Origin of the sequence: Xanthomonas sp. AM6 (assembly GCF_025665335.1) — a bacterium.
GTDB lineage: Bacteria > Pseudomonadota > Gammaproteobacteria > Xanthomonadales > Xanthomonadaceae > Xanthomonas_A.
Window position 1 is genome coordinate 2,341,670 of the sequence record NZ_CP106869.1, and the last position, 55,101, is coordinate 2,396,770.

The window sequence follows — 55,101 nt, forward strand, 5'->3', positions numbered from 1 at the left end:
CCTTGGAAAATCCGACCAGGCCGTGCTTGGCGGCGACGTAGGCGCTCTTGTACGGGCTGGCGACCAGCGAGTGGATGCTGCCGATGTTGACGATGCGGCCGAAGCCGCGTTCGCGCATGCCCGGCAGCAGCGCCTGGGTCAGCCGCGCCACGCCGGTCAGCATCACCTCCACCAGCAGGCTCCACTTGGCCATCGGGAACTCCTGCAGCGGCGCCACGTGCTGCAGCCCGGCGTTGTTGACCAGCACGTCCACCGGCCGCGACAGCGCCGCCAGCGCCGCGCCGATGCTGGCCTCGCTGGCGACGTCCAGCGCCACCGCTTCGGCCGAACCGCCGGCCGCGCGCAGCTGCGCGGCGACCGCGCCGGCCGCGCCCGCATCCAGGTCGCTGATGACGATGTGGCGGCCGCCGGCGGCCAGTTCGCGGGCGATGCCGGCGCCGATGCCGCTGGCGGCGCCGGTGATCAGGACGGTCTGCATGGGAAGCACCTGTCGGGGGAGGGAGCTGCGCAGCGTAGCAGCGCGGCGCGACGGCGCCATGGCCGCGGTCTCGCCAGTGCGCCGGCGCCAGGCTACCCTGTGCCGGTCGCACCCTTCTCACGCCGGATCCGCCACGCTATGCCGATGAAACGCCACTTCTCCATGCTGCGCGAATTCCAGTTGGCCGACTGGTTCACCCTGGCCAACGCCTTCTGCGGCACCGGCGCGGTGTTCGCGGCGATGCGCTTCCTGCAGGAGGGCCGGCGCAGCGACCTGCTGATCGGCATGGCGCTGATCCCGCTGGCGTTCGTGTTCGACGCGCTGGACGGGCGCGTGGCGCGCTGGCGCAAGTCCTCCTCCACCCTCGGCCGCGAACTGGATTCGCTGGCCGACGTGATCTCCTTCGGCGTCGCCCCGGCGGCGCTGGCCTACGCCTGCGGCATGCAGGGCGGCTGGGATTGGCTGGTGCTGAGCTTCTTCGTGTGCTGCGGGGTCAGCCGTCTGGCGCGCTACAACGTCACCGCCGAGCAACTGGCCGGCGACGGCGACAAGGTGCCGTATTTCGAGGGCACGCCGATCCCGAGCAGCCTGGCGCTGGTGATCGTGCTCGCGGTGGCGGCGTACCTGGGCCATATCGGCGATGCGCTGTGGTGGGGCGAATGGCGGCTGGGGCCGTGGCTGCTGCACCCGCTGGTGCTGCTGTTCGCGCTGTCCGGTTCGTTGATGATCAGCAAGACCCTGCGCATTCCCAAGCCCTGAGCGGGTGCAGTTGCTATCATCCCCGCCTGACCTGGGAGGGTGGCGATGAAGGCTAGCGGCGGCAACGATGCCGGCGATTTCGAGGCGTTGGCGCGGCAGTACTGGAGCGCCTGGAGCGACGCGCTGCGCCAGGGCGGCGCCGCGCCTGCGCCGCCGCCCGCCGAGGGCGGCAGCGGCTCGTGGCGCGAGGCGATCGACACCTGGGCGCAGTGGCTGCCGCGCGGTGCCGCGCCGCAGGCCGAGGACGCGGTGTCGCGGCTGCAGCAGCAGGCCGGCGACTGGTTCGGCGCGATGCAGCAGGTGGCCGCGCAGTTCGCCGGGCGCGATGCCAGCAGCGCGGACGTGGCCGAGGCCTGGAAGCAGCAGGTGCAGGGCCAGCGCGAGCAGATGCTGCAATGGTTGCTCGGCACCGCGCGCGGCGCCGGCCAGGCCGGCGTGGATCCGTGGCTGCAGCAGGCGGCGCAGTGGCTGCAGGGCTGGCAGCGCGACAGCGCGCCATGGCTGCAGATGCCGGGTTTCGGCCCGGGCCGCAACCACCATGCGCGCTGGCGCGCCTTGGCCAAGGCGCAGCAGGACTACCAGGCGCAGCTGCAGGCGTACATGGCTCAGCTGCAGGGTGCGATCGATCGCGCTTTCGGCGTGTTCGAGGCCAAGCTGCGCGAACACGAGGATCCGGGCCGCCAGCTGACCAACGCGCGGGCGATGTTCGACCTGTGGATCGACGCCGCCGAGGAGGCCTACGCGGCGTCGGCGCTGTCGGAAGACTTCCGCGAGGTCTACGCCGGCTTCGCCAATGCGCAGATGCGCCTGCGTTCGCTGCTGCAGCGCGAGACCGAGCAGCTGTGCGAGCAGCTGGGCCTGCCGACCCGCAGCGAACTGGATGCGGCGCACCGGCATATCGCCGACCTGGAACGGCGCCTGCGCCGGCTAGAGCGGGGCGCTGCGCCTGCCGCCGCCGCGGCGCCATCGGAAAAGCCCGCGGGCGGCAAGGCCGCGCCGCGCCCGCAGTCGCGCTCCAGGCCAGCGGCCGCGCCGGCGTCCAAGGCGGCGCCCGCCGGCACGCGGGCCAAGACCGCGGCGAAGCAATCCGCCACACGTGCCGCCGCCACGCCCAGGCCATCGGTCAAACCCAAGCCTGTCGCGACATCCAAACCCACCGCGGCGTCCACGTCCGCTGCCAGGCCGGCGCGCGGCAAGCCGGGCGCGGCGCCGCGCCGGAGCCGCGCATGAAAGGGCCGCTGAGCTTCAGCAGCGACGACCTGCTGCAGGAAACCCTGGAGCTGCAGCGCAAGCTCATGGAAGGGCTGCGCGTGCTGCCCGGGCTGGACGAGGTGCAGTACGGCGCGACCGAGCGGCAGGAGGTGTGGCGCGACGGCAAGGTGGTGCTGTATCGCTTCGTCGGCAGCAAGCCGCCGACCGCGAAGGTGCCGCTGCTGATCGTCTACGCGCTGGTCAACCGGCCGTACATGGTCGACCTGCAGGCCGACCGCTCGCTGGTGCAGGGGCTGCTGGCGCTGGGCGAGGACGTGTACGTGCTGGACTGGGGCTATCCGGACCGCTCCGAGCGCTACCTCACCCTGGAGGACTATCTGCTGCGCTACATCGACGGCGCGGTGGATCACCTGCGTGCGGCCATCGCCGGCGCGCCGGTCAACGTGCTCGGCATTTGCCAGGGCGGCACCTTCTCGCTGTGCTATGCGGCGCTGCAGCCGGCCAAGGTCCGCAACCTGGTGACGATGGTGACCCCGGTGGATTTCCATACCCCGGACAACATGCTGTCCAACTGGGCGCGGCAGGTGGACGTGGACCTGTTCGTGGACACGCTGGGCAACGTGCCGGCGGACCTGATGAACGCCAGCTACCTGATGCTCAAGCCGTTCCGGCTGAACCTGCAGAAATACGTCGGGCTGCTGGACATCCTCGACGATCCGCGCGCCCTGGAAGACTTCCTGCGCATGGAGAAATGGATCTTCGATTCGCCCGACCTGGCCGGCGAGACGTTCCGCGAGTTCGTCAAGCAGTTCTACCAGGACAACGCGCTGATGCACGGCCGCGCGCGCATCGGCGAGCACGCCGTGGACCTGGCCCGGGTCGACATGCCGGTGCTCAACGTCTACGCCGAGCAGGACCACCTGGTGCCGCCGGACGCCTCGCGCGCCTTGCGCGGCCTGGTCGGCAGCGACGACTACGCCGAGCTCAGCTTTCGCGGCGGCCACATCGGCATCTACGTGTCCGGCCGCGCGCAGCGCGAAGTGCCGGCGGCGCTGCACCGCTGGCTGGCCGAGCGCGATGGCGGCGAGTAAGCGCCAGGCGCGCCGCGCCGCGCGGCCCCTGCGCCGGCTCGGCCTGCGGCTGGTCGCGTTCGCCATGGCCTGCGCCTGCGCGGTTCCCGCCACCGCCGCACCGCCGCCGTCCGCCGAGCGCGAGATCCAGGCATTGCTGGCGGCGTTGCAGGCCTCGCCGTGCCGGTTCCAGCGCAACGGCAGCTGGTACCCCGCGGCCGAGGCCAAGGCGCACCTGCAACGCAAGTACGACTACCTGCGCAAGCGCGACCTGGCGGCCAGCGCGGAGCAGTTCATCGCCCGCGGCGCCAGCCGCAGCAGCGCCAGCGGCAAGGCCTACCGGGTGGCCTGTCCGGGCCAGCCGGAGCGGGACGCGGCGGACTGGTTCGCGCAGCAGCTGGCGGCGCTGCGCCGTCACGCCCCGTCCGCGGCGCCGCAGCCAGACTGAGCGCGCCCTTGCCGCAGGAGCCGCCGCCATGTCCCAGTCCCAGCCCGCCCGCACGCTGTCGCGCTCGCGCGACGAGCGCATGATCGCCGGCGTGATCGGCGGCATCGCCCACCGCTTCGGCTGGAGCGCGACGCTGCTGCGCGTGGTCTACGTGATCGGCTCGATCGCCTCGGCCGCGTTTCCCGGCATCCTGGTCTACCTGATCCTGTGGCTGCTGATTCCCGACGAAGCCGATTGACGGCCGCCGCCGTCGCGCTGCGCGTGGCCGGGTTCGCGCTGGGTGCGCTGTGGACCTCGCCCAACACGCTGCTCGGCCTGATTGCCGGCCTCGCCGGCATGCTGTCCGGCGCCCGCGTACGCGCCAGCCGGCGCGAGCTGGCGCTGGTATTCGACCGCTTTCCGTGGGGTCCGCGGGGCGCATTGACGCTGGGCAACGTGATCCTGGTCAGCGCCGACGACCTGGACGTGGCCTGCGCCACCTACGAACACGCCGCCGGCCTGTGCCGGCACCCGAACGTGCGCCTGGGCGACCACGAGCGCGCCCACGTGCTGCAGTACCTCCTGCTCGGTCCCTTATTCCTGCCGGTGTACTTCGCCTGCGGCGGGGTCGGCGTGCGCAATCCGTTCGAGCGCGCCGCCGACCGCTATGCCTTGCACGGCCGCGGCTGGTGGCCGGGATGGCGCTGAGCCTCAGTCCAGCCGGCCGAAACCGAACAATCGCCTGAGCGGATGCGCGCGGCGCTCGATCTGCGCGCGCAGCAGGCCGGCGCCGAGCATGCTGTAGGTGATGCCGTTGCCGCCATAGGCCATCGCGAACTGCATGCGCGGCCCATGCTGCGGATGCGGGCCGAAGAACGGCAGGCCGTCGGCGGTCTCGGCGAAGGTGCCGGCCCAGGCGAAGGTCGGTTGAAGTACCAGTCCCGGCAGCGCCTTGGCGATCTTGCGGCACAGCGTGCGTGCCTTGCCGTCCACGCGCGCATCGCGGCGCGCGGGGAGGTCCACGCTGTCGTCTTCGCCGCCGGCGACGACGCGGCCGTCGCCGGTGCTGCGCAGGTACAGATAGGGGCGCGCGCTCTCCCACACCATCGTGTCCTGCAGCGCGCCGAGCAGCGCAGCGTCCAGCGGGTCGCTGACGAAGGCATAGCTGCTGCGGTTCCGGGCCACGCGCCGGTCCAGCCAGTCCTGGCTGGCATAGCCGGCGGCCATCACCACATGCCCGGCACGCACCTGCACGCCCTGGTCGGTGCGCAGCGTGGCGCCGCGGCTGTTGGTCGCGATGTGCGCGACGCGGGTGCGGTCGTAGACGCCGGCGCCGCGCTTGCGCGCGCGGCCGAGCAGGCGGTAGGCCAGGCGATAGGGATCCACCCGCGCCGCCTGGTGGCTGAGGATCGCGCCGTGCGCCTGGACGCCGTATTGGGCGCGCAGCGCCTGCGCATCCAGCCATTCCACGTCCAGCCCGTGGCGCGCGCGCAATTCGAGCTCCCGCTGCAGCACGCGCACGTGGCGCCGGCGGCTGGCGTAGTACAGGCTGTCGTTCCGGCCGAAGTCGACGTCGCGCAGCGGCCGCACCAGCGAGCGCAATCGTTCCAGCGCCTGCGCGCAGGACGTGTAGGCGAGGGCGGCGGCGTCCTCGCCGTAGCGCTTGGCCAGGTCGAGCATGTGCGTGTCGATCTCGTATTGCAGCAGCGCCGTGCTGGCCGCGGTGCTGCCCCAGCCGATGTCGCGTTGCTCCAGCACCGCGACGTCATGGCCGTGGGCCAGCAGCTCGTCGGCGATCAGGGCCGCGGTGATGCCGCCGCCGACGACCGCCACGTCGCAGCGCAGGTCGCTGCGCAACTGCGGAAAGGCCTGCATCAGGCCGTTGCGTACCGACCAGAAGGGGTAGCCGCTCTTGAGATCCATGCATGTCCGCTGCACTGAAGAGTGCGCGACTAATGCGTACCGCCAGTTAAGCCGGCGTGAGTTGGATGTAAGTCATTTGCGGGCAAACAGCCGCGATTAACCTGCGTGGAGATACCCCTCACGACGCGCTGTGTAGGCTGCGCGCCAGTTCCACGAATTCCCACAAGAGGAAGCGTCATGTCGGTCGTTCTGTACATCGGTGGCAGCAAGGATGGCGAGAAGGGCGTGATGCCCTACGGCTTCAGCAAGTCGATGAAGGAAACCGACAGCGGTCCGGAGATCTACGTCGAGCGCGTCCTTGCGGTCAGCGATCGGCAGGTGCGGATCATGGCGCTGGAATCGTTGCAGGACGATATCGTGGTGGAACGGCTGCACAAATACTATTCGCGTTGACGCCGGCATGCGGACCCCGGTGTGGTCGCCCGCCTAGCCGGGCCAGCAATGGTTCGCATGGAACTACGATCGACCCATGCCAGCATCCGACACCAGCAACGCACCGCGCGTCACCGTCCACGAAAGCACCACCCTCGACCTGTCCGACCACCGCCGCGACATCTTCTTCGCCGCGGTGGAAACCACGCGCATGCCGATGATCGTCACCGATCCCAGGCAGGCCGACAATCCGATCGTCTTCGTCAACCGCGCGTTCCTGGAGATGACCGGCTACAGCAGCGACGAGCTGATCGGCAACAACTGCCGCTTCCTGCAGGGGCCGGACACCGACCGCGACACCGTGGACAGCGTGCGCGAGGCGATCGCCACGCGCAGCGACGTCGCTGTGGAGATCCTCAACTACCGCAAGGACGGTTCCAGCTTCTGGAACGCGCTGTTCATCTCGCCGGTCTACAACGAGCATGGCGAGCTGGTCTATTTCTTCGGCTCGCAGCTGGACGTCAGCCGCCGCCGCGACACCGAGGACGCCCTGCGCCAGGCGCAGAAGATGGAAGCGCTGGGCCAGCTGACCGGCGGCATCGCGCACGACTTCAACAACCTGCTGCAGGTCATGTCCGGCTATCTGGAACTGATCGAGCATGCGGTGGAGCGCGAGCCGCTGGATCCGTCGCGGCTGCGCAAGAGCGTGGAGCGCGCGCGCGACGCCGCCGGCCAGGCCGCGCGGCTGACCCAGCAATTGCTGGCCTTCGCGCGCAAGCAGAAGCTGGAAGGGCGCGTGCTCAACCTCAATGCGCTGGTCGCCGGCATGAGCGACGTGGCCGAGCGCACGCTGGGCGACGGCATCACCTTCTCGCTGGACCTGGCGGCCGACCTGCGCAACTGCCGGATCGACCCGACCCAGGCCGAAGTGGCGCTGCTGAACGTCCTGATCAACGCGCGCGACGCGATGGCCGCGCAGGCGGCGCCGCGCCTGGTGATCCAGACCCGCAACGTGTCGATCCGCGCCGACGAGCCCACCACCTACGACAACCTGCTGCCCGGCCACTACGTCTGCGTGTCGGTCACCGACAACGGCAGCGGCATGTCGCCGGACGTGCTGGCCCACGTGCTGGATCCGTTCTTCACCACCAAGGACGAAGGCAAGGGCACCGGCCTGGGCCTGTCGATGGTGTACGGCTTCGCCAAGCAGTCCGGCGGCGCGGTGCGGCTGTATTCGGAGGAGGGCCACGGCACCACGGTGCGGCTGTACTTCCCGATCGACGACAACGTCGAGAACCTGGCGCCGCGCGATTCGCGCAGCCGCCGCGCGTTCGACCGGCAGGGCGACGAGACGATCCTGATCGTGGAGGACCGGCCGGACATCGCCGAACTGGCGCGGCTGTTCCTGGAGGACCAGGGCTACGTCACCCACGTCGTGCACAACGCGCGCGAGGCGCTGGCGCTGCTCGACACCGGGCTGCACGTGGACCTGCTGTATTCGGACCTGATCATGCCCGGCGGGCTCAACGGGGTGATGCTGGCGCGCGAGGCGCGGCGGCGCCGGCCCAAGCTCAAGGTGCTGCTGACCACCGGCTACGCCGAGTCCTCGATCGAGCGCACCGACGCCGGCGGCACCGAGTTCGAGGTGCTGTCCAAGCCCTACAACCGCCTGGAGCTGACCCGCAAGGTGCGCATCGTGCTGGACGGCCCGACCGGGGTGAGTTGAGGTCGGCAGCGCCGCCAGCGGCGCGCGCCGACGCCGACAGGTCGGCGCGCGCCTGTCAACGGGTTCCCCGGCGGCGCGGGCGCTGCGAAAATGGCGGTTTTCCGCAAGGCGGCTCCGGCCGGACGCAATGCACGACACTCAGCTCGCCCAGCAGATCGCCAACACCATCGCCGCCGAGATCGGCGCGCAGCCGGCCCAGGCCCGCGCCGCCATCGCCTTGCTCGACGAGGGCGCCAGCGTTCCGTTCATCGCGCGCTACCGCAAGGAGGTCACCGGCGGCCTCGACGACACCCAGCTGCGCAACCTGGAAACCCGCCTGACCTATCTGCGCGAGCTGGAAGACCGCCGCGCCGCGGTGCTGGCCAGCATCGACGAACAGGGCAAGCTCAGCGACGCGCTGCGCGCGGAGATCGCCGCCGCCGATACCAAGTCGCGGCTGGAAGACCTGTACCTGCCGTACAAGCCCAAGCGCCGCACGCGGGCGCAGATCGCGCGCGAGGCCGGCCTGGAGCCGCTGGCCGATGGCTTGCTGGCCGATCCGTCGCTGACCCCGGACAGCTTCGCCGCCGGCTTCGTCGACGCCGACAAGGGCGTGGCCGACGTCAAGGCGGCACTGGAGGGCGCGCGTGCGATCCTGATGGAGCGCTGGGGCGAAGACGCAGCGCTGGTCGGCGAACTGCGCGGCTGGCTCGGCGAGGTCGGCGTGATCCGCGCGCGCGTGGCCGAGGGCAAGGAGCAGGAAGGCGCCAAGTACCGCGATTACTTCGACCATGCCGAAGCGCTGGCCAAGATTCCCTCGCACCGGCTGCTGGCGCTGTTCCGCGCGCGCCGCGAGGAGATCGTGTATCTGGAACTGGATCCGGGCAGCGATGCCGAGGCCGGCCACCAGTACGCCGAGGGCCGCGTCGCGCTGCGCGCCGGCATCGCCAACCAGGGCCGCCCCGGCGACCGCTGGCTGCTCGACGCCTGCCGCCTGACCTGGCGCGCCAAGCTGCACATGCACCTGCTGCTGGACCTGTTCAACCAGGCGCGCGAGAAGGCCGAAGCCGAGGCGATCGCGGTGTTCGGCGACAACCTGCAGGACCTGATGCTGGCCGCGCCGGCCGGCGCGCGGGTGACCCTGGGCCTGGACCCGGGCATCCGCACCGGCTGCAAGGTCGCGGTGGTCGATGCCACCGGCAAGCTGCTGGCCACCGACACCATCTATCCGCACGAGCCGCGCAGGCAGTGGGACCAGTCGCTGCACACGCTGCGGCAGCTGTGCACGCAGCACGGCGTGGAGCTGATCGCGATCGGCAACGGCACCGCCAGCCGCGAGACCGACAAGCTCGCCGCCGACCTGATCAAGCAGAACCCGCAGCTGAAGCTGGAGAAGATCGTGGTCAGCGAGGCCGGCGCGTCGGTGTATTCGGCGTCCGAATTCGCGGCCAAGGAGTTCCCGCAGCTGGACGTGTCGCTGCGCGGCGCGGTGTCGATCGCGCGGCGCCTGCAGGACCCGCTGGCCGAGCTGGTCAAGATCGAACCCAAGGCGATCGGCGTGGGCCAGTACCAGCACGACGTGGACCAGTACCGGCTGGCGCGGGCGCTGGACGCGCGCGTGGAGGACTGCGTCAACGCGGTCGGCGTGTACGTCAACACCGCCTCGGCGGCGTTGCTGTCGCGCGTGTCCGGGCTGTCCTCGAGCGTGGCCGAGAACATCGTCCGCCACCGCGACGACAACGGCCCGTTCAAGCGCCGCAAGGACCTGCTGAAGGTGCCGCGGCTGGGCGAGAAGACCTTCGAGCAGTGCGCCGGCTTCCTGCGCATCGCCGACGGCGACGAGCCGCTGGACGCCTCGGCGGTGCACCCGGAGGCGTACCCGGTGGTGGAGCGCATCGTCGGCGCCACCGGCAAGCCGATCAAGGCGCTGATCGGCGACGGCGGCTTCCTGCGCGCGCTCAGGCCGGACCAGTTCACCGACGAGAAGTTCGGCGTGCCGACCGTGCGCGACATCCTCAAGGAACTGGAGAAGCCGGGCCGCGATCCGCGCCCGGAATTCAAGGCCGCGCGCTTCGCCGACGGGGTGGAGGACATCAAGGACCTCAAGCCGGGCATGGTGCTGGAAGGCGTGGTCAGCAACGTCGCCGCGTTCGGTGCCTTCGTCGACATCGGCGTGCACCAGGACGGGCTGGTGCACATCTCCGCGTTGTCGGACAGCTACGTCAAGGATCCGCGCGACGTGGTCAAGGCCGGCGACATCGTCAAGGTCAAGGTGCTGGAAGTGGACGTGGCACGCAAGCGCATCGCGCTGACCCGGCGCCTGGACGACGCGCCGGCGCCGGCGTCGGCGCGCGCGGGCGAGCGCGATGGCGGCGGTGCCCGGCCGGCGCCGGGTGCGCCGCGCCGCGAGCGCGACGCGCGCGGCGGCAATGGCGGCGGCAACGGCAAGCCGCGCGCGGCGGCCGCGCCGCCGCAGAACAGCGCCCTGGCCGACGCGTTCGCACGCGCCAAGCGCGGCTGACCGAAAAAAAATGGGGATGTGCGTGCCGGCGGCCTGGCCGCGGCACGCGCGCGGCGACGCGTTGCCGCGCCGGCTCAGGCCGGTTCGGCCTGCGCGTTCGGATCCTGCTCGGTGGCGGTCTGCGGGTGGATCAGCGAGGCGGCCAGCGCGACCAGCTTGACCGGGTCCACCGGCTTGCCCAGATGCGCGTTGAAGCCGGCTTCCAGCGCCAGCGAGCGGTCCTCGCCGCGCACGTACGCGGTCAGCGCGATCGCCGGGATGCGGCTGACCGCGCCGGCGCCGCGTGCACGTACGCTGCGGATCAGGCTGTGTCCGTCGCGGCGCGGCATGCCCACGTCGCTGACCAGCAGGTCGTAGGGACGCTCGCGCAGCAGCGACTCGGCGTCGTCGGCGGACACCGCGGTCTCGACCACCGCGCCGACTTCCTGCAGGAACCGCTGGGTGACCCCGCGCGAATCCATGTCGTCGTCGACGACCAGCACGCGCACCCCGTCCAGGCGGATCCCGCCGCGCTGCATCGCGGCGGCGGCGAGCGCGGCGGCATCGCTGCGCCGTACCGGGCCCAGGCCCTGCAGGTCGTTGCGCGGCAGCAGCAGGGTGAAGGTGGCGCCCAGGCCGACGCCGTCGCTGCTGACCGACAACTGGCCGTGGTGCATTTCCACCAGCTGCTTGGCGATCGCCAGGCCCAGGCCCAGGCCGCCGGCGCTGCGCGTGCTGCTGGCGTCGGCCTGGCGGAAACGGTCGAAGACATGCGGCAGGAACAGCGGATCGATGCCGACGCCGCTATCGCTGACGCTGATGCGCAGATGGGTCGTGCTGCTGTCCAGGGTCACCATGACCTTGCCGGCGCTGGGGGTGAACTTGATCGCATTGCCGATCAGGTTGGTCAGCACCTGCTGCAGGCGCACCGCATCGCCCAGATAGGGCAGGGTGGGGGCATCGCTGCACGGGGTCAGGACGATGTCGATGCCCTTGCTCTCGGCGCCGGGCCGGGCCGCGTCGATCGCCTCGCCGACCAGCGCGCACAGGTCCAGCTCGCTGGCCTCCAGGCGCACCTTGCCGGACAGGATGGCGCTCATGTCCAGCAGGTCGTCGATGATCTGCGCCTGCGTGTGGGCGCTGCGCTCGATCACCTCCAAGCCCCTGGCCAGGTCCTTCTCGCGCACCGCCTCGCCCTGCATCAGCCGCGACCAGCCCAGGATCGCGTTGAGCGGGGTGCGCAGCTCATGGCTCAGCGTGGCCAGGAACTCGTCCTTCATGCGGCTGGCGCGCTCGGCCTCGCCGCGCGCGTTCTGTTCGGCGGCCAGCAACTGCTGCAGGCGCTGGTCGGTCTCGCGGCGCTCGATGATGATGCCGGCCAGATGCGAGGCCGAGCGCGCCAGGTCTTGCTCGTGCATGGTCGGGTAGTGCACGAATGGGTAGTACAGCGCGACCACGCCCAGCACCTGGCCGTCGCTGGCCAGGATCGGCGTGGAGCAGCAGGCGACGATGTCCGCTTCGGCGGCCAGGACCAGGTAGTCCTGCCAGTTCGGGTCCACGCGCACGTCGCTGCACAGCACCTGCCGGCCCAGGAACGCGGCGCGGCCGCAGCAGCCGCTGCGCTCGCCGATCGGCAGGCGGTGCACCATCTTGCGGAACGCCGCGGGCATGCTCGGCGCGGCGCCTTCCAGCAGGCACTGGCGGTGTTCGTCGACCAGCATGATGGTGCAGCGCAGGCCCACGTCGCTCTGCGCTTCGATGCCGCGCGCGATCGATTCGAGCACCGCGCTCAGCGGCTTGCCGGTGGTGATCATCTCCAGCGCCGCGCGTTCGGCGGCGGTGGCGTTCTCGATCCGCTTGCGCTCGGCGATGTCCAGCAGCGAGCCGATGAAGCCGAGGAACTGGCCCGAGGCGCTGAAGCGCGGCATGGCGGTGTCCACGCACCAGCGGTACTCGCCGTCGTGGCGGCGCAACCGGTATTCGATGGAGAACGCGCGGCGGTCGGCGGCGGCGCGGGTCATGGCGTGGCCGACCGCGGCGACGTCGTCGGCATGGATCTTCTCCATCCAGCCCGAGCCCAGCGCTTCGGGTTCGGTCTGCCCGGTGAACAGGTACCACTGGCGGCTGACGTACTCGCAGTCGCCCTCGGCATTGGTCATCCAGATCAGCACCGGCGCGTTGTCGCACAGGTTGCGGAAGCGCAGTTCGCTTTCCTGCAGCCGCTGCTCGACCACACGGCGGTCGTGGATATCGGTGTTGGTGCCGATCCAGCGCACGATCCGGCCGTCGCCATCGCGGATCGGCAGCGCGCGGCCCAGATGCCAGCGGTAGCTGCCGTCGTGGTGACGCAACGGATACTCGATCTCGTAGGGCTGGCCGCTGCGCACGGCTTGCGTCCAGGCCTGCAGCGCCCGCGCCAGGCCGTCTTCGGTATGCGCCTTGCGCCAGCTGTCGTAGCCGGCGTCGCCGACCGGCAGGCCGGTGTACTCGTACCAGCGCCGGTTGAAGTAGTCGACATCGCCGTCGGGCGTGGCGGTGAACACGATCTGCGGCATCGCGTCGGCCAGTTCGCGCAGCCGCGCCTCGCTGCGCGCCAGGTCCGACTGCGCGCTGGCGCGTTCCATCGATTCCCAGCAGCGCGCCGCGACCAGCCGCACCAGTTCGATCTCCGCCGCGGTCCAGACCCGCGGCTGCAACTGGTGCACCCCGACCACGGCGACCAGCCGGCCGGCCTTGTGCAGCGGCGCGCTCAGCGTCGCGCGCATGCCCATGCGCCGGTAGCCGGGATCGTCGAAACGCGGCGGCGGCGCATGCGCCTCCAGGTCCTGCACCACCCAGGGCCGGTTCTCGCGCAGGCATTCCAGCAGGTCGCTGCCGAAATCGCTGAAGCGGAAACGCCCGGTCAGGTGCGCGGTGCCGTCGACGTAGTCGGCGCGCACGTCGAAGGCGTCTTCGTCGGGATCGACGATCGCGTACGCGCAGCGGTTCGCGTGCAGGTGCCGGCCGAGCAGTTCGGCGCCGGTCTCGCAGATGGCCTCGGCGCTGTCCAGGTTCTGCAGCGCATCCTCGAGCATCAGCAGGAAGCTGTCGTGGGCCTGCGCGCGGGTCTGCTCGGTGCGGTCGATGCCGTGCACCAGCACGCCGTTGACCTTGCCCTCGGCGTCGCGCATCGGCTGGTACACGCACTCCAGCGTGGTTTCCGAGACGGTCTCGTGCGGCGTGCGGCGCAGGCTGAAGGTCATCGACTCGCCGGTGAAGGGCAGGCCGCTGGCGCGCACGTTGTCGAGCAGGCGGATGAAGCCCTGCTGCTGGATCTCCGGGATCGCCTCGGCCAGCGGCTTGCCGACCACCTCGCGCGCGCCGACCAGTTGCTGGTAGCGCCGATTGACGCTTTCCACCACGTAGTCCGGGCCGCGCAGGATCGCCAGCGCCGCCGGCGACTGTTCGAACGCGTCCGCCATCTGCGCCCGCTGCGCGTCCAGCGCCTTCAGCAGCGCATCGCGCTCGCGTTCCAGCCTGATCTGCGCCGTGTCCTCGGTGCACACGCACAGTACGCCACCGATGCCGCCGTGGTCGTCGAAGATGGGGCTGTAGGAAAAAGTGAAGTACGCCTCTTCGCTGTAGCCGTTGCGCGTCAGCAGGAACGGCACGTGCTCGTTCCAGGTCGGCTCGCCGGTCGCCAGCACCTGTTCGGCCTGCACCCCGGCCGTCGGCCATGCATCCGGCCATACCTCGGCCGCTGCACGCCCGAAGGCGAAGGGATGGCGCATCCCGAGGATCGGGATGTAGGCGTCGTTGTACAGATTGATCATCCGCTGGCCCCAGCGGATCACCATCGGAAAGCGCGAGGCCAGGCAGAGCGACAGCGCCGAACGCAGACTCTGCGGCCAATCCTGCAGCGGCCCCAGTTCGTGACCGGACCAATCGGTGGCGCACAGCAACGCTCCCATGGCGCTGTTGGCGGGCAGCCAGACAGGTGGGGACGAGCGTTCGTGGGCGTTGATGGCGGTGTTCCTCGAGTCGATCCCTGCCGCAGGGCAGGCTCCCGACCCGGGATTGTCAAGGGCGAGCGGTCATTTTTGCGTGAGCATCGACCAGCGCCTTGATCAGCTGTTCGGACAGATACGGCTTGGTCAGCACGACGCCGGCGCCGAAGCCTGCCGGCAGCGATTCGGCGGCGACGCCGGTGGCCAGCACGTACGGGATGGCATGCTCGGTCAGCGTGCGCGCGACCGCCTCGCTGGTTTCGCCGGCGGCCAGGCGGAAATCGAGCACCGCGCGGTCCGGCCGTTCCTGTTCGATCAGCGCAAGCGCCTGCCGTACCGACTCGGCCGGGCCCACCACGTCGGCGCCGGCCTGGGCAAGCTGCAGTTCCAGCAGCGTGGCGTTCATTTCGTCGTTCTCGACCACCAGGATGCGCAGGCCCTGCAATGCCGACATCGCTTGCTCGTTAAGGTTTGGGAACGGAAATTATAGCGGCAGGGGCAAGGGCCTCGGCTAGACCGCGATTCAGGCAAAGATGAAGGATTTACCCCTGTCGCGGGCCAGGGCGGTCGGCTATACTTCGCGGCCGCGCCGAAGTGGCGGAATCGGTAGACGCAGCGGACTCAAAATCCGCCGCCCTTAAAAGCGTGTGGGTTCGAGTCCCACCTTCGGCACCAGGACCTGCGGCAGCTTCGGCTGCCGTTTGTTTTTTGCGCGCCCCGTGCGGGCCGCCTGCGGCGATGCGTACGGCATTGTCCGAAAGAACGGAGTGGACGCGGTTGCCCGCAGCGGGCGTTGCGCCGGCCGATGCCGCGCTTGCGCGTTCGCGTCGCGCGGTGCCTGCGGGCGTGTGCCGATGGCACGCGCGGAGTTCTCGCGTCGCTCCGGTACGCATCGGCGCACGCAGCAGCTGTGCGAGGGCCGGCGTCGAGGTCCGACCGCATCTGAGCGCGCTAGATGCGTTCCGCTCGTGCGCTTGGAACGCGACACGCCTGTCTTCGCGGGCGATGTCCGGCGCGCACGCGGCATGCCTTTTTGCGATCGCGATGCGCGCTTCGCCGCGTCGAGCGGCGCGCGTGGGACGCGTGCGCGCGCAGGTGTAAGGATCGCGTTTCCCGCCGCGTTAAAAAAACTTCAAAAAACGCTTGCGCGGGTCGGGCGCCATCGCTAATATTCCGCTCCTCGCAGCACGTGGGGCCATAGCTCAGCTGGGAGAGCGCTTGCATGGCATGCAAGAGGTCGCCGGTTCGATCCCGGCTGGCTCCACCAACTTTTCGGGCATTAGGCCTGTCCGCAAAGCCACATCGTTATCAGCGTCCCCATCGTCTAGAGGCCTAGGACATCACCCTTTCACGGTGGCGACCGGGGTTCGAATCCCCGTGGGGACGCCATTTTATTCGCAAGAAACTCGAGTCCGGCGCTGCCGGACTTTTTTTGTGCGGGGTTTGTACATTCCGCGGGAATCGGGTAAGATTCCGCTTCTGCCAGTACACGTGGGGCCATAGCTCAGCTGGGAGAGCGCTTGCATGGCATGCAAGAGGTCGCCGGTTCGATCCCGGCTGGCTCCACCACGTTTTCGGACATAGGCCTGTCCGCGAAGCGGCACCATCATCAGCGTCCCCATCGTCTAGAGGCCTAGGACATCACCCTTTCACGGTGGCGACCGGGGTTCGAATCCCCGTGGGGACGCCATTTCGCAAAGAAGACACCCGGCACCGCCGGGTGTTTTTTTGCCTGCGTTTCAGGCGCTGCCGGCGGGCGATCGCGATCTGGCGGCGTGGCCGCGTGCCGCTGCGCGGTTCAGTGCAGCAGCTTGCCGATCTCCAGGATGGTTTGCGGGGTTCCTGCACGCTGTGCCCGAGGTCACGACGGTCTCAGGCGCCGCTCCGGCCAGACGCGCGCTCCAGTAGGGCACGCCGCCGCCGCCGGATTGCGGCACCGGCACGCGCGCATCTCGGCGGGCGATGATCGAGTGGCAGCTCACCTTCGGCACGCGACAAGGCCCGGGCGGCACCGCTGTGGCGATCAGATCGCCCTGATCGCCGCCACCGGGGAGATGGCCGAGGCGCGAAGTGCCGGAGCCAGCACGGCAAGCTGCCCCAGGATCCATAGCGTGACCGCACCGATCGGCATGTACCAGAGCGGCAACCGCGGCAACTCGTAAGCGCGCATCAGCGCCAGGCTCATGCCATAGGCGAGAAGCATGCCGAACACGATGCCCAGCGAGACAATGATGAAGTTCTCGATCTGGAAGTAACGCAGGATGTCGCTGCGAGTGGCGCCGAGCGCTCGTCGAATACCGATCTGCTTGCGGCGTTGCGTCACCCAGAAGCTTGCAAGCCCGACGATGCCCAGCGCGGTCGTCCCGAGCAGGGCGACGATGACGCCCAGCAGCATCGCCGCCATCACTCGCGAGCTCTTGAAGTAGCTGTCGCGCAACTCCGCAAGGCTCCGGCTTTGCTCCATGTCGAAGACGGCATCGGGCGCCACCTTGAGGACCGCTTCGCGAGCATCGCGCATGATTCTGGGGATGTCCTCCGGGCTTCCCCGGATCAGGTATTTGCCTACGAGATTCGGCCCCGGGATCGCAGGCACAAAGACGGACCAATCCGGATCCTCGGCCTCGCCTCCGCCGGGCTGGGATACCGAAAGATGGTCGATGACACCGATCACCCTGAATGCAGTGTCCATGCTCCAGATGCGCTGTCCGATCGGATTCTCGCCTGGCCAGAGATGCTCGGCCAGCTTCCGTGTGATCAGTATGGGCGGATTGGAGGGAACGTATTGGGCGACCGGCGTGTACTCTTCCGAAGAGGGAAGGCGTCCCGACAGCAGGCGCAACCCGAAGGACTGGATGGCGCTTGCGTCGCCTACATAGAAGTCGATCACGCCGCCGAAACGCTGTTGTTCCTGATCGAGGGTGACCCCGGCCCTGACGGCAGGTTCGCCGAACGGCACGGCGTTGACCACGCTGACGGCTTTCACCGCGGGGACCTCGCGCAGGGCGTTCACCACCCGGGCGTTGAGATCGCTGGCCGACTGCGGGTCGAATCCCGAGAGCTTGACGGTTCCCAAGGCCGCTTCGTCCACGCCGCTGTCGATCCGCATCGCCTGCAGCCGTTGCGAAATAAGGAAGCAGGCATTGCAGAAGACCGCACAGGCCAAGGAAATCTCCAGCGCGATCAGGAAGGTGGCGATGCGGTGCTTGCGGAGCGCGGAAAGGACGATGCGGATCTGCATGAGGGCTCTTCTACAGCAGCTTCAGTTGCGATGCGGGTTCAATCAGGCTGGCGCGCAGTGCCGGCAGCATTCCCGCAAGCAAGCTGACCGCCACCGACAACGCGAACGTCAACAGGAACATCGATACGTCCAGATAGGCGAAGTCCGCATAGGGAACGGGTTGACGGCGTACCAGATGCAGGCCGAGCAGGGTCAGCATCAGCCCGCCCACACCGCCGAACACGCCGATGGCCGCCGATTCGACCAGGCATTGGGTGAAGACCGAGGCCCGGGTGGCCCCCAGCGCCCGGCGTAGCCCGGTCTCTCCGCTGTGCCGCAGGAACTTCGCCAGCAGCAAGCCCACCACATTGGTCAGACAGATCATGAGGAAAGCGAAAGCCAGCGCGGATTGCAGCTTCACATCGCTGGGCACCACGCGATTGAAATCGAGCCATTGCATCAGCGACCGCAGTCGGGTGTTGTCCGCGTACTTGATCCGACCCAAGTCCTTCTGCTGCGCGGCGTAGTTCTGCAGGAAGCGATCGTAGGCGGCCACTTTCTCGGCACCGTCCAATCGGACCCAAAGGGCCACCCATACGCACGGAGCGTTCTCGAGGTGTCCCGGCTGGTCCGGGGTTCCCCAGCAGGTGAATGCCTGGAAGTTTCCGGCATTGACCTCGAGACTGGTAAAGAAGGGAACGAAAATATCATCGGGCTGCCCGTAGAAGCTCGACGTGTCGCCATTGGCGAACCTGCCGCCACGCACCTTGTAGAACAGGGGGGACGGCCGCCAGGGCGCCAGGACGCCGGTGATCCGCACGTCGACGCCTCCCAGTCGCACGATCTGGCCGACGCTGTTCCTTCCCCCGAACAGCTTTTCGTTCAAGCTGGAGGAAATCACCGCCAAGCGTGCGCGTCCGGCGTCATCGTTCCGGCTCCATCCCTGCCCATACTGAAATGGAACGTTGAACATGGGGAAGAAGTCGGACGTGGTGGACGCCATCGACAGCATCAGCGGCGGAAGCCGCGTGGCGGGCGCGCTCAGTTTCACCTGGCTGTTGACGACCAGCGTTTGCTGATCGGCCTGCTTGGCGTTCCACAGGTCCATCGCCGTCCGGTAATCGAGAACATCGAGCGGCTCTCGGCCCTTGGACTGTGGATTGACGTCGATCTGAGGGTAGTAGAGGTCCTTGCTGCGGCCGGGCAGAGGATCTCCCGACAGCAGGTGCATCACCGTCAGGGTCGTCATGCTCGCACCGATGCCTACGGCGATCGCCAGCACCATCAGCGCGGTCAGCACCCTGTTGCGCTTCATGTTGTGCAAAGCGATCTTCACATAGTAGGCGAGCATGCCTTCAAGCACTCCTTCGGACCATCGGGACAATCGCTCCGTTCGGCGCCGACAGTCGGCCGGGACGGGAAGAACGAGACGTGGGTGCCATTGGCCGCGTTCGGATCAGCATGGGACGGCATTGCCTTGCGGCTGCGCATGCGCCTGGTCTTTTCCCAGCATATGCACCTGGTCGAATATTGAAAAGTATTCCTCGGCGCCATGCATGACGATCAGCAGAATCCTGCCGCGCGTGCGGCTCTGGATCTCTTCCATGGCGATGGACCGGCTGCGCATGTCCAGATTGGCCAGAGGCTCGTCCAGCACATAAAGGTCCGCATCCTGCGAAAGCGCGAGGGACAGCGACAATTTCTGCTGTTGCCCGGCGGACAATTGATCGGGATACGACTCCAGGATGTCCGGCTCGTATATCCCGAATAGTTGCAGCAGTCTGTCTTCCGCTCCAAGGTCCCGGACCTTGATCGGCGGGAACAGCACCGGCAGCGTCACCGCGCTTATCCGCGCAGGGAGCTCGAGAGCACCCTGCGACGGCGAAAGATAGCCGGACAGGATGTTGGCGAGGGTGGTCTTTCCGGATCCGTTATGGCCGACGATGAGCGCACGCGTTCCCGGCTCCAGGCGCAGGGAAAAATCCGAAATCACCGGACTGGTTCCATACGTATAGCTGATCGACGTCGCAGCGACCGCAGTCCCGATCCGATGATAGGGCGTGGCGGGCGGCGCATCCAGGAACGCCACCACCCTGCCGAGCGTCGCTGCATGGCTGTGCAGCTCCGCCCACTGCCTGAAGATCTCGATCAGCGTCGTCGCAGAGCGCCAGAAGGCGTTCATGAAGGCGATGAACGAACCAATGGTCATCTGCCTGCGGAACACGAACAGCGCGCCTACGAAGATGGAGCAGACATCGGAGATGACCATCGTCAGGTCGCTGGCTCCTTGCAGCAAGCGAATGACGCGGAACTTCCTGTATCCGGAATCCAGGACCTCGTCCATGCTCCTGGAGAAGTTGCCGAGCGTCTTGGGGACCAGGCTGAAGCTGCAGACCATCTTGAACGCACCCACGGATTTGGTGAGCGCATTCAACAGTACCGCCTCCTTGTCGCGTTCGATGGAGGTGAGGCCGCGGATCTTCTTGCCGACCACGATGCTCACGAACGTGGCGATGGGGATGATGGCCGAGAGAATCAGGAATGCCTGCCAGGAGATGAAGATCAGCACCGAGACGAGCGCGACGAACGTGGCGATCTTCACCGCCAAGGTCCGCACAAGGCCGAGCATGGGGACGACGCCGTCCTTCACGTCGGACCGGATGCGGGCCACGTAGGAACCTTCTCCCTCGCGCAGCACCTCTCGGTAGTCCTTGCTGAAATAGGCGCGCAGCAAATCGCCGCTGATCTGTCTGACGATCTTGTTGTCCAGCTTCAGCTGCCAGAGGGAAAGCCAGTAGATCGCGCCATTGAGGGTGAGTCCCAGGGCGAGATAGCCGAGAACCAGATAGACGAACCGCCCGAAATCCGCGCGGCTGGAGGCCTCGTCGAAAATCGCCTTCATCAACAAGGGATGCAGCAAGCCTTCCGCTCCCCCCACCAGAGCGGCACAGAGAGTGACGCCCGCATATTCCGCCCGGAACTTGCCGAGCAGCAGCAGGAAGCACTGCGCTGTCGAGCGCCGGAGATGGACTGTGGCAGGCGACTTCATCAACCTCTCCGGACTCAACGACTCGCAGCGGCGGCAGGCATCCCTGTACCCGACTCTAGTCGTTCCAGATGCGGCAGGGAAGACGCCGAACGGGACCGCGCAGACAGGTCGTCGATCTCGTCCAGGCAGAACTCGTCCGGTGACAGGGTCACGCGCCGATGGAGCGTTCGCATGATGCCTGCGGTCCCGGTGGCATAGTCACAGGAAATGCGGAACAGGTTCTCCCCTGGAGTCGCGTAGCCGCTGTCTTCCTTGAACAGGTACAAGTCCGCCAGCCCTTGCAACGGCCGCTCCGCCATGGCCAGGTACTTCTCGTCTCCGGAGTAGAGATACGCATCGACCAGAACGTCCACGAATCCGGCCAGTCCATAGATCAGGCCCGGGAATCCCGAGTACTTCCTGTGCAGGTCGGTGAGGATGCGATCCAGCCGGTCCCAGAGCCCGTATCGGATGGCCACCTTGGCGACACCGGCGCTGCCTTGCTCTATGTAGTGCTCGTAGGTGTTTTTTTCTTCAGGCGCGCAGGCGAAGGTGAGACTGCCAGGTTCCAGCTCGTAGCCAAACGACAGATCGTAGTCGAGCGCCTTGCTTCCCATCGCGCGCCAGGATGCGACGTTCAGTACCTGGGACAAGCGCAAGAAGAACAGCGCGACGCCGCTTTGACCATAGCCGAATCCGATCCGGATGCCGCCTTCGTCCTCCCAATGCAGCCCTCTCTCATCCTCGATCGCGGTCGAGGCCAGGGTCTTGGCCAGGTCGATCGCAACGTCCAGGTAGTGCGGTTCGCCGGTGCTCCGATAGGCGGCAAGGTTCGCCATGCCCACGCCAGCCATGCCGTAATAGAGCGAGTGATGTTGGCGAAGCAAGGCGCTGCCGTTGGCATAGTCCATGAAGCGCTTGCCGATGTCGGCACTTCCGATTCCAAAGCTGGCCCAGGCAATTCCGGCGGTACCGGTGAGAAATCCAGGCGGAAGCGCTTGCGGTCCGACGGCTGCCATTTCCCTGTTGTAGCGCTCCAGCGCCTGCTCCGGAACATCGAAGCCGCACTTGCGCAACGACTGAACGATGCCGCAGGCGCCAAAGCCGAGGCTCAGCGCGTTGGTGTGGCCGGCGAAGGGGTCCACCGGAAACAGCGCATACACCTCTTCCAGGCGATAGTTGCTGATGATGAAGCCGGCCAGTTCGCGGCATGCCTCGGCTGGGGACAGGATCGCGGCAGACTGCTTCGCGGTATAGGGTTTCTCGAAGGACGCCGGGCCCTGGAGCAGCGCGATCGCCTCGCGGCAGGTGATGGCGTTGCCGGAAAGCTGCTGGATGACCGTCTGGATGGGCGTATTCGACCAGCCGATGTCGGCCACGAGCGCGGGCAGGACATTGCTGAAGAGGTCGTCCCGAACGTACGCCATCGCGACGATCGGGAACATGCTGTACATCATGATCGCGCCGATCGCGTAGACGTCGTCCTGGTAGTTGCTTTCTTTCTTGCGGCCCTTGACGGCAGCGCGGAACCCCGGGGTGTGGATGTCGAGGGGATCGTCGACCGTCGGCTGGAACGCAGCTTCCAGGTCGATGATGCGGATTGTCATGGTGGCCTTTTCGACCAGGATATTCATCGGGGAAAGATCGCCAATCACCACGCCCTTGCGATGGAATTGATCGACTGCCTCGAGCAGGCTGGTGAAAATGCTCTTGCACTTGGCGTAGAACGCCTCGCTGTCCTCTCTGCTCGGGTTGATGCGGAGCAGCGGGGTGTTCATCAACATCACCTCACGCATGTCGACAGCATCCAGATGCTCTTCGACAAGGTAGAAGTTTTCCCAGTCCCAGAAAGTGGTGATCAGCTGGGGGGAGACGCCCAGGTCGCTCACCAGGCGCAGGATTTTCTCTTCCTGGGCAAGGCGTGTCGTGGCGTCCTGGCCATTGGCGACGAGTTCGACGTACGGCCGGGCCTCCTTGACCACGACCTCATGCCCGGTCGCGGTATCGGTTGCCAGATAGACGCCGCCGGTATTCGAGAATCCCAATGCGCTGTTGACGAGGAACCGTCCCTCATTGAGGGTCATTTCCGACGACTCAGGGTCTTCGCGCGGGAAAGGATCCGAAACCCACGGTGGCGTTTCGAAATACGGAGTCCTTCGATCGACGACTTCTTGGCCGTCGGGCGATGTCAGGATCGGCACCAGCTGGCCCATGTAGTCGAGACGGTCGACGGGAATCATCCCGCCGTAACGGTAATAGAGGCAGCGGCAATCCTTGTAGCGATTGTCGGACAGAATATAGGAGCCGACGTCGTCCTTCAAAATGGCGTAGGCGCATTCTATGAACTGGCGGAAAACCTCGTCCGTCGGCGGGTAGATGGTAATGAATTTTCCGGACCCGCCGCGCGACCAGCGCTTCGAGGTCATCAACTTCATCGTGTTGATGTCGTTTGCGAACTTGAACTGGAGCCCGTGCTCCAGCGCGAGATGCGCGACTTTCGTGAGGATGTCCCGGCAATTGATCTCGTTCGCGGAGACATGGATCTTCCAGCCTTGCGTGGGGAGCGGGACCGTCGCGGCGTCCGGGTTGGGCATCACGTGCGACCAGACGCCGGAACGCCAGATGCTCCATTGCAGACCCCGTGTCTGCAGGACCTGCTTGACCAGTGAACTCAGCTCGTCGGTAGGCCGGTAATGGGAATAGACAGGCTCGTAGAAACGGCTGTCTGCAGCCATGAAAAACACCTTGTCGATATGACGGGCTTCCCGTAGCGACCTTGCTCGACCCGACATGCGCATTTCCTTTGCCAAGGTGGTTGTTCTTGTATTTTATTTATGGAGGTCAATCCATAAATGGCTGCACTACAGCCGATGCGGACTAATCTTTTCCAAAAAAAGAGAGAGCAATGGCGATTCCGCCATTGCTCTCGACTTCCTGCCGCTTAGGCGATGACGCCGTTGCAGCAATTGCTGGTGGAGCTTCCGGTGCTGCTGCCCAGCAGCGAGTTGGTTTCGTCCAGGGCCAAGCGCTGCAGTTTCAGGACACGATTCATTGATCTTTCCTTGGTTAATGAGTTCATACCAGACAACTACTAACCAGATATCCGGTTCATTTCGTCCGGATAACTGGGCCAACCGCATCGAGAGTTTCCCAAGCGTGGCGAAGCGCTCTCCTTGCAGCTTCTCTGTAGCGACGGAATCAACCCGCATAGAAATGCTGCGTTGCGCGCATTTCTCATATTCAATTCATCGCCACTTGCCAGCGAACTTCTCAGGATTTTTTTTCATAGTCAAGTGCCCAAATGCAATGAGCGAAGTTTTCAGTTGCCTGGACATGATTTGTATCCGGCCGTAGACAATTTCTGCACTGCCAATTCCAAACGGCGCGCATGTAGGGATTAGGGCGAGGACCTCATTCGCCGCTGCCAAAGCAACGGCGGGTGCATCATCGCGGCCAGCGTCGGGGCGGCTGCCAATGCATCTGCATGCCCCCCCACGCCCGCGCTCTCGTGGGGTGCGTTGCCGAATACCTCGGCGGGAAAGCTGCTCGTGCGCAACCTTGCCGGCTCCCTTCCTTCCCGCGGCGGGAAACCGAAGAGATACTGTAAAATGAAGCCGCGACGTTGTTCAGCACGTCGCAGGGCCGGGGCTATGAACCCGGCCGGCGTAGATTTTTCCATGAACGGACGGACGCATTGACTGCCAAACGCCAAGCCGGCCCCACCGGCACGACACGTTCACAGTGGCTGGCGATCGAGCGGGCCGCGGCAGAGGAACTGCAACGCCGCGCCAGCGAGGCGCACGCGGCGATCCTCGCGCTGCTGCGGCGCCATGCCGGGGATTTCAGTCCAAGGCAGATCGCGCAGCTTCGGCGCCGACTGCGCAAAGGCGTCGAGCGGTAGGGAAGGGCGCGAACCGATCGGCGCGGAGGAATCGCGCCTTGGATGATCGTCGAGCTGCGGCCAAATTGCAGGGGCGCATCGCCGGAGCCGCATCGCCGTGCCCGCCGCTCCAGATCCTCGCCTGGCGCGGCATGGAACTGGCAGCGCCTCAGCCAGTGTCCCGCTGCACGCGTTCCCGATAGTCGTGCACGTTGTCGCCGCTGATGCGCCGCTGCTGGGTGCCCGTCACCGTACCGACCTTCTCGTCCGCGCCGGTCACCGGCTTGGCCTCGACGCTCGTCTCCCGCTCGAAGGCGTGCGATTTGTCGGTGTTGCGGTAGTACCGGTACAGGGCCCAGTACAGCGCGCTCGCGCCGGCCGGGCCGGCCAGCAGCAGCCACAGGCCATTGTCGTCGCTCATGAGGTGGCCACCACGATCCAGAGTGCGAGGGCTTCGATGACGGTGCCGGTGGCGAGCGCGGCCAGCAGCAGTTTCCACTGCTGCACGGGCACGCTGCCCATGGTCTCGCCGGTGCGGCCGTTCACCGCGATGTAGTGCAGCATGCCGCCGTTGCGGCCGGGCTGGTGGTACGAATACAGCCACACCGGCAGGTACATCGACACCCAGCGCGTGCCGTGGACTTCGAGCCGCTCCTGTTCCCAGCGCACGCCGCGGTCGTAGCGGTCGACCGATTCCGCGACCTGGGCGCGGGCGATCGACAGCAGTTGGTCCTCCAGCCGCGGCCGCAGGTGCTCGACGTCGCGGTTGCGCTTTTCCGAGGTGAACCCCGCCAGGTACGACGCGTTCCACTGCACCGCGTTCTTGGTGTCGAACGGCAGGATGGTGTTGATGATGTTGTTGGTGTTGACCCGGGCATCCAGGTTGCCGCGTTCGGAGGACGATTCCAGCGGCAGGTCGTCCACGGTGAAATCCACGTGCCGCTCCACCTGGTAGACGTCGGCGTCGTAGTAGGTCTTCTTGTTCTTGTCGGTGCCGCGCGTGTACTCGCGGGTCTTGATCTCGCCCTTGCCGGCCACGCTGGCGCTGACGTTGCCGTCGACGATCATGTAGGGCAGGTAGACGCCGGTGACGTTCTCGGGCGTGAACTGGTCCTTGAACGCCTTCAATGCGAACAGGCGGCGCTTGTCCACGAACTGGCGAATGCGCGCGACCGCTTCGTCCTTGTCGATGTGGAACGGCAGGACCGCATCGGGGACCGCGCCGTTGGCGACCTGTTCGTTGACCCCGAACACATGGCGGCACCAGTGGCAGCGTGCGGTCATCGTGCTCTCGGTATTGATCGTGACCTCGGCGCCGCAGCCGGTGCACTTGAAGCTCATCAGGCTGGCGGTGTCGGCCTCGATGTCGCGCGCGCCCGAGGCGATGACGGTGCCACGCAGCTCGCCGATGCCGGCGCCGAACCCGAACACTTCCTCGACCCGCGCGCCGTGCCATTCGTTACGGCAGTACTGGCAGACCAGCAGGTCGGTGCCGAGCCTGGGGCGGATGTCGGTGGCGCCGCATTTCGGGCAGCGGTTGAGGCCGTCGCGGAGCTCGGCGGCGGCGGTGTCGATGGCCGGCGGATCGGGCGCCTGCAGTTCGTCGCGGATCGGGCCGGGCAGGGTGGCCGGGTCCATCGGGAAGCTGCCTGGCAAAGGCGGCACGTCCTGCGGCGATCCCGGCCCGGTTGGCGCCGCCGCCGGCAGCGGCGGCGGCAGCGGCGAAGCGGATGCCGGCAACGGCGGCGGGGTTCTGGAGTCGGACATCCGGTACGCCTCGCGTCCTACAGGCCCAGCGCCTTGGCCTTGAGCGTGTCGTAGTCGCCCTGGGTGATCAGGCCCAGGTCCAGCATTTCCTTGGCCTTCTTCAGCCGGGCGACCGGGTCGTCGGCGGCCGCGGCGGCGGGCGCGACCGGCTGCTGCAGGCCGCCGAGACCGCCGGCCATGCCGGTCGCCATGCCCAACCCCACCAGGCCCGCGGCGCCGCCGTGCTCGCCCGCCGACTGCATGCCCTGGGCGACGCTGGCCTGCAGGTTGGAGTTGCCGCGCGCGCCGGCCAGCGCGTCGGCGCGCTGCACGGTCTTGAGCAGTTCCCGCGTGTTCGCGTCGTACTCGATCGACACGATGGCGGTCTTGACGATGGCCAGGCCACGATCGGAATTCCACTGGTAGGCCTGCTCGACCGCATCGGACAGGCTCTTGGCGAAGCCGAGCGAATCCTGCTGCAGCCGGGTGATGCGGTTGCCCTTGCCCGGATCGTTCGTGTACAGGCTGAAGGCCGGCGCCAGCGACCCCACCACCTCGTTGAACAACTGGTTGGCGGCGGCGTTGTCGAGGTCGGTGAAGTCGAATACCTGGCCGGGCTGCAGGTAGCGGGCCGGCACGAAGTTCTTCACGAACAGGATCGGATCGACGATCTTCAGCGTGTAGGAGCCGCGCGTCACCGCGCCGACCTGGGTGCCGAGGAAGCCGTCGTCCCAGTAGATCTCCGATTGGGTGCCGAAGCGGTTGTCGGGGAGTTCCTTCAGCGACACGAAGAACGCGGCCTGCTGCGCGCCCGGCTGGCCGCCGAACTTGAAGCGCTCCCAGCTCTGCCGGATCAGCGGCGTGACCAGGCCATCGCCGGCGAAGATCGACTGCGAGTTCGGATCGTCCGAACGCCATTCGTAGGCGCCCGGCTCGGCGACGAACGCGGTGACCGCGCCGTCCTGCATCAGCAGCAGCCCGTAGCCTTCGGGAACGACGATCTTCGAGCCGTTGCTGATGATGTTGGCGGAGGCGCCGGTATTGGAACCGCGCCCGGCATTGGTGCCGCGTGGCACCGCGGCGAACAGCGCCGCCGTCGCCGGCAGGCCTGCCGGCACGGTGTAGAAGTCCTTCCACTGATCGGCGAGAACGCCGCCGACCGCACCCGCCGCCGCCTGTACCAGACCCATGACAACTCCCTTTGATTCTCTGTAGATGGGTACCGTACCCATCGTGCCCGCCGGACTATATCAGCAGCGGGCAGGGCGGGAAGATGGGGGGCGTGTCCCGCCCGGCTTTCCGGTGGTTCGAAGCCCGGGGAGGGCGGCGGACGGCGGGCAAAAACAAAGCCCCGCGGGAGCGGGGCCTTGTCCGGGTCCTACGTCGACCAGGCGCAGAGCGGCAGCCTGGCCGATGCCGGCCTCATGGCAGGTCGCACTTGAGTTTCGCGTCCACGTAGTAGGGCTTGGGAACATCCGGGTTCTGGCTGGTCTTCTCGAACACCACTTCGAACGAGTCCGGATTCGGCGTGCCCTTGCGTTCCTTGCATGCGTCCTGCAGCTTCTGCTTGACCGCCGCGATGCCGGCGTCGCGATTGGCGCCGTCGGCGCTGTTGGTCAGGTTGACGACCTCGGCGAATGCCGGGCAGCTCATGCCCAGCAGGCATCCAGCGAACATGAGGGCGTGCAGCTTCTTCATGGAATCTCCTTTGGTATCCGTGATCGTCCAACGGCGCGGTCTGCGCCGCATGGAGCGTGGCGGGGCGCGGCAGACGTCGTCCGGCGCGGCGCCAGGATAGGGCGGGGTGGTTAAGGCTTCGTGCGGATGTCGCGGGCGTAGGGAATCGATGCGAAGGCATGAGGCGATGCGGCCGCGCCGTCCGGGCGCAGCCAGAACGAAACCCGGCGTGGCCCGGATTCATCCGGCGGCTAGGCGAAGGCCAGGATGTGTTTCGCCAGCACATGGTGAAACCGCCAATCGACGGACGAAGCTCAAAATAAATAAGGCATATTATTTTCGGATGACACCTTGAATTGCGTTATTGCATCAATATTGCAAGACGGCGCTTGTATTACTCACTCAGTTGATTCGTGATTATATTAATTGGTGTTTTCACTGAGAAGGCGCGGGACCGGCGGCTTCGTGAAACATCGCCACAAGCCGGACGTCGGCATCTGTTGGGTGTGGGGCTCGACGCAGACGGTCGATGCGCTCACCAATACGATGCGCAGCACCTACCTGCTGACCGGGTCGGTGTTCGGCTCGATCCAGTTCGGTGGCGATGGATCGCTGCCTGCGTTGTCGCCGCCGCAGCCGTCGCCGGTGGCCGCCGAACTGCTGCCGCGCGTCCAGGCAGCGGACGGCAGCATCACCATTGACATCGTTCTGTCAATCCAAGCTTCTACATCACCGGCGACACGCGGACCGGAGACTACATCCCGATCGGCCGCGCATTCCCCGATTATTTCGGCGGCACCATTCCGCTGGTGCCTGCGACCATGAACGTGACCACCCTTTCCTTCACCGCCGATCCAATCGGGCAGGCGTATACGGGACAGGCGAAGATCCTGTTCGGCACGCCGGAGGATCCGCTGCCGGAGCAGGCATGGACGATCATGCAGGTCGGCACGGTGGGCATTTCGGTCGAGCGCCTGGAAATGTGGGTGGAGGCGCGCGGCGGCCGCATCGGCGGCGGCATCGCCGGCGTGTTCTTCCTCAAGGGCGCCGGCGCCACGGCCTACGATTCCCCGCGGCTGCAGCTGAGCGCGGAACGCCCGGCGGACGGCGAGGATGCGGCCAACGGATGGTGCTTCGCCGCGAACCTGTTCCCCGGCACCTCGATCGACCTGACCCAGATGGTTGCGCGCTTCATCATGGGCGACCCGAACTACCAGTGGCCGGCGCGGCCGACGCATTGGCCGGCGCGGTGCAGGCGTGGACGCAGGCTCACCATCCGGCCAGCGACGGCGGCGGCTGGCTGTTCAACATCGTGCTGTACTCGGGCCTGGAGCAGAGCGCACGGCCGCTTTTCACCGGCGATCTCTTCTATGCGCTGCGGACGGCGTGACCGGGCGTGCGGTCGCGCCGCTCGAGCATGCCGCAGTCGCCCCCGGGCCACGCCTCGAGGCGTGGCCCGGCCATCAGGCCGACGCTGCGACCTGGGCAGCGAAATCGCGGTAGGCGTGCAGCGGGCGGCCCAGGAGCGCGGTCAGGCGTTCGACGTCGCCGGGCTCGGGGATCATGCCGTCGCTGAGGAAGCGCTCGCTCATCAGGCGCATGTCGAAGGCCATCCAGCTCGGCATGAACTGGCGCAGGTTCTGCTCGAAGCCGGCGGTGTCGTCGCCGGGGTAGGCGATCGGGCGGCCGAGGACGTCGGACCAGATCGCGGCCACGTCCGCGCCGGTCAGCGTCTGCGGGCCGACCAGGTTGATCCGCTCCAGCGCCAGCGGCAGCGCCGACTGCTCGCGGCGGATCAGTTCGATGGCCGCGACCTCGCCGATGTCGCGCGTGTCGACCATCGCCAGGCCCTTGCTGCCGATCGGCATCGGGTAGATGCCGTATCCGCTGACCACGTCCTTGACCGTGTGGTCGTTGTCGATGAAGTAGGCCGGGCGCAGGATCGTGGCGTTCAGGCCCATCTGCTCGATCATGCGCTCCACGCCGTACTTGCCGGCGAAGTGCGGCACGTTGACGTACCGGTCGCTGTGGATCACCGACAGGTAGACGAAGCGCTCGATGTCGGCATCGCGGGCGAGGTTCAGCGCGATCAGCGCCTGGGTGAACTCGTCGGCCACCACCGCGTTGAGCAGGAACAGCGTGGACACGCCGGAGAAGGCGCCGCGCAGCGAATCGACGTCGAGCAGGTCGCCCTGGACGACTTCAACGCCAGCCGGCAAGTTGGCCTTGGCGGGATCGCGGACGAGGGCGCGGACGTTGGCGCCGCGCTTGGCGAGTTGTTCGACGACGTGGCGGCCGACGGTGCCGGTGGCACCGGTAACGAGAATGGTCATGAGATTTTTCCTTGGTCGATGCGTGATGGGGTTCTGGAACTTCAGGCGGTGGCGGTGCGGTCAGGCCGAGAAATCCACGACCGTCTTGCCGAGTTGCGGCTGGGTCCGGTTGCGTTCGATCGCCGCAGGCAGGTCGTCGAAACGCACGACGGCGCCGACCCTGGACTGCAGGCGTCCCTGCGCCACGTCCTCGGCGATCGCGTGCAGGCGCGCGGCATCGGGCGTGTTCACGAACCACAGGCCGCGGCGTCCCGCCGGGGTGCTGGCCAGGATCGCCGGCGACACGGTGCTGACGATGGCGCCGTCCTCGGCGAGCACGGACCACGAGCGGCTCAGCACCTCGCCGCCGACGTAGTCGAGCACCAGGTCGATGTCGGTCAGCGAACGCTCGAACTGCTCCTGGTCGTAGGCGACGACGTGGTCGGCGCCCAGGCTGCGCACGTAGTCGGCCTGGCTGGCCAGGGCGGTGGCGTACACCACCGCGCCGGCCTGGTGCGCGTACTGCACCGCGAACCCGCCCAGGCCGCCGGCCGCGCCGTGGATCAGGATGCGCTGCCCGGCACGCAGCGGGCCGGCGAAGTGCAGGCTCTGCCATGCCGCCACCGCGGCGACCGGCAGCGCCGCAGCTTCCACGAAACCTAGGGCGTCGGGCACCAGGCTGAGATTGGCCTCGGCGACGGCGACCAGTTCGGCGTAGGCGCCCAGCCCGCCGAGCGACCCCATCACCCGGTCGCCCTTGCGCAGCCGGGTGACGCCCGCGCCGACCGCTTCGACGATGCCGGCCAGCTCGATGCCCAGCACGGTCGGCAGCTGCAGCGGGAATGCGTCGCGCACGTAGCCTTCGCGGACCTTCCAGTCCAGCCCGTTGACGCCGGCGGCCTGGACCCGCACCAGCACCTGGCCGGCGGCGGCGGTCGGCGCGTCGATCGACGCGATCCTGGCGGCGTCGGCACCGCCGTATTCGGTGAGAAGCAATGCACGTACGTTGTTCATAGGAACCTCTTTCGGGGTTGGGTTGCGGACGACCCAGACGATAGGTGGTTTCAAATTCGAAACGAAGACTCTAAAATATAGATACCTCGTATCAAATGTGAGACAAATGGATCTCAACGCGCTGGAGGACTTCCAACTGGTGGCCGCCCATGGCGGCTTCGGCAAGGCCAGCCGCGCGAGCGGCCGCTCCAAGGCCACCCTGTCGCGTCGCGTCGCCGATCTGGAAGAGGCGCTGGGCGTGCGGCTCATCGAGCGCGGCACGCATCGCCTGGAATTGACCGAAGCCGGGCAACTGTTGCTGCGCAGGACCGAAGGGCCGATGCGCGAGGTGGCCGAAGCGGCGGCGGCGGCGCGCGATGGCATCGCAATCCCGCAAGGCCGGCTCCGGATCGCGGCGCCGATCCTGTTCTCGCAGGTGGCGCTGGGGCGGATCGCCGCCCAGTTCGTGGCCGGCTACCCCGAGGTGCAGATCGACGTCGTGGCGGCGGATCGCGTCGTCGACCTGGTCGACGAACATTTCGATGCCGCCATCCGCATCAACCCGCGCAAGGACAGCAACCTGGTCGGCCGCTGCTTCGCCAGGGACAGGATGGTGCTGGCCGCGGCGCCCTCCGTGCCGATGCCGACGGGCGCGCGCGACACGCCGTTCCGGGTGCCGGCGGCGGTGATGCCGAGCTATCGCGACGGCGACGTCTGGACCGTGCGCAACGGCCAGTTCAGCGTCGAGCCGCAGCCGGTCCTGCGCCTGTCCTCGCTGCTGATGATCCGCGATGCCATCGCCGCTGGCGCCGGCGTGGCGATGCTGCCGCAGTCCATCGCCGGCAGCCTTCTGGAGAAGGGCGAACTGGTGTCGTGGGGCATCGTCGGCGACGAAGTCGAGCTGTGGGTCCTGCACACCTCGCGGCGCCTGCAGAGTCCGAAGGTGCGGGCTTTCGTGGAGTTCATGTGCAACCAGTACCCGAGCGGCGCGTTCGCCATTCCGATGCGGTGAACGGAGTTGGCGGCTACGAGCCGGCTATCGACGCGGCGTAGCGGGGACTCGCGCTGGCGATCGAGGGCAGGGCCGGCGATCACTCTGGATATTGCAGCGGCGATGCTCCCGCGGGCGCCACACGCGCTCGGTGCGGCGTTCCAGCCCTGCGACACCCCCGGGACGGCGCGCGGGTGCGGGCGTGGCCAAGGGTGGTAAGTCGCTTGTAAGTCGCGGCGCCAGAGAATGGCCGCGTTCCCACCCCACAAGGCACGCTTCGATGCACAAGTCCCTCGCCCTCCTCATGCTGGCGTCGCCGGCGATCGGCATGGCCCAGAACAGCACGACCGCAGACCTGTTGCAGGAGGTCGACGACGACCGTTGGAGCATCGGCGTCGGCGCCAATGCGCGGCAGAGCACGTATGCAGGCGAGGGGACCCGCATCAGGCCGTTTCCGCTGGTGACGTTCGAAGGCGAGCGGTTCTTCTGGAACGGATTGTCGGCGGGGGTGCATGTCCTGGAGACCGACCAGATCGGCATCGACCTGATGATCGCCGGGCGGTTCGATGGATTCGACATCGCGGACCTTGGCCAGCGCGAGCTCGTCGCCAATGGACTGAACCCGGCATTGCTGGAAGACCGGGACGATGCACTCGACGCAGGCATTGCGATCCGTTGGTTCGGACGCGCCGGGCAATTGAAGCTGCGCGCCCTGGCGGATGTGACCGACACCAGCGGGGGCCAGGAAGTGACGCTGGATTATGGGTATGCGTTACAGTGGGGAAAGACGACGGTGGTGCCCGGCGCGTCGGTGACGTGGATGTCCAAGGACATCGTGCAGTACTACTACGGAATCACCGACAAGGAAGTGGCGCGTGGCGTGGCGGCGTATGCGCCGGGTGCTGCGGTGGTGCCACAGGTCAACATCGGGTTCCAGCGCTCGTTGGGTGAGAAATGGAAAGTGATCGGCGCCGTGAATTACCAGTTCCTGCCAAGCGAAATCACCGACAGCCCGTTGTCCGAGCCGGATACCGATGGCAGCGCGGGAGTGCGGATCGGCATCACCCGCAGCTTCTGAGCATGAGGTGTTCATGGCGGTGACAGTCGCGTCCGACACCACCCACAACCGGGTCGCCCTGGTGGAGGACCATTTGCGCTTGGCCGGCTTGGTGACCCGAGGGTTGCAGTCGGCAGGTATCGCCGTCGATCACTATCGCAGCCTCGAGGCCACGTGCCACGCCCTGCGGGACAGGCGCTACGCGGTGGTCATCGTCGACCGCGGCTTGCCCGACGGCGACGGCCTTGAGCTGGTGCGGCGGCTGCGCGCCGGCGGGGACCAGACGCCCTGTCTGATGCTGACTGCGCGCGACGCGTTGCGTGACCGCGTAGACGGCCTGGACGCGGGCGCGGACGACTACCTGGCCAAACCCTTCGCATTGGACGAGCTTGCCGCGCGGGTGCGGGCGCTGATGCGCCGCACGCCGCAGCTGCAGCGCTCGCAGCCGGTGTTCGGCGATCTGGCCGTGGAGCCGCACCACAGCGTAATGCGCTGCGGTGGGCAGACGGCGGCGCTGTCATCCTCGGAGTTGCAGATCATCATTGCCCTGGTGCGCGCTGGCGGCCGCACAGTACGACGCGACACACTGGAACTCGCCGCGTGGGGCGTATCGGAGGCGGTCACGCCCAACGCGCTGGACGTGGCCATTCACCGCCTGCGCAAGAAACTGACGGCGCTGCGGTCGTGCGTGAGCGTGTCGAACATGCGCAGCCAGGGTTTCTCGTTGAGTATGCCGGATGCGCCTGCATAGCCTGTCTGCGCGCTTGCTGGCCGCAGCCGTGGCGGGCCTGATTGCCGCGACCGCGGTGGGTGCCGCGGTGCTGGGCCTGCAGATGTGGCCGGATGACCCCGCGCGGATCCTCCGGGCCGAGCTGGCCGAAGAGGTGCAGCACATCACCGACGGCATGCGCGTGGACGACTCTGGCCGAGTGATGGTGCGGCTGAGCGATGACAATGCGGCGATCTACGATGCGATGCCGCGCGATGCAGCCTACGAAGTGCAGGACGCGCGTGGTCGTGCGGTAGCCCACAGTCCCGATGGGCCGGCGCTGCGCGCACTGCGTGCGATGTCGCCCGACGCGAAGGTGCTGCATGTCGACGTCCGTGGACGCAGTCTTGCGTTGGAAGCCACCCAGGTGGGCGTTGCCCACGCGGGTGTTCCATTCACCGTGCGCGTGGCACGCAGCCACCGCCTGGTGACCACCTTGCAGCACCATGCCGGCGAGCTGTATCTGCGGGCGCTCCTGCTCACCACCGCGGTGGCATTGCTGATCTTCGTGGGGGTGGTCTATCTGACGGTCACGCGCATGCTCAGACCGATACGCGCCGTCTCCGACGCCGCCGCCGCGATCGGCCCACGCAACCTCGCTGCACGATTGCATGGCGACAGCCTGCCTGCCGAATTGCGTCCGCTGATCGCGGCCTTCAATACGATGCTGGACAGGCTGCAGGCCGGATTTCAGGTGCAACAACAGTTTCTCGCCGCGGCCGCCCATGAACTCAAGACGCCATTGGCGCTGCTGCAAGGCGAGATCGAACTGGGCGGTGCCGCCAATCGCGAGCTGCTGCTGCGCGACACCGCGTTGATGGCGAGGCAGGTCCACCAGTTGCTGCAGTTGGCGGAGGTCAGCGAAGGGCACAACTTCCGCTTCTCCAGCATTGCGCCGGAAGCCGTGCTCGAGGATGCGGTGCGCTACCTGCAGCGCCTGGGCCAGCAGCATGCGGTCAGCGTGGTCTTCCGGCAGGCCACGGCGACGGCGTCGGCCGTGGAAGCCGACAGCGCGGCGCTGTTCGTGCTGGCCAAGAACCTGTTGGAAAACGCGATCCTGCATAGTCCGCGCGATGGCATGGTGGTCTTGGCGCTGCATGCGAACGGGTTCAGTGTGCAGGACCAGGGGAACGGAGTGGCGCCAGGCGACCGGCCGCACCTGTTCGCGCGGTTCTGGCGTGCGCGCACCGATGAGCGCGAAGGCGCTGGCCTGGGCCTGTCGATCTGCGCGGAGATCTGCGGCGCGCACGGCTGGCGTGTCGCGCTGGCCGATAGCGGTGGCCGTGGCGGCGCACGCTTTGTGGTCGTGTTCGACGCCACCGCGGAGCTGCGCCCGTGAGAGAGGACGCGATGGAGACGCAGGCGGCCCTGCGGTCGTTGGTTCTGGAGTTGGCGAGGCTGATCGACCCTGCGCCGGGGTGCGCTGAACACTGGTTTGATGCCGACGCCATCGACGCACTCGGCGGTCGTACCGCCGCGCAGATGATCGGCGACGGCGATGGCATCGCCGTGCTGGCTTTTCTGATCCGCATCGCTCACCTGCAAGCGGCGCGACCCGTGGGCGCCGGTCTGCCATCCGATCCGTGCCGCCGACAAACGCCCCGGCCCGTAAGTAGCGGGTAAGCGCCAGCACGCCACAGTACGTGCTGCGCATCGCTCGCCATCCCGGCGCCGCGACGCTCCGTGGACACTGTGGACATGAAACGGGACGAGATCGCTGCTCTTGTGGCACGCCTGTGCTTCGACACGCATCCGCCTGCACTGGCAAGGTGCCTGGGTGGACGGGCGAGGGTGCCTGTGCTGGCGCTGGTCGCGCTGCTGGCGGGCGTGGCGGGGTGGGCGGCCGGCACGCTCGGCCGCGGCAGGGCGGCCGAGGCGGCGAGCATTGCGGACGCCGCGCCGCTGGGAATGCTCAGCATCACGACCGCAAAGGCGCGCCAAGTGCAGTGGCAGGAGCAGATCCTGGCCTCGGGTGCGATCGTGCCGTGGCAGGAGGCGTCGTTGGCGTCGCCGTTGAGCGGCTTGCGGGTGGCCAGCGTCGAGGCCGATGTAGGCGATCTGGTCAGCAAGGGACAGGTGCTGGCCAGGCTTGACGATGCGGTGCTGCGGGCCGACGTCCAGCGCCTGCGCGCCGCGCTTGCACAGGCGCTGGCGCTGCACGCTCAGGCCCGGCGCGACAGCGAGCGTGCCGTGGCGCTGCGCGCGAGCAAGTTTCTCAGCGAGCAGGCCATCCTGCAGGCGACCACACGCGAGGACACGGCCGCCGCCGACGTACGCGTGGCACAGGCGGCATTGGCCGCCAAACAGATCGATCTTGCCAACACGGTGCTGCGCGCGCCTGATGCGGGAGTGATCAGCGCCCGCACCGCCACGCCTGGCGGTGTGCCGCAGGAAGGCGAGGCGTTGTTCACCCTGATTCGCCAGCAGCGGCTGGAATGGCGGGGCGAGGTGACGGCCGCGCAGCTGTCGACGATCGCCAGAGGCCAGACGGTCCGCCTGGCCCTCCCCGATGGCACCTACGCTGAGGCGCTGGTGCGGCAGAGCTCGCCGGCGCTCGGCACCGATTCGCGCCTGGGACTGGTATACGCGGATATCCGCAGCGGCTCCACTGCGAGGGCCGGGATGTATGTGGAAGGACGCATCGGTGGGGAGACGACCCCGGCCGTGACGCTGCCGGCTGCCTCGGTCGTGGTGCGCGACGGACGCAGCTGCGTGTTCGTGCTTCAGGCCTTGGGTGCACGCAACAAGGTGGTGTTGCGCCAGGTGGCGGTACGACGGCGCCAGGGTGCGTTGGTGGAGATCGTAGCCGGCGTGTCGGCCGGTGATGTCGTGGCATACGAAGGCGCCGCCTTCCTGGCCGACGGCGACCAGGTGCGGATCGTGCCGACGCCGGCAGCTGGCGCCCGTACCGCCGCGCTGAAGGCCGGGTCGCAGTGAGTGCAGCAACCTGGCCTATCCGCCACCCGGCCCCGGTGGTGTTGTTGTTCCTGCTGCTGGCGCTGGCTGGCTGGACCGGTTTCAACAACCTGCCTGTGCAGGATCTTCCCGAGATCGACCTACCCACCATCAACATCGCGCTGGTGCAGCCTGGCGGCTCGCCGCTGCAACTGGAAAGCGAGGTTGCGCGGCCGGTGGAGGACGCGCTCGCCGGACTGGTCGGGCTGCGCCATGTGCGCACCACCGTATTCAATGGCTTGGTGCGGGTGAGCGCCCAGTTCGAGATCGGCAAGCCGTTGCAGGAGGCGTTGACCGAGACCAAGGAAGCGGTCGACCGCATGCGCTCGACGTTGCCGTCCACGGTGCTGCCCCCGTCGGTCAGTGCGGAATTGCTTGGCAGCAGTCCGATCCTGGGTTACGCCGTGCAGGCGAAGGATATGGACGAGCAGCAGTTGTCCTGGTTCGTCGACGACGTTCTCGCCAAGGCGTTGCGGGTACTTCCTGGCGTCGGCCGGGTGGCGCGGGTGGGAGGGGTCGAACGCGAAGTGCGCGTCGAGCTCGACCCGACGCGGATGGCTGCGCTCGGCGTCAGCGTCGCCGAAGTCTCCCCGGCCATCGGCCGTGTGCAGCAGCAAGCCGCTGGCGGCACGGCACGCCTTGGCGAAAGCATGCAGCCGCTGCGCACGGTGGCGACATTGCAGCAGGCGCGCGAATTGGAACAGTTGCCGATCCCGACGGCGGATGGACGCTGGCTGCGGTTGGAACAGGTGGCGCGTATCGTGGACGGTCCACGCGATCGCACCAGTGCTGCGCTGCTCGACGGCAGGGCGGTGGTTGGCATAGACATCTATCGTGCGCGTGGACGCGACGAAACCCAAGTGGCGGAGGCGGTGGAGCAGGCTCTGTCCGAACTGGCGCAGCGCTACCCGGACGTGCTGGTGACGCGGGTGGCAGGCAGCGTCGACTACACGCAGGAACAGTTCGACGGCTCGATGCAGCTGTTGGTGGAAGGCGCACTGCTGGCCGTGCTGGTGGTGTGGTGGTTCTTGCGCGACTGGCGTGCCACCGCGGTGGCCGCGATGGCGCTGCCATTTTCAATCCTGCCCACTTTTGCGCTGATGCCATGGCTGGGCTTTTCTCTCAACACCTTGACCCTGCTTGCGCTTGCGGTGGTCGCCGGCATCCTGGTCGACGATGCGATCGTCGAAATCGAAAATATCGAACGCCACCGGCGATTGGGGAAGCCCTTGCGCGTGGCCACTGCCGACGCGGTGTCGGAAATCGCGGTGGCGGTGATCGCCACCACGCTCACGCTGGTGGCCGTGTTCCTGCCGACCGCGCTCATGCCGGGCATCTCCGGCCTGTTGTTCGCACAGTTCGGCTGGACCACCGTGGTTGCCGTGCTCGCCTCGCTGCTGGTAGCGCGCTTGCTGACACCGTTGTTGGCGGTGCACTGGCTGGCCGAGACGCCCGCCGCGCATCGCCAGGAAAGTGCCTGGGTCACCTGGTACCGGGCGCGGGTGGCGTGGTGCCTGCAGCATCGCGCCCCGACGCTACTGCTGGCCGCGGCGGTGCTGGTTGCATCGCTGGCCTTGCTGCCGCTGATACCAACCGGCTTCATCCCGCCCGCCGAGCAGGGCTATGTGCAGATCGGCGTGGAGTCGCCGCCGGGAACGTCGCTGGAGCGCTCCACCGCAATGGCCGAGCGGGTGCGCCAGGCCGTGGCGGACGTGCCCGGCGTCGCGCAGGTGTTCGCCAGCATCGGCGGCACCGAAGGCGATGCCGGCATGTCGGTGTCCGAGATACGCAGGGCGGTGCTGACCCTCACCTTGGCCAAGCGTGGCCTGCGCCCACCGCAGCATGAAATCGAGCAGCAGATCCGCGACCGGTTGGCCACGCTGCCCGGCGTGCGCGTGACGGTTGGCGGAAATGCCCCCGGGGGCGAGGTCGCCCTCATCCTGGCGAGCAACGATCCCCACCTGCTGGCGGCCACGGCACGTTCGCTGGAGCGCGAAATGCGTGGCGTGCGCGGGCTGGCCAACGTGACCTCCTCCGCCAGCCTTGAGCAGCCGGAGCTGGTGGTGCGCCCGATGCTGGGCCTTGCGGTGGAGCGGGGCGTGGAAACCCAGGCCCTGGCCGACACCGTGCGCATCGCGCTGGGAGGCGATTACGACACCGACCTGCCCAGGTTGACGCTCGACAGCCGCCAGATCCTGATCCGCACCCAACTGCCGCAGGCCGCGCGCAGCGACCTCGAAACGCTCGCCCAATTACGCGTGCCGGGGCGGCACGGCCCGGTGCCATTGGGCAGTGTGGCAAACGTGGCCATGGAGAGCGGGCCGTACCAGTTGGAGCGGTTCGACCGCCAGCGCTATGTCACGCTCAGCGCAAGCCTGACCGGGCTTGCGCTCGGACAGGCCAACGCCGCCATCGCCGCGCTGCCCACCAGCCAGGCCATGCCCAAAGCGGTCACACGGATCGAGACCGGCGATGCCGAACTGGCTGCGGAAATGGCAGGCGGGCTGGTCGGCGCCATCGCCGCCGGTATCGTCTGCATGTACTGCGTGTTGGTGTTGTTGTTCAAGGACGCGTTCCAGCCGATCACCATTCTGTCGGCGGTGCCGCTGTCACTGGGTGGCGCATTCGTTGCCTTGCTGCTGAGCTCAATGGAACTCAACGTGCCGAGCATGATCGGCCTGATCATGTTGATGGGAATCGTGACCAAGAATTCCATCTTGCTGGTGGACCATGCCGAGCAGGCATTGCGCAACGGCGGGGCGTCTTCCGCGTCGCAGGCCATCGCCGAGGCCGCCGCGCAGCGTGCCCGCCCGATCGTGATGACGTCGCTGGCGATGATCGCAGGCATGTTGCCCATCGCGCTCGGACTCGGTGCCGACGCCAGTTTCCGGCAGCCAATGGCGATCACCGTGATCGGCGGCTTGCTGACCTCGACCGTCCTCAGCCTGTTGGTGGTGCCGGCGCTGTACGTCAGCATTCGACACGGGGCGGCTGCCGCACGCCGCACGGTGGTCGCCGGCGCTCGGCGCTAGTGCTACGTCTGTTCCACCGCCGCGTCCGCGGCGAAGTCGGTGGATTCGCTGAGCGCGCGCCAGCGTTCGAGCTCGGCCAGGCGCGCCTGGTCGGCGGCGCGGATGCCGGCGACCGCGTCGCTGCCCAGGGCGAGCCGCAGCGGCGGCGCCTCCATTGCCGCCAGCGCGAGAATCGCCTGCGCCGCCCGCGCCGGATCGCCCGGCTGCCGGCCGTCGTACTGGCGCTGCCGGCGCGCCGCGGCACCGACCACGGCATCGTAGTCGGCGCGGCCTTCGCGCAGCGAGGTCGATGCGCCGGCGAAGTCGGTGCGGAACCCGCCCGGTTCGAGGATGGTGACGTGGACGCCGATCAGGGCCATCTCCAGGGCCAGGCATTCGGAGAACCCTTCCACGCCCCATTTCGCGGCCGAATACGGCGCCCGCCCCGGCGCGCCGAGGCGGCCGCCCACCGACGACAGTTGCAGGATCCGCCCGCTGCGCTGGGTGCGCATGACCGGGATGGCGGCCTTGGTCACGATGATGGTGCCGAACAGGTTGGTCTCGATCTGGCGGCGGAACGCGTCGAGCGGGGTGTCTTCCACCGAATCGACGTCGCCGTACCCGGCGTTGTTGACCAGCACGTCGAGCCCGCCGAAGGCATCGACGGCGGTCTGGACCGCGCGCTGTGCCGCGGCGGGGTCGGTCACGTCGAGCGGCACCGTGCGCACCGCATCGCCGTAGCGCCCGGCGAGGTCCTGCAGCTGGGCGGGATCGCGGGCCGTGGCGACCAAGCGATGGCCGGCGCGCAGCACGGCTTCGGAGAGGGCGCGGCCCAGACCGCGCGAGCTGCCGGTGATCAACCAGGTGGATGGCATGCGGGAATGCTCCTGTGGTTTCGAGGAAATGTCTGAAGGCAGAGCCGGCGGCCGTTGCTGCCGCGCATGGTGCGGCACCTGGCTGCCGGCGCGGCGCGCAGCCGCCGAACAGCCTGTTCCACCGAATGGCCCGCGCGTTGACGCTGCGCGGGCAGCGTGCTGCCCGCTCGGCGCTATCTGCGCGCGACCGGCACCGTCAGCAGCCTGCGGATCTGCGCCTCGGTGGCGGCGTAGTCGCCTTCGCCGACGTGCCGGTAGACGATGCGGCCCTGCTGGTCGATCAGATAGAACGCCGGCCAGAACTGGTTGCCGTACGCGTGCCAGGTCTGGAAGTCGTTGTCCTGCGCGACCGGCCAGGTGATGCCGAAGCGCTTCACCGCGGCCTCCAGGTTGGGCAACGCTTTTTCCTCGTCGAACTCGGGCGTGTGCACGCCGATCACCACCAGGCCCTGGTCGGCATAGCGGGCGTGCCACTGCTTCACATGCGGCATGACGTTGCTGCAGTTGATGCACGAGTAGGTCCAGAACTCGACCAGCACGACCTTGCCGCGCAGCTGCTGCAGCGTCTGCGGCGGGCCGTTGAGCCAATGGCCGATGCCCTTGAACTCGGGCGCCAGCGGCGCCGGCGCGCTCGGGCTGGGCCGCACCGGATCGGCCGCCGCGCCCGGCGTGCAGGCGCTGGCCGCGACGCAGGCGGCCAGCAGGGTGACGATGGGACGGAGCATGCGCATCGGAGGATTCCTTGCCGACGAAGGGGAGGGGATGGTCTTACGCAACGGAAATGCGCACGTCGATGTTGCCGCGCGTGGCCTTCGAATACGGGCAGATGCGATGCGCCGCTTCCACCAGCGCCCGCGCCTGGGACGCGTCCAGGCCGGGCACGCTGACGTGCAGGCGCGCCTGCAGCTGGAATTCCTCGCCGGCCATGCCCAGGTCGACTTCCGCATCGATCGCGGTCTGCGCCGGCAGGACCAGCTGCAGCGTGCGCGCGGCCCTGCCCATCGCGCCGTGGAAGCAGGCCGACCACCCCGCGGCGAACAGTTGTTCGGGGTTGCTGCCCGGCTTGCCGCTGCCAGGGGGCGACAACGCGATGTCGAGCTGGCCGTCGTCGCTGCGGGCGCGGCCGTCGCGGCCGCCGAGGGTGTGGGTCTTGCCGGTGTACAGCACCTTGTCGATTGCTTTCATGGCGATTGCCTCTCGGTGGGGCGCCGTGGAATCACGGCGCGTAACGGGTGAACACGTCGTCGCGTTGCCTGACCCGCGACATGTGGCAGGCCGCGCAGGTGCGGTGCTGCGCCTCGTCCACCGGCTGGCCGTCGACGAAACGGCCGTAGCCCCAGCCGCCGGTGGCGGCGTAGCGTCTGGCGTCCTTGACCATCACCTGCACGGTGGTGGCGTGGCCGGGAATGGTCGCCGTCGCGAAATCCGGCGAGGCCTGGCGCTTCCAGGCGCGCTTGACCAGTACCGCTCCGTCGGGGAACGGCAGCACGCCGTCGCGATAGGCACGCATCGCCACCGGGTTGCCGACCACCGCCCGCAGCTCGTCCAGCGGCGCCGCTTCCTCCGCAGGGGCGACCAGCGGCCAGTCGCGGTAGTCCTCCGGCAGCGCCACGCCGTAGATCGGCGACACCGGGCGTGGCGTCCGCCCGCGATGCGATGCCCAGCCCAGGCCGAGCGCTGCCGCGACGACAGCGAGCGCGGCGGCATAGTGAACAGGTTTCATCGTGTCGGCTCCGGTGGCTGCGGTTGGAGGGCGGATGCATCGATCACCGCCTGCGCGAACGCCGCCGGCGCCTCTTGCGGCGGGTTGTGGCCGATGCCACCGGACAGCAGGCGGTGTTCGTAGCGGCCGGTGAACTTGCCGGCATAGGCCGCCGGATCGGGATGCGGCGCGCCGTTGGCGTCGCCCTCCAAGGTGATGGTCGGCACGCCGATGGTCGGCGCCTGCGCCAGGCGCTGCTCCAGCGCGGCGTACTTCGGCTCGCCCTCGGCCAGGCCGAGCCGCCAGCGGTAGTTGTGCACGACGATGGCGACGTGGTCCGGGTTGTCCAGCGCGGCCGCGCTGCGCGCGAAGGTGGCCTGGTCGAACGTCCACTGCGGCGACGCCAGTTGCCAGATCTGACGCGCGAAATCGTGGGTGTAGCGCGCGTAGCCGGCGCGGCCGCGCTCGGTGGCGAAGTAGTACTGGTACCACCACTGCAGTTCCGCCTGCGGCGGCAACGGCGCCTTGCCGGCCTCCTGGCTGCTGATCAGATAGCCGCTGACCGAGACCAGCGACCTGACCCGCTGCGGCCACAGCGCGGCGACGATGTCGGCAGTGCGCGCGCCCCAATCGAAACCGGCGAGGTTGGCGCGCGCGATGTGCAGCGCGTCCATCAGCGCGACCACGTCGGCCGCCAGCGCGGCGGGTTCGCCGTTGCGCGGCGTCTCCGCCGACAGGAACCGGGTGCTGCCGTAGCCGCGCAGATGCGGCACGATCACGCGATAGCCCTTGGCCGCCAGCAGCGGCGCCACCTCGGCATAGGCGTTGATGTCGTAGGGCCAGCCGTGCAGCAGCACGACCACCTCGCCCCGCGGCGGTCCCAGTTCGGCATAGCCGATGTCCAGGTCGCCGGCGACCACGTGCCTGTCCGCCACCAACCCGCGGGGCGACGGTGCGGCCTGGACGGCCGGCGTTGCCGTCGGCGCGGCGGCGGGCTGCGCCGGAGCGGCGGCGGCCATGCCGGCCGCCAGCAACTGGGCGGCCAGTGCCCATGGCAGCAGGCGGGGCGTTTGGATGCGGCTCGGACGCGCGCGAGCGGCGGTAAAGGCTGGGAACGGCGATGTGGAACGCATGGTGGATTCCTCCAATGGCGGTGGTCGATGGCTCAGCGCCTGGCGCGGAGCGGGCGCAACGCGGCGCGCAGTTCGGCGCTGAACCGCTGCGGTTGTTCCCAGGCGGCGAAGTGGCCGCCCTTGTCCACTTCGTTGAAGTAGTACAGCGTCGGATAGGCGCGCTCGGTCCAGGTCCTGGGCGCGCGGTAGATCTCGCCCGGGAACACCGAGACCGCGACCGGCACGCCGATCTCGGTGGTCTTCTGCGCCGCGGCGCTGAAGTTGTTGTTGTTGTTTTCCCAGTAGAACCGCCCGGACGCGGCGGCGGTGCCGGTCAACCAGTACAGGCTGATGTCATCGAGGATGGCGTCGCGGCCGAGCACGCGCTCGGGGTCGCCGTCGCTGTCGGTCCATTGCACGATCTTGTCGTACATCCATGCCGCCAGGCCGACCGGCGAATCGTTCAGCGCATAGCCGATCGTCTGCGGGCGGGTGACCATCATCGCGCCGTAGGCGGCATTGCGGCCGAAGAAGCGGCTGAGCGTGTCGTAGGCGACGCGCTCGTCGTCCGCCAGCCCGGCCGGCGCGGGGGCGCCGCCGTTGATGCCGGCGACCAGGTCGCTGGGCACGGTGGCGGGCATGGTCAGGTGGATGCCGAGCAGGCCGGCGGGCGCCTGCCGCCCCATCGCATCGGAAATGACCGAGCCATGGTCGCCGCCCTGCGATACGTAGTGGCGGTAGCCGAGCCGCCGCATCAGCACGTCCCAGGCGCGGCCGACCCGCTCCGGGTTCCAGCCCAGTTCCGTCGGCACGCCGGAGAAGCCATAGCCGGGAATGGACGGGATCACCACGTCGAACGCATCCTCGGCGCGGCCGCCGAACGCGGTCGGATCGGTCAACGGCCCGATCGTGTCGACGAACTCCAGCACCGAGCCCGGCCAGCCGTGCGTCAGGATCACCGGCAACGCGTGCGCATGCGCCGAGCGGACGTGGATGAAGTGGATGTCCACGCCGTCGATGCTGGTCATGAACTGCGGCAGGGCATTGAGCCTGGCCTCCAGCCGGCGCCAGTCGTAGCCGCTCGCCCACCAGCCGACCAAGGCCTGCAGTTTCGCCAGTTGCAGGCCCTGGCTGTCGTCGGCCACCAGTTCGCGGTCCGGCCAGCGCGTGGCCTGCAGGCGACGGCGCAGATCGGCCAGTGCGCTGTCCGGCACATGCACCTGGAAGGGGCGGATCCGGGCGTCGTTCTGCGGTGGCGCGGGCACCGCGACACGTGCAGCCCGTGCCGGCAGCAGGCCGAGCAATGCACTGCCGCCGGCCGCCGCGGTGGCCGCACCGAGCAGGCGTCGGCGGGACGGGCTGGCGACATCGCTGGGGTGGTCGATGGACATGGCGGATACCTCTTGGCGCAAGGGGGAAGGAGGGGCGCAGGGAGGGGACGGCGCGGGACGCAAGGCTCAGATCGCCCAGCCGCCATCGATGGTCAGGCTGGCGCCGGTCATGTAGCCGGCCTCGCGGCCGGCCAGCCATGCCGCCAGCCCGGCGACTTCCTCGGGCTGGCCGACGCGGCCCAGCGGGTTGCGCTCTACCAGCTGGTCGAGCAGGCCGGCGGTGATGTCGGTCGCGATCGGACCGGGCTGGATGTTGTTGATGGTGATGCGCCGCGGCGCCAGGTCCAGCGCGAGCTCGCGCACCAGCGCGGCCACGGCGGCCTTGGTCATCGCGTAGACGCTGCCGCCGACCGCGCCGCTGCGCACCGCGGTGTTGCTGCCGATGGCGATCAGGCGCCCGCCGTCGCGCATGGCGGCCGCAGCCGCCTGCACGGCCAGGAACACCCCGCGCACGTTCACCGCGAGCATCCGGTCCAGGACGTCGGTGCGGAACGCGGCCAGCGGGCTGCCGTCGTAGATCCCGGCGTTGACCACGCCGACCTGCAGCGGGCCGAACCGCGCCACGGCCTGCGCCACCGCCGCCGCGATCGCCTCCGCGTCGGCGCTGTCGGCCTGGATGGCGATCGCCTGGCCGCCGTCGGCCTGGATCGCGGCCACCACCTCGGCGGCCTTGTCCGGCCGGGAGACATAGGTCAGTGCGACCGCATGTCCTTCGCGCGCCAGGCGCCGGGCGATGGCCGCGCCGATGCCGCGCGAGCCGCCGAAGACCAGCGCGGCGGTGGAGGTGGGCTGTGCGATGGCGCTCATGCGGGTGTCCTGTGGGCTTGCCGGCGGAGGAGCCGCTGGCGTCGGAGGCCATTGGATGCCCGCGCGGTATCCGGCAGGTGTCGCCGGCCCCGGGGATTTGTCGGTTTTTCGCGCAATCGCGGCCGTTGATACACAGGCATACAAAAGTCCGCGCCCGGCGCCTGGGCAAGGCGCCGTCGAGCCGACCAAGCGGCGATACCATGGCCCGCAGGGGCCCGTGCGGGCCGCCAGGGCGAACCACACGGAACCGCGGATGAGCACACACACCGACCATATCCTGGTCGTCGACGACGACGGCGACATCCGCCAGCTGCTCGGCGACTACCTGCGCCGCAATGGCCTGCGCGTGACCCAGGCCGCGGACGGACGCGACATGCGCGCCGCGCTGGAGACCAGCGATGTCGACCTGATCGTGCTGGACGTGATGATGCCGGGCGAGGACGGCCTGTCGCTGTGCCGGAACCTGCGCGCCGGCAAGCACCGCGCCGTGCCGGTGGTGATGCTGACCGCGCGCGACGACGAGACCGACCGCATCGTCGGCCTGGAAATGGGCGCCGACGACTACGTGGTCAAACCGTTTTCGTCGCGGGAACTGCTGGCGCGCATCACCGCGGTGCTGCGCCGTGCGCGCATGCTCCCGCCCAACCTGCAGGTCAGCGAGGCCGCGCGCCTGATCCGCTTCGGGCAATGGCGGCTGGACACCACCGCGCGACACCTGCTGGACGAAGCCGGCACCGCGTATCCGCTCAGCGGCGGCGAGTTCCGGCTGCTGCGCGTGTTCATCGACCACCCGCAGCGGGTGCTCAGCCGCGACCAGCTGCTGAACCTGACCCGCGGCCGCGACGCGGAACTGTTCGACCGCTCCATCGACCTGCTGGTCAGCCGCCTGCGCCAGCGCCTGGGCGACGACGCGCGCGAGCAGACCTTCATCAAGACCGTGCGCAGCGAAGGCTACGTGTTCAGCCAACCGGTCGTGCTGCTCGGCGAGGACGCATGAAGCCGACGGCGCGCTGGCGATGGCCGCGCACGCTGGGCGCGCGCCTGCTGCTGATCCTCGCCGCGGGCATGCTGCTGGCGCACGGCCTGTCGTTCGCGCTGCTGTTCCACGAGCGTGCCCTGGCCACGCGCTCGATGATGTTGAGCAACATGGAGGACGACGTCCCGCTCAGCGTCGCGCTGCTGGAACGCCTCACGCCCGACGAGCGGATCCAGTGGCTGCCGCGGCTGGAGCGGCGGACCTACCGCTACCTGCTGCGCCCCGCGCGGCCCGGCACCGCGCTGGCCAGCGACCGCGCCCGGCAGGTCGTGGCGCTGGTCGACGACGCGCTGGCGCACCGCTACGCATTGCGGCCGCGCGCGGTGTCCGCCGCGCCCGAGCGCTACGAAGTCGAACTGACCTTGTCCGATGGCCGGCCGCTGACCATCGAAGTGACGCCCTCGCTGCTGCCGATCGCGCGGTGGTTGCCGTGGGTCCTCGCCGCGCAGGTCGTGGTGCTGCTGGCCTGCGTGTGGCTGGCGGTGCGCCTGGCCACGCGGCCGTTGGTCCGCCTGGCCGAGGCCGCCGACCGGCTGGACGTGGCCGGGCAGGGCGCCGCGATCGCCGAACAGGGACCGCGCGAAGTCGCAACGGCGGCGCGCGCCCTCAACGCACTGCAAGCGCGCGTCGCCGCGCACGTCGGCGAACGCATGCAGATCCTGGCGGCGATCTCCCACGACCTGCAGACGCCGATCACGCGCCTGCGCCTGCGCATCGAGTCGCTCGACGAAACCCCCGCGCACGCACGGCTGCTCGACGACGTCACCAAGCTCGGGCAACTGGTGCGCGAAGGGATCGATTACGCGCGCAGCGCCAACGTCGCGATGGGTGCGCCGGTGCAGCTCGACCTGCCGGCATTCCTCGACAGCGTGGTGGGCGACTACGAAGACACCGGCAGACCGGTCGAACGCCTGCCGGGCGACCGCGCCACGCTGCGGACCCACCCGCAGGTACTGCGCCGCATCGTGCAGAACCTGATCGACAACGCACTGGCCTATGCCGGCAGCGCCCAGGTCGGCCTGGCGGTGGATGCGCAGGGAAGGGCGACCATCGAGGTACTGGACCGCGGCCCCGGCATTCCCGAAGCGTCGATGGCGGCGGTGCTGCAGCCCTTCCACCGGCTGGAACCCTCGCGCGGGCGCGCGAGCGGCGGCACCGGCCTGGGCCTCGCGATCGCCGAGCAGCTGAGCCGGACGCTGGGCGGGCGCTTGCGGCTGAGCAACCGCGTGGGCGGCGGGTTGCGTGCGGCAGTGGAATTGGGCGCGGCAGGGAAGGATGGGGCAGGGAGGACAGCGTAAAGCGGCTCGTACGAGATATTCATCTGGGTAACGAGGGCAAGCTGCCGCGTGCCGATCAAGAAGGATTGCGTCGCTCGGCCATGTAGCGGCCAGGCGAGGTGCCCAGCGCCTTGCGGAACATCGTGACGAAACTGCCGGCGCTTTCGTAGCCCAGGTCGTCGGCGACCTGCTGCACCGAATTCCCCGTGCTCAACCATTTGACGGCGAGCATCAGGTGCAGCTGCTGGCGCCAGCGCCCGAAGCTCATGCCGGTCTGATGCGTGAGCAGCCGCGCCAGGGTGCGCTCGCTCATGCCCACGCGCCGCGCCCAGGTCTGCATCGTGCCGCGCTCGGCCGGCTCGGCGACGATCGCCTCCACGATCCTGCGCAGCCGCACGTCGGTCGGCATCGGCAGGCGCAGCGTGGCAAGCGGCGCTGCCGCCAGTTCGTCCAGCAGCAGGACGACCAGATGCGATTCGGCGCCGCCCTCCGGATAGAGCAGCGGAAGGCGCGCGGAACGGATGACCAGCTCGCGCAACAGCGCCGTGGTGGAGATGGCGCAGCAGGTCGCCGGAAGCGCCGAGGCGGCAACCGGATCGATGAAGGCGACATAGACTTCGATCATGCCGGCGGCGGTGATCTTGTGCAGGACATCGCACGGCACCCACAGCGCGCCCTGCGGAGGCACGATCCAGAGGCTGCCTTCCACTTCGCAGGTGAGCACCCCACGCAGCAACAGCATGAGCTGTCCCTTGCGGTGGCGATGGAAGTCCTTTTCCAACCGGTCCTGCCCCTCGCCGAGGCTGGCCACGTCGATGCCGGTGGTGCCGATGGTCACCACCGGGCGCGGGACCAGGTCAGGATCGGTCCACTCGGCGGGGTCGCTGAGATCGGTCAGGACAGGCACGTCGTCGCCGGCTCCGAAGAGGTTGGCAGGAATTCCGAATATCTTGACACAGTTACCCAATGCCGCCAGCGCCGCGGCTTCCTACGATGCGGGACGGCCGATGGATACCCCGTCAGCCCTTGCCATCGATCGGAGGAAACACCGTGGATTCACTCAGCAGCGGACGCGTCGCGCAGACCTTGCACCACCTGCTCCAGGAAGCGGAGCGCGCCGACAAGGGGCTCATGGACCAGTTCGACGCCGATCACGGCGATCATGCAGAGCAGGTCTTCAGCGGCGCCATCACCGAACTGATGAACGCGGAAAGGCGCGACCTGCGCGGCGTGTACCACGCGTACGCCGAGAACTTCCTCAACGTCACGCCGGCGTATGGCCGATTCCTCTACCAGGTCGCACGCGCGCGCCGGGCCACGCGCATCGTCGAGTTCGGCACATCGATGGGCGTGTCCACCCTCCACCTCGCTGCCGCATTGCGCGACATGGGCGGCGGGCATCTGATCGGCACCGAACTCGAACCCGGCAAGGCGGCCCGCGCCAACGCCAACCTGCAGGCTGCCGGGCTCGCCGACCTGGTCGACATCCGGGTCGGCGACGCGCGCGAAACGCTGGCCGATGTCGGCGGCGAAATCGACCTGGTGCTGCTGGACGGCGCGTTCAGCCTCTATCTGCCGGTGCTCAAGCTGCTCGAACCGCACCTGACGCCGGGCACGCCGATCCTTGCGGAAAACGCCTTCGACCACGACAACGAATACCTGGCCTATGTCCGCGACCCGGCGAACGGCTATCTGTCGCAACCGATCGCGATCGACGAAGGCAGGGGCAACGAACTGACGGTCTTTACCCGATGAGCGCGCAGAACGCCGACGCCGCGATGCCCGGGCCCGGCCGCATAGGCCGCGCCTTCCTCAAGATGTTCATGAAGCAGGCCAGCGTGGCGCAAGCCGAACGCCTCGCCGACAACTTCCGGCTGATCACCCTGGAAAGCCCGGCGTTCCGCGAGCTCCAGTGGCTGCCAGGTCAGAAGATCCAGATCGCAATGGGCTCTGCGCTGGTCGCAAGGACCTACACGCCGATCGACTGGGACGCAGAGGCCGGGAGAACCCGTATCGTCGCGTACGCGCACGGCAGCGGACCCGGCAGCGCCTGGATCGACGGCGCCAAGCCCGGAAACGCATGCGATGTCTTCGGCCCGCGCGCATCGCTCGATCTCGACCGCATCGCCGGTCCCTGCGTCGTTCTCGGCGACGAGACCTCCATCGGGCTGACCTACGCCCTCAGCCGCCGGCCCGGCGGCCGCAACGCCGTGGCGTGCTTGCTGGAAGTGACCGGCGAGGCCGCGGCGCGCGCAGTGCTGGATCGGCTCGACCTGAGTGACGTCGGACTGTTCGGCCGCTGCGCCGACGACCGGCACCTCCAGGACATGGAACGCCGCCTGCCCGCGGTCGCCACGACCGATGCGACCTTCGTCCTGACGGGCAGGGCGGCTTCCATCCAACGCCTGCGCCGGGCGCTGAAAGGCCTGGACATTCCGGCATCGCGCATCGTCACCAAGGCGTACTGGGCAGCCGGCAAGACGGGATTGGACTGAGGTTGGCGAACCAGGGCAAGGCGCACGACGGCTTTCGACCCGAAGCGGACCTCTTCGACGGTGGCGACGCCAACTGGCACGGGCGGAGCCGCCGACGAAGAGGCCGGATGCCGCGCCTCTCGACCGGACCCATCCGCTTGTCGCCACCGTCACCGTCACGGCGGCGCCAATCGGGAAGCAAGAATTTGGCCCCTGCGGTGCGTCCCTGATCTCAACGTTCGCGTCCAATGGCGCGGTCCAGCGACCAGCGGCCGCCACCCTTGAAGGCCATGAACAGTCCGAGGAACATCATCAGGAACGGGAATTCGATGCCGCGATCGATCCAGGGCCACGTTGGACCCAAGGCCACGCAGATCGCGAGCATCTGCACAGCGACCATGGCTGCAATGGCGCGCGTGCCGAAACCGATGGCAAGCAGGGCGCCACCTACGCCTTCGAGCAACGCGACGAACATCGCCAGCACGGGCGCTGCCGGCAGGTGCAGGGCGTTGTCGATCAAATTGATTGAACCGGCCATCGGGTCGGCCATCGAGCCGTGCGACGTTCGCAGCAGCTTGGGCAGGCCATGGGTGATCAGCACGACGCCAAACACGACGCGCAACAGGGCATAGGCCAACGGTTCGACACGCGCAGACAGGCCGTGCAGGAAAGGAAAGATCAGTTGCGAGCCGGCGTCGGCTGGGCTGATGGCGCGGCGCGAGGTAGGAAGCTGCATCGTGTCCTCCAGGAGGCGACGATTGAGGGCCGTCGCGTTGAGGGTAAGGGTGGTGGTGTAGCTGAGGTAGGTGCAGTGGATGCGACGCGTGCCTTCAGGTTGCCGATAGAGGCGCTACGTAGGCTGGACATGAGCGAACAGCGGATGCTTGCGGTGAAGCAACACCACGCCGGCAAAGCGCTTCAGGTCGAGGAGCCGATGTGCCGTCTCCGTCCACTTGCGGCTGCTCGAGTCCTCGATGCGGATGCGACAGCAACGATGGACATGGGATCTCCTTTTAGCGGGTCAGGCTCGGGCGCCGATGCGCAGGGCGCGACGCTGAAGCACGGTGGCGATGCAGGCGGCCGTCGTGCCTATGGCGGCGGCCAGTCCCAGGTCGGCGAATGCGCTCCATGAGGGCGGCTGGTGCGAAGCAAAAAAGGCGACCAGCCCGAGGAAGAAACCGAGCAGGTTGTTGAACACCGGCAGATGCCGCAACGACAGCACCACGACCGACACGGCGAACACCACGACCGTCAGGGTGGCCGAACCGAGGTGGGGCGTGAGCGCGTGCGTCGCTGCGCCGGCAGCGATTCCCAGCCCGAGTCCGATGAACACGCAGGTCAGATTGATCAGCCCCTGGCGAAGATTGACACCCCGCGTGAAGTAGGAGATCCATCCGACGAACATCGCCCAGACCGGAACTTCCAGCACCAGCGCACTGATCGTTGCCGCGACCGTTGCAACGACGGATTCGCCCAGCGTGATCTTGAACTCCGTGGCAACACCGGCGTCATGCGGCACGGGACACCTCCTCGGCTGGCGCAGCGCGATCGCGCGGTGCCAACAGATCGCTAGACGCGCGGCCGATATCTCCCTGCACGGCGATGGCATTGCCGCCGCCGGCGCGGATGCCCTGCGCGACCGCTTCCGCCGCTGAGGCGTAGTCGCCGTGGCTGATGACGACGGCAAAACCATCGGCCGCGAGGCAGGGCACGATCGAATGGCCGATGCCGCGCGAGCCGCCGGCAACGATGGCGACTCGCGCGACAGGGCCGCGGGGGACTGGCTGATGAGTCTGACGGGTGGTGCTGGTCATTTCATGCTCCCGTGGGGCGTCAGGGGGGGAAGGGAAGCGGGGTACGGGCATTGTTCTTGTTGTTGTTGTCCAAATAAATCAGCTTGAATTGGCAAATGAATTCAAAAATTGGCAACAATTAAGGGTGGATCGCTTGCCTTCTTCCGGCTGCTCACTCAGATCATCGAATTGGGCAGTTTTCCGGGCCGCCGGCGCGCGGGAGTGTTCGATCCGCACGATTGGTCATGTTGTTCGGGCTGGCGCCGCCAGGGTCAGCCGAGAAGGCGGAGCGGACGATGTTCGCGTTGCTCGCGGTGATGTTCGTCGTCGCGCGGCCAGGCCGCGGCGGCGCCCGGAGAATGGCCGAAGCCTGTGCTGGGACGCCAGCGCGAAGGAAGCGACAGTGCGATCCCATGCAGTCTGTGGGCTCTCTGTGATTGAATGGCCTCATGCCTTCCCATCCGCCCATTTGGGACGACCTGCGCGTCCTGCTTGCCGTTCATCGCGGCAAAAGTTTCCTGGCCGCAGGCAAAGCCCTGGGTATTGCGACCTCCACCGTCGCGCGCCGACTGCAGGCGCTCGAGCGCGCGTTGGGCCGGCCGCTCATCCAGCGGGGAAGCACGGGCGCCACGATAGACGCGGACGCGCTCGGCTTGATCGCCCTTGCCGAGCATATGGAGCTCGAGCTGGAGGCATCGCGTCGCGCTCCGGATATCAGACGCGTTTCAGGAACGGTTCGCGTGTCTGCGAGCGAGGGCTTCAGTCGTCCGCTCGCCCGCGTGCTTGCACGGGTGCAGCACAAGCATCCGGCGCTCGCGTTCGAGATCTCATCAGAGTCGCGCCTTGCGGATCTGGGTCGGCGCGAAGCCGACATCGCCGTCAGAATCGCGCGTACCACCTCGGCCGCGGTGATCGAGAAATTCGTGGGGCAGGCGAGGGTCGCCGTGTTTGCGGCTCGCAGCTATGTGGAACGGCGATTGCCGGGCGCGCGACTTCCCAGTGGCCTGGCTGCGCAGCATGACTGGATCGCTTTCGATCGCACGCTCGATCGCCTGCCGACGCAGCAGTGGATGAGCGCCTATGGGGCGAGGCGTTTCGTTCTGCGCTCGACATCGCCCACGGCGTTGGAGGAGGCCGTGATCGCGGGGATGGGGCTTGGTGTCCTCGGCGAGGCGCAGGGCGCAGCGCTTGGCCTGGTGCGCATCGAAACCGAAGCGCTGCCGCCGCCGGTGGACGTGTTCCTCGCGTTTCACCGGGAGGTGAAGGGCGTGCCCCGCATCCGGGTGGTGTTGCGCGAGCTCGAGGCCGAGATCCGGTGCGCGTTGGCGTGAACCGAACGCCAGGCGATCAATGCTGGGTTACGGGCGAATCGCGGTGATCGGTCCGGCAAGCTCTGGCGCAGCCGCATGCATCATGTCCGCGAGCATGCGGGGTTCTGCGGCGCCGAGCTTTCCCAGATCGCGGATCATTCGGGTACGGCTCATCGCCCAGAACAATCCGGTCACGACCGCGCGCGGCAGTCGCGCCAGCTGAGCGATGAAACGCGGGCGCAGGTCGTTTCCCAGTGCACGGACGATGCGCATGCCGGCGTCGAACGCATCGGCGTGCTTTCCGGCTTCTCGCCAGGAAATGCCAGCGCCGCGTGCGAACGACCGGACCCCCATGGACATGAGGGGCAGGACCATCGCGGCGTGCGAGCGAAGCCAACTCTGCATGTCGTCCTCGACCAGCGTCGGAATGCCGGCAGCCGTGAACAGGGGAGCCCAGGCAGGGTCGCTGACCGTCGTGCCACGGCGAATCTGCGGCGCGATGCGGCCGGCTCTGATCAGCGTGAATACGCCGCGGGGGAATCCGAAAGCGAAGCGCTCGGCACCAACGGTCTCACGCAGCGGATCGATCGCCTCGAACGTGTTGAACATGAACATCACCTTGCGCGCTCGGGAATGCTTGAGCGACGGCAGGACGGCCGCCACCTGGGGCGCCAGCACCGTGACGAGGACAAGGTCGAACTCGATGGCAGCGTCGAGTTCAGTGGCGACCGCGACTGCGCAACGCTCGCCGGTGTCAAGGACGATGGCGCGGTCCTGCGAAATCTGGTCGAGGCGCGCGCCGCGCGCGACCACGGTGACATCGTGGCCCACCTTGGACAGTTGGAAGGCGAAGGTGCTGCCAATGGCGCCTGGCCCGACGATTGCGATTTTCATGGCGCACAGACTGCATCGGGACGCGAAGGCGCACAATGCACACGCATGGAAAGCGGCTTTGCCCCTGTGCAAAGCGCAACCGGTCCGAGCTCGGAGCCTGCGAGCGAAGGCCGTGGCGACATGGACGAGGTACCGACAGGATTGCGCAGGGTTGGCGGTTCCGCCGGGGCATGCCTTTTCGTAGGTCCTCCCCGGCGCCCAATGCGAGCTAACGGACCCGCACGAACTGCGCGCTCACCCGTCCTCCGTCCGGGCGAGTGAACGTTTCGTCCATCCGATCACCCTCGACCGTCAGCTGCAGGTCCCGCCTGGTTCGCACGGCGCCCACCCAGTTGGGAAACGTGGCACCCTCGACGCGGTTG

General features: G+C 68.0%; 52 protein-coding genes and 5 tRNA genes (2 of these 57 only partly in view). 29 read left to right on the top strand and 28 right to left on the bottom strand.

Annotated features, from left to right (window positions below; genetic code table 11):
• Positions 1-478, bottom strand: the 5' portion of a protein-coding gene (locus OCJ37_RS09775) for a 3-hydroxybutyrate dehydrogenase (protein ID WP_263113440.1). 281 nt of this gene lie to the left of the window's left edge; only the first 478 of its 759 coding nucleotides appear in the window; it begins with the start codon at positions 476-478; the stop codon falls past the left edge of the window.
• Between the two features lie 144 nt (positions 479-622).
• Here OCJ37_RS09775 and OCJ37_RS09780 point away from each other — a divergent pair, with 144 nt between their 5' ends.
• The 6 genes from OCJ37_RS09780 (at position 623) to OCJ37_RS09805 (ending at position 4,654) form a co-directional block, all read left to right on the top strand.
• A complete protein-coding gene (locus tag OCJ37_RS09780) occupies positions 623-1,237 on the top strand; it encodes a CDP-alcohol phosphatidyltransferase family protein (protein WP_263113643.1) in 615 nt (204 codons plus the stop codon).
• A 45-nt stretch (positions 1,238-1,282) separates the two neighbouring features.
• Complete coding sequence (gene phaE / locus OCJ37_RS09785) at positions 1,283-2,467, top strand: class III poly(R)-hydroxyalkanoic acid synthase subunit PhaE (protein WP_263113441.1); 1,185 nt, start codon at positions 1,283-1,285, stop codon at positions 2,465-2,467.
• Positions 2,464-3,540: a class III poly(R)-hydroxyalkanoic acid synthase subunit PhaC gene (locus tag OCJ37_RS09790; protein WP_263113442.1), complete on the top strand. Its 1,077-nt coding sequence runs from the start codon at positions 2,464-2,466 to the stop codon at positions 3,538-3,540. The genes phaE and OCJ37_RS09790 overlap by 4 nt, the downstream gene beginning before the upstream one ends.
• A 64-nt stretch (positions 3,541-3,604) precedes the next feature.
• Positions 3,605-3,967 carry a YfeK family protein gene (locus OCJ37_RS09795; RefSeq protein WP_263113644.1) on the top strand — a complete coding sequence of 121 codons (363 nt, stop codon included), beginning with the start codon at positions 3,605-3,607 and terminating at the stop codon, positions 3,965-3,967.
• Positions 3,968-3,995: 28 nt separating this feature from the next.
• Positions 3,996-4,205, top strand: a complete 210-nt coding sequence (locus OCJ37_RS09800) for a PspC domain-containing protein (protein ID WP_263113443.1) — start codon at positions 3,996-3,998, stop codon at positions 4,203-4,205.
• Positions 4,202-4,654: a hypothetical protein gene (locus OCJ37_RS09805; RefSeq protein WP_263113444.1), complete on the top strand. Its 453-nt coding sequence runs from the start codon at positions 4,202-4,204 to the stop codon at positions 4,652-4,654. Before OCJ37_RS09800 ends, OCJ37_RS09805 begins: the two co-directional genes overlap by 4 nt.
• A 3-nt stretch (positions 4,655-4,657) precedes the next feature.
• Here the strand turns inward: OCJ37_RS09805 and OCJ37_RS09810 are convergent, their stop codons facing one another.
• Positions 4,658-5,869, bottom strand: a complete 1,212-nt coding sequence (locus OCJ37_RS09810) for an NAD(P)/FAD-dependent oxidoreductase (RefSeq protein ID WP_263113445.1) — start codon at positions 5,867-5,869, stop codon at positions 4,658-4,660.
• A 177-nt stretch (positions 5,870-6,046) separates the two neighbouring features.
• On the opposite strand from OCJ37_RS09810, the gene OCJ37_RS09815 reads away from it, so the two are divergent.
• The 3 genes from OCJ37_RS09815 (at position 6,047) to OCJ37_RS09825 (ending at position 10,467) form a co-directional block, all read left to right on the top strand.
• A complete protein-coding gene (locus OCJ37_RS09815; protein ID WP_263113446.1) occupies positions 6,047-6,262 on the top strand; it encodes a hypothetical protein in 216 nt (71 codons plus the stop codon).
• Positions 6,263-6,338: 76 nt separating this feature from the next.
• Positions 6,339-7,967 carry a hybrid sensor histidine kinase/response regulator gene (locus OCJ37_RS09820; RefSeq protein WP_263113447.1) on the top strand — a complete coding sequence of 543 codons (1,629 nt, stop codon included), beginning with the start codon at positions 6,339-6,341 and terminating at the stop codon, positions 7,965-7,967.
• 127 nt (positions 7,968-8,094) lie between these two features.
• Positions 8,095-10,467 carry a Tex family protein gene (locus tag OCJ37_RS09825; RefSeq protein ID WP_263113448.1) on the top strand — a complete coding sequence of 791 codons (2,373 nt, stop codon included), beginning with the start codon at positions 8,095-8,097 and terminating at the stop codon, positions 10,465-10,467.
• A 74-nt stretch (positions 10,468-10,541) separates the two neighbouring features.
• On the opposite strand, the gene OCJ37_RS09830 is transcribed toward OCJ37_RS09825, so the two are convergent.
• Together OCJ37_RS09830 and OCJ37_RS09835 are read right to left on the bottom strand one after the other, a co-directional pair.
• Positions 10,542-14,396 carry a PAS domain-containing protein gene (locus tag OCJ37_RS09830; RefSeq protein ID WP_263113449.1) on the bottom strand — a complete coding sequence of 1,285 codons (3,855 nt, stop codon included), beginning with the start codon at positions 14,394-14,396 and terminating at the stop codon, positions 10,542-10,544.
• 109 nt (positions 14,397-14,505) lie between these two features.
• Positions 14,506-14,886, bottom strand: coding sequence for a response regulator (locus OCJ37_RS09835; RefSeq protein WP_263113450.1), 381 nt, complete (start codon positions 14,884-14,886; stop codon positions 14,506-14,508).
• 134 nt (positions 14,887-15,020) lie between these two features.
• Between OCJ37_RS09835 and OCJ37_RS09840 the strand changes: the two genes are divergently transcribed.
• The 5 genes from OCJ37_RS09840 to OCJ37_RS09860 all read left to right on the top strand — a co-directional run bounded on the left by OCJ37_RS09840 (position 15,021) and on the right by OCJ37_RS09860 (position 16,122).
• A tRNA-Leu gene (locus tag OCJ37_RS09840) sits at positions 15,021-15,107 on the top strand.
• 516 nt (positions 15,108-15,623) lie between these two features.
• Positions 15,624-15,699: transfer RNA gene (locus tag OCJ37_RS09845), tRNA-Ala, on the top strand.
• Between the two features lie 46 nt (positions 15,700-15,745).
• Positions 15,746-15,821 (top strand) — tRNA-Glu (locus OCJ37_RS09850).
• 104 nt (positions 15,822-15,925) lie between these two features.
• Positions 15,926-16,001, top strand: a tRNA-Ala gene (locus OCJ37_RS09855).
• 45 nt (positions 16,002-16,046) lie between these two features.
• Positions 16,047-16,122: transfer RNA gene (locus tag OCJ37_RS09860), tRNA-Glu, on the top strand.
• 333 nt (positions 16,123-16,455) lie between these two features.
• On the opposite strand, the gene OCJ37_RS09865 is transcribed toward OCJ37_RS09860, so the two are convergent.
• The 5 genes from OCJ37_RS09865 to OCJ37_RS09885 form a co-directional block, all read right to left on the bottom strand.
• Entirely contained in the window at positions 16,456-17,670 is a 1,215-nt protein-coding gene (locus OCJ37_RS09865; protein ID WP_263113451.1) for an ABC transporter permease, read from the bottom strand.
• Positions 17,671-17,680: 10 nt separating this feature from the next.
• On the bottom strand, positions 17,681-19,000 hold the full coding sequence (locus OCJ37_RS09870) for an ABC transporter permease (protein WP_263113452.1): 1,320 nt from the start codon (positions 18,998-19,000) through the stop codon (positions 17,681-17,683).
• Positions 19,001-19,105: 105 nt separating this feature from the next.
• Complete coding sequence (locus OCJ37_RS09875; protein WP_263113453.1) at positions 19,106-20,698, bottom strand: ABC transporter transmembrane domain-containing protein; 1,593 nt, start codon at positions 20,696-20,698, stop codon at positions 19,106-19,108.
• A gap of 14 nt (positions 20,699-20,712) precedes the next feature.
• Complete coding sequence (gene lanKC, locus OCJ37_RS09880) at positions 20,713-23,412, bottom strand: class III lanthionine synthetase LanKC (protein ID WP_263113454.1); 2,700 nt, start codon at positions 23,410-23,412, stop codon at positions 20,713-20,715.
• A gap of 206 nt (positions 23,413-23,618) precedes the next feature.
• On the bottom strand, positions 23,619-23,729 hold the full coding sequence (locus tag OCJ37_RS09885) for a class III lanthipeptide (protein WP_263113455.1): 111 nt from the start codon (positions 23,727-23,729) through the stop codon (positions 23,619-23,621).
• 642 nt (positions 23,730-24,371) lie between these two features.
• On the opposite strand from OCJ37_RS09885, the gene OCJ37_RS09890 reads away from it, so the two are divergent.
• A complete protein-coding gene (locus OCJ37_RS09890; protein WP_263113456.1) occupies positions 24,372-24,578 on the top strand; it encodes a hypothetical protein in 207 nt (68 codons plus the stop codon).
• A 148-nt stretch (positions 24,579-24,726) separates the two neighbouring features.
• Here the strand turns inward: OCJ37_RS09890 and OCJ37_RS09895 are convergent, their stop codons facing one another.
• The 4 genes from OCJ37_RS09895 to OCJ37_RS09910 form a co-directional block, all read right to left on the bottom strand.
• Positions 24,727-24,978: a hypothetical protein gene (locus OCJ37_RS09895; protein ID WP_263113457.1), complete on the bottom strand. Its 252-nt coding sequence runs from the start codon at positions 24,976-24,978 to the stop codon at positions 24,727-24,729.
• Complete coding sequence (locus OCJ37_RS09900) at positions 24,975-26,324, bottom strand: TFIIB-type zinc ribbon-containing protein (RefSeq protein WP_263113458.1); 1,350 nt, start codon at positions 26,322-26,324, stop codon at positions 24,975-24,977. The genes OCJ37_RS09895 and OCJ37_RS09900 overlap by 4 nt, the downstream gene beginning before the upstream one ends.
• A 17-nt stretch (positions 26,325-26,341) precedes the next feature.
• Complete coding sequence (locus tag OCJ37_RS09905) at positions 26,342-27,493, bottom strand: SPFH domain-containing protein (protein WP_263113459.1); 1,152 nt, start codon at positions 27,491-27,493, stop codon at positions 26,342-26,344.
• A 232-nt stretch (positions 27,494-27,725) separates the two neighbouring features.
• Positions 27,726-28,001: a hypothetical protein gene (locus tag OCJ37_RS09910; protein WP_263113460.1), complete on the bottom strand. Its 276-nt coding sequence runs from the start codon at positions 27,999-28,001 to the stop codon at positions 27,726-27,728.
• Positions 28,002-28,445: 444 nt separating this feature from the next.
• On the opposite strand from OCJ37_RS09910, the gene OCJ37_RS09915 reads away from it, so the two are divergent.
• Both OCJ37_RS09915 and OCJ37_RS09920 read left to right on the top strand, forming a co-directional pair.
• Positions 28,446-28,805: a hypothetical protein gene (locus tag OCJ37_RS09915; RefSeq protein ID WP_263113461.1), complete on the top strand. Its 360-nt coding sequence runs from the start codon at positions 28,446-28,448 to the stop codon at positions 28,803-28,805.
• 391 nt (positions 28,806-29,196) lie between these two features.
• Positions 29,197-29,370, top strand: a complete 174-nt coding sequence (locus OCJ37_RS09920; RefSeq protein ID WP_263113462.1) for a hypothetical protein — start codon at positions 29,197-29,199, stop codon at positions 29,368-29,370.
• 73 nt (positions 29,371-29,443) lie between these two features.
• On the opposite strand, the gene OCJ37_RS09925 is transcribed toward OCJ37_RS09920, so the two are convergent.
• Positions 29,444-30,313 carry an SDR family oxidoreductase gene (locus OCJ37_RS09925; protein WP_263113463.1) on the bottom strand — a complete coding sequence of 290 codons (870 nt, stop codon included), beginning with the start codon at positions 30,311-30,313 and terminating at the stop codon, positions 29,444-29,446.
• Positions 30,314-30,373: 60 nt separating this feature from the next.
• Positions 30,374-31,306: an NADP-dependent oxidoreductase gene (locus OCJ37_RS09930; protein WP_263113464.1), complete on the bottom strand. Its 933-nt coding sequence runs from the start codon at positions 31,304-31,306 to the stop codon at positions 30,374-30,376.
• A 106-nt stretch (positions 31,307-31,412) separates the two neighbouring features.
• On the opposite strand from OCJ37_RS09930, the gene OCJ37_RS09935 reads away from it, so the two are divergent.
• The 7 genes from OCJ37_RS09935 to OCJ37_RS09965 all read left to right on the top strand — a co-directional run bounded on the left by OCJ37_RS09935 (position 31,413) and on the right by OCJ37_RS09965 (position 40,089).
• On the top strand, positions 31,413-32,297 hold the full coding sequence (locus OCJ37_RS09935; RefSeq protein WP_263113645.1) for a LysR family transcriptional regulator: 885 nt from the start codon (positions 31,413-31,415) through the stop codon (positions 32,295-32,297).
• 259 nt (positions 32,298-32,556) lie between these two features.
• On the top strand, positions 32,557-33,354 hold the full coding sequence (locus OCJ37_RS09940; protein ID WP_263113465.1) for a MipA/OmpV family protein: 798 nt from the start codon (positions 32,557-32,559) through the stop codon (positions 33,352-33,354).
• A gap of 13 nt (positions 33,355-33,367) precedes the next feature.
• A complete protein-coding gene (locus OCJ37_RS09945) occupies positions 33,368-34,084 on the top strand; it encodes a response regulator transcription factor (RefSeq protein ID WP_263113466.1) in 717 nt (238 codons plus the stop codon).
• Positions 34,071-35,441 (top strand): HAMP domain-containing sensor histidine kinase, encoded by a 1,371-nt coding sequence (locus OCJ37_RS09950; RefSeq protein ID WP_263113467.1) that lies wholly within the window; start codon positions 34,071-34,073, stop codon positions 35,439-35,441. The genes OCJ37_RS09945 and OCJ37_RS09950 overlap by 14 nt, the downstream gene beginning before the upstream one ends.
• Positions 35,438-35,725 carry a hypothetical protein gene (locus OCJ37_RS09955; RefSeq protein ID WP_263113468.1) on the top strand — a complete coding sequence of 96 codons (288 nt, stop codon included), beginning with the start codon at positions 35,438-35,440 and terminating at the stop codon, positions 35,723-35,725. Before OCJ37_RS09950 ends, OCJ37_RS09955 begins: the two co-directional genes overlap by 4 nt.
• A 75-nt stretch (positions 35,726-35,800) precedes the next feature.
• The gene (locus tag OCJ37_RS09960) at positions 35,801-37,039 is read left to right on the top strand and encodes an efflux RND transporter periplasmic adaptor subunit (protein ID WP_263113469.1); all 1,239 of its coding nucleotides are present in this window, start codon (positions 35,801-35,803) and stop codon (positions 37,037-37,039) included.
• A gap of 44 nt (positions 37,040-37,083) precedes the next feature.
• The gene (locus OCJ37_RS09965) at positions 37,084-40,089 is read left to right on the top strand and encodes an efflux RND transporter permease subunit (protein WP_263113470.1); all 3,006 of its coding nucleotides are present in this window, start codon (positions 37,084-37,086) and stop codon (positions 40,087-40,089) included.
• Positions 40,090-40,091: 2 nt separating this feature from the next.
• Here OCJ37_RS09965 and OCJ37_RS09970 read toward each other — a convergent pair whose 3' ends face one another.
• The 7 genes from OCJ37_RS09970 to OCJ37_RS10000 all read right to left on the bottom strand — a co-directional run bounded on the left by OCJ37_RS09970 (position 40,092) and on the right by OCJ37_RS10000 (position 45,955).
• Entirely contained in the window at positions 40,092-40,943 is an 852-nt protein-coding gene (locus OCJ37_RS09970) for an oxidoreductase (RefSeq protein WP_263113471.1), read from the bottom strand.
• 173 nt (positions 40,944-41,116) lie between these two features.
• Positions 41,117-41,674, bottom strand: a complete 558-nt coding sequence (locus tag OCJ37_RS09975) for a thioredoxin family protein (protein ID WP_263113472.1) — start codon at positions 41,672-41,674, stop codon at positions 41,117-41,119.
• A gap of 37 nt (positions 41,675-41,711) precedes the next feature.
• Entirely contained in the window at positions 41,712-42,128 is a 417-nt protein-coding gene (locus OCJ37_RS09980) for an organic hydroperoxide resistance protein (RefSeq protein ID WP_263113473.1), read from the bottom strand.
• 31 nt (positions 42,129-42,159) lie between these two features.
• A complete protein-coding gene (locus tag OCJ37_RS09985) occupies positions 42,160-42,666 on the bottom strand; it encodes a cytochrome P460 family protein (RefSeq protein WP_263113474.1) in 507 nt (168 codons plus the stop codon).
• On the bottom strand, positions 42,663-43,664 hold the full coding sequence (locus tag OCJ37_RS09990) for an alpha/beta fold hydrolase (RefSeq protein ID WP_263113475.1): 1,002 nt from the start codon (positions 43,662-43,664) through the stop codon (positions 42,663-42,665). The genes OCJ37_RS09985 and OCJ37_RS09990 overlap by 4 nt, the downstream gene beginning before the upstream one ends.
• Before the next feature lie 146 nt (positions 43,665-43,810).
• Complete coding sequence (locus tag OCJ37_RS09995; protein WP_263113476.1) at positions 43,811-45,148, bottom strand: epoxide hydrolase family protein; 1,338 nt, start codon at positions 45,146-45,148, stop codon at positions 43,811-43,813.
• 66 nt (positions 45,149-45,214) lie between these two features.
• Positions 45,215-45,955: an SDR family oxidoreductase gene (locus tag OCJ37_RS10000; protein WP_263113477.1), complete on the bottom strand. Its 741-nt coding sequence runs from the start codon at positions 45,953-45,955 to the stop codon at positions 45,215-45,217.
• A 253-nt stretch (positions 45,956-46,208) separates the two neighbouring features.
• Here OCJ37_RS10000 and OCJ37_RS10005 point away from each other — a divergent pair, with 253 nt between their 5' ends.
• Positions 46,209-46,952, top strand: a complete 744-nt coding sequence (locus OCJ37_RS10005) for a response regulator (RefSeq protein ID WP_263113478.1) — start codon at positions 46,209-46,211, stop codon at positions 46,950-46,952.
• A complete protein-coding gene (locus tag OCJ37_RS10010) occupies positions 46,949-48,289 on the top strand; it encodes a sensor histidine kinase (protein WP_263113479.1) in 1,341 nt (446 codons plus the stop codon). The genes OCJ37_RS10005 and OCJ37_RS10010 overlap by 4 nt, the downstream gene beginning before the upstream one ends.
• 55 nt (positions 48,290-48,344) lie before the next feature.
• On the opposite strand, the gene OCJ37_RS10015 is transcribed toward OCJ37_RS10010, so the two are convergent.
• Positions 48,345-49,175, bottom strand: a complete 831-nt coding sequence (locus OCJ37_RS10015; RefSeq protein WP_263113480.1) for an AraC family transcriptional regulator — start codon at positions 49,173-49,175, stop codon at positions 48,345-48,347.
• A 143-nt stretch (positions 49,176-49,318) separates the two neighbouring features.
• Here OCJ37_RS10015 and OCJ37_RS10020 point away from each other — a divergent pair, with 143 nt between their 5' ends.
• Positions 49,319-50,023 (top strand): O-methyltransferase, encoded by a 705-nt coding sequence (locus OCJ37_RS10020; protein WP_263113481.1) that lies wholly within the window; start codon positions 49,319-49,321, stop codon positions 50,021-50,023.
• Positions 50,020-50,763, top strand: a complete 744-nt coding sequence (locus OCJ37_RS10025) for a siderophore-interacting protein (RefSeq protein WP_263113482.1) — start codon at positions 50,020-50,022, stop codon at positions 50,761-50,763. Before OCJ37_RS10020 ends, OCJ37_RS10025 begins: the two co-directional genes overlap by 4 nt.
• A gap of 211 nt (positions 50,764-50,974) precedes the next feature.
• On the opposite strand, the gene OCJ37_RS10030 is transcribed toward OCJ37_RS10025, so the two are convergent.
• The 3 genes from OCJ37_RS10030 to OCJ37_RS10040 form a co-directional block, all read right to left on the bottom strand.
• Positions 50,975-51,478, bottom strand: a complete 504-nt coding sequence (locus OCJ37_RS10030) for a DoxX family protein (RefSeq protein WP_263113483.1) — start codon at positions 51,476-51,478, stop codon at positions 50,975-50,977.
• A gap of 285 nt (positions 51,479-51,763) precedes the next feature.
• On the bottom strand, positions 51,764-52,261 hold the full coding sequence (locus tag OCJ37_RS10035) for a DUF1097 domain-containing protein (RefSeq protein ID WP_263113484.1): 498 nt from the start codon (positions 52,259-52,261) through the stop codon (positions 51,764-51,766).
• Complete coding sequence (locus tag OCJ37_RS10040; protein ID WP_263113485.1) at positions 52,251-52,556, bottom strand: SDR family NAD(P)-dependent oxidoreductase; 306 nt, start codon at positions 52,554-52,556, stop codon at positions 52,251-52,253. Before OCJ37_RS10040 ends, OCJ37_RS10035 begins: the two co-directional genes overlap by 11 nt.
• A gap of 428 nt (positions 52,557-52,984) precedes the next feature.
• On the opposite strand from OCJ37_RS10040, the gene OCJ37_RS10045 reads away from it, so the two are divergent.
• The gene (locus tag OCJ37_RS10045; RefSeq protein ID WP_263113486.1) at positions 52,985-53,866 is read left to right on the top strand and encodes a LysR family transcriptional regulator; all 882 of its coding nucleotides are present in this window, start codon (positions 52,985-52,987) and stop codon (positions 53,864-53,866) included.
• A 27-nt stretch (positions 53,867-53,893) separates the two neighbouring features.
• Here OCJ37_RS10045 and OCJ37_RS10050 read toward each other — a convergent pair whose 3' ends face one another.
• Positions 53,894-54,739 carry a ketopantoate reductase family protein gene (locus tag OCJ37_RS10050; RefSeq protein WP_263113487.1) on the bottom strand — a complete coding sequence of 282 codons (846 nt, stop codon included), beginning with the start codon at positions 54,737-54,739 and terminating at the stop codon, positions 53,894-53,896.
• 208 nt (positions 54,740-54,947) lie between these two features.
• Positions 54,948-55,101, bottom strand: partial view of a lipocalin-like domain-containing protein gene (locus OCJ37_RS10055; protein WP_263113488.1) — the 3' portion only. 347 nt of this gene lie beyond the right edge of the window; only the last 154 of its 501 coding nucleotides appear in the window; its start codon lies beyond the right edge, outside the window; its stop codon occupies positions 54,948-54,950.

What these genes read in the sequence shown, in the direction of transcription:
- OCJ37_RS09895 (WP_263113457.1), bottom strand. Translation starts at nt 24,978, where the DNA reads ATGAGCGACGACAATGGCCTGTGGCTGCTGCTGGCCGGCCCGGCCGGC.
- OCJ37_RS09875 (WP_263113453.1), bottom strand. Translation starts at nt 20,698, where the DNA reads ATGAAGTCGCCTGCCACAGTCCATCTCCGGCGCTCGACAGCGCAGTGC.
- OCJ37_RS09800 (WP_263113443.1), top strand. Translation starts at nt 3,996, where the DNA reads ATGTCCCAGTCCCAGCCCGCCCGCACGCTGTCGCGCTCGCGCGACGAG.
- OCJ37_RS09940 (WP_263113465.1), top strand. Translation starts at nt 32,557, where the DNA reads ATGCACAAGTCCCTCGCCCTCCTCATGCTGGCGTCGCCGGCGATCGGC.
- OCJ37_RS10050 (WP_263113487.1), bottom strand. Translation starts at nt 54,739, where the DNA reads ATGAAAATCGCAATCGTCGGGCCAGGCGCCATTGGCAGCACCTTCGCC.
- OCJ37_RS09990 (WP_263113475.1), bottom strand. Translation starts at nt 43,664, where the DNA reads ATGGCCGCCGCCGCTCCGGCGCAGCCCGCCGCCGCGCCGACGGCAACG.
- OCJ37_RS09790 (WP_263113442.1), top strand. Translation starts at nt 2,464, where the DNA reads ATGAAAGGGCCGCTGAGCTTCAGCAGCGACGACCTGCTGCAGGAAACC.
- OCJ37_RS09925 (WP_263113463.1), bottom strand. Translation starts at nt 30,313, where the DNA reads ATGACCATTCTCGTTACCGGTGCCACCGGCACCGTCGGCCGCCACGTC.
- lanKC (WP_263113454.1), bottom strand. Translation starts at nt 23,412, where the DNA reads ATGGCTGCAGACAGCCGTTTCTACGAGCCTGTCTATTCCCATTACCGG.
- OCJ37_RS09825 (WP_263113448.1), top strand. Translation starts at nt 8,095, where the DNA reads ATGCACGACACTCAGCTCGCCCAGCAGATCGCCAACACCATCGCCGCC.
- OCJ37_RS09780 (WP_263113643.1), top strand. Translation starts at nt 623, where the DNA reads ATGAAACGCCACTTCTCCATGCTGCGCGAATTCCAGTTGGCCGACTGG.
- OCJ37_RS09995 (WP_263113476.1), bottom strand. Translation starts at nt 45,148, where the DNA reads ATGTCCATCGACCACCCCAGCGATGTCGCCAGCCCGTCCCGCCGACGC.
- OCJ37_RS09985 (WP_263113474.1), bottom strand. Translation starts at nt 42,666, where the DNA reads ATGAAACCTGTTCACTATGCCGCCGCGCTCGCTGTCGTCGCGGCAGCG.
- OCJ37_RS09900 (WP_263113458.1), bottom strand. Translation starts at nt 26,324, where the DNA reads ATGTCCGACTCCAGAACCCCGCCGCCGTTGCCGGCATCCGCTTCGCCG.
- OCJ37_RS09810 (WP_263113445.1), bottom strand. Translation starts at nt 5,869, where the DNA reads ATGGATCTCAAGAGCGGCTACCCCTTCTGGTCGGTACGCAACGGCCTG.
- OCJ37_RS09820 (WP_263113447.1), top strand. Translation starts at nt 6,339, where the DNA reads ATGCCAGCATCCGACACCAGCAACGCACCGCGCGTCACCGTCCACGAA.
- OCJ37_RS09830 (WP_263113449.1), bottom strand. Translation starts at nt 14,396, where the DNA reads ATGGGAGCGTTGCTGTGCGCCACCGATTGGTCCGGTCACGAACTGGGG.
- OCJ37_RS10010 (WP_263113479.1), top strand. Translation starts at nt 46,949, where the DNA reads ATGAAGCCGACGGCGCGCTGGCGATGGCCGCGCACGCTGGGCGCGCGC.
- OCJ37_RS10040 (WP_263113485.1), bottom strand. Translation starts at nt 52,556, where the DNA reads ATGACCAGCACCACCCGTCAGACTCATCAGCCAGTCCCCCGCGGCCCT.
- OCJ37_RS09980 (WP_263113473.1), bottom strand. Translation starts at nt 42,128, where the DNA reads ATGAAAGCAATCGACAAGGTGCTGTACACCGGCAAGACCCACACCCTC.
- OCJ37_RS10025 (WP_263113482.1), top strand. Translation starts at nt 50,020, where the DNA reads ATGAGCGCGCAGAACGCCGACGCCGCGATGCCCGGGCCCGGCCGCATA.
- OCJ37_RS09960 (WP_263113469.1), top strand. Translation starts at nt 35,801, where the DNA reads ATGAAACGGGACGAGATCGCTGCTCTTGTGGCACGCCTGTGCTTCGAC.
- OCJ37_RS10045 (WP_263113486.1), top strand. Translation starts at nt 52,985, where the DNA reads ATGCCTTCCCATCCGCCCATTTGGGACGACCTGCGCGTCCTGCTTGCC.
- OCJ37_RS10005 (WP_263113478.1), top strand. Translation starts at nt 46,209, where the DNA reads ATGAGCACACACACCGACCATATCCTGGTCGTCGACGACGACGGCGAC.
- OCJ37_RS10000 (WP_263113477.1), bottom strand. Translation starts at nt 45,955, where the DNA reads ATGAGCGCCATCGCACAGCCCACCTCCACCGCCGCGCTGGTCTTCGGC.
- OCJ37_RS09835 (WP_263113450.1), bottom strand. Translation starts at nt 14,886, where the DNA reads ATGTCGGCATTGCAGGGCCTGCGCATCCTGGTGGTCGAGAACGACGAA.
- OCJ37_RS09905 (WP_263113459.1), bottom strand. Translation starts at nt 27,493, where the DNA reads ATGGGTCTGGTACAGGCGGCGGCGGGTGCGGTCGGCGGCGTTCTCGCC.
- OCJ37_RS09930 (WP_263113464.1), bottom strand. Translation starts at nt 31,306, where the DNA reads ATGAACAACGTACGTGCATTGCTTCTCACCGAATACGGCGGTGCCGAC.
- OCJ37_RS09935 (WP_263113645.1), top strand. Translation starts at nt 31,413, where the DNA reads ATGGATCTCAACGCGCTGGAGGACTTCCAACTGGTGGCCGCCCATGGC.
- OCJ37_RS09975 (WP_263113472.1), bottom strand. Translation starts at nt 41,674, where the DNA reads ATGCGCATGCTCCGTCCCATCGTCACCCTGCTGGCCGCCTGCGTCGCG.
- phaE (WP_263113441.1), top strand. Translation starts at nt 1,283, where the DNA reads ATGAAGGCTAGCGGCGGCAACGATGCCGGCGATTTCGAGGCGTTGGCG.
- OCJ37_RS09945 (WP_263113466.1), top strand. Translation starts at nt 33,368, where the DNA reads ATGGCGGTGACAGTCGCGTCCGACACCACCCACAACCGGGTCGCCCTG.
- OCJ37_RS09870 (WP_263113452.1), bottom strand. Translation starts at nt 19,000, where the DNA reads ATGCTCGCCTACTATGTGAAGATCGCTTTGCACAACATGAAGCGCAAC.
- OCJ37_RS09815 (WP_263113446.1), top strand. Translation starts at nt 6,047, where the DNA reads ATGTCGGTCGTTCTGTACATCGGTGGCAGCAAGGATGGCGAGAAGGGC.
- OCJ37_RS09970 (WP_263113471.1), bottom strand. Translation starts at nt 40,943, where the DNA reads ATGCCATCCACCTGGTTGATCACCGGCAGCTCGCGCGGTCTGGGCCGC.
- OCJ37_RS09910 (WP_263113460.1), bottom strand. Translation starts at nt 28,001, where the DNA reads ATGAAGAAGCTGCACGCCCTCATGTTCGCTGGATGCCTGCTGGGCATG.
- OCJ37_RS09865 (WP_263113451.1), bottom strand. Translation starts at nt 17,670, where the DNA reads ATGCAGATCCGCATCGTCCTTTCCGCGCTCCGCAAGCACCGCATCGCC.
- OCJ37_RS09795 (WP_263113644.1), top strand. Translation starts at nt 3,605, where the DNA reads ATGGCCTGCGCCTGCGCGGTTCCCGCCACCGCCGCACCGCCGCCGTCC.
- OCJ37_RS10030 (WP_263113483.1), bottom strand. Translation starts at nt 51,478, where the DNA reads ATGCAGCTTCCTACCTCGCGCCGCGCCATCAGCCCAGCCGACGCCGGC.
- OCJ37_RS09950 (WP_263113467.1), top strand. Translation starts at nt 34,071, where the DNA reads ATGCGCCTGCATAGCCTGTCTGCGCGCTTGCTGGCCGCAGCCGTGGCG.
- OCJ37_RS09885 (WP_263113455.1), bottom strand. Translation starts at nt 23,729, where the DNA reads ATGAATCGTGTCCTGAAACTGCAGCGCTTGGCCCTGGACGAAACCAAC.